At 37.7% G+C, this 50,313-nt stretch carries 50 protein-coding genes, 1 tRNA gene, 1 other RNA gene and 2 pseudogenes; 29 read left to right on the top strand and 25 right to left on the bottom strand.

Going from position 1 to position 50,313, the window contains the following annotated elements:
* Nucleotides 1-8: 8 nt before the first annotated feature.
* Together ACY10D_RS11360 and ACY10D_RS11355 are read right to left on the bottom strand one after the other, a co-directional pair.
* A complete protein-coding gene (locus tag ACY10D_RS11360) occupies nt 9-152 on the bottom strand; it encodes a hypothetical protein (RefSeq protein ID WP_487000839.1) in 144 nt (47 codons plus the stop codon).
* 50 nt (nt 153-202) lie between these two features.
* Nucleotides 203-1,063, bottom strand: coding sequence for a prepilin peptidase (locus tag ACY10D_RS11355; protein ID WP_487000836.1), 861 nt, complete (start codon nt 1,061-1,063; stop codon nt 203-205).
* Between the two features lie 182 nt (nt 1,064-1,245).
* On the opposite strand from ACY10D_RS11355, the pseudogene sucC reads away from it, so the two are divergent.
* The 5 genes and pseudogenes from sucC to rpiA form a co-directional block, all read left to right on the top strand.
* A pseudogene (gene sucC / locus ACY10D_RS11350) lies at nt 1,246-2,427 on the top strand (ADP-forming succinate--CoA ligase subunit beta); the annotation flags it as partial.
* A complete protein-coding gene (sucD, locus tag ACY10D_RS11345; RefSeq protein ID WP_487000835.1) occupies nt 2,424-3,308 on the top strand; it encodes a succinate--CoA ligase subunit alpha in 885 nt (294 codons plus the stop codon). The pseudogene sucC and the gene sucD, both read left to right, overlap by 4 nt.
* Nucleotides 3,309-3,471: 163 nt before the next feature.
* The gene (locus ACY10D_RS11340; protein ID WP_487000834.1) at nt 3,472-5,100 is read left to right on the top strand and encodes an APC family permease; all 1,629 of its coding nucleotides are present in this window, start codon (nt 3,472-3,474) and stop codon (nt 5,098-5,100) included.
* Entirely contained in the window at nt 5,057-6,145 is a 1,089-nt protein-coding gene (gene queG / locus ACY10D_RS11335; RefSeq protein ID WP_487000833.1) for a tRNA epoxyqueuosine(34) reductase QueG, read from the top strand. The genes ACY10D_RS11340 and queG overlap by 44 nt, the downstream gene beginning before the upstream one ends.
* A 388-nt stretch (nt 6,146-6,533) precedes the next feature.
* Nucleotides 6,534-7,211: a ribose-5-phosphate isomerase RpiA gene (rpiA, locus tag ACY10D_RS11330; RefSeq protein ID WP_487000832.1), complete on the top strand. Its 678-nt coding sequence runs from the start codon at nt 6,534-6,536 to the stop codon at nt 7,209-7,211.
* A 9-nt stretch (nt 7,212-7,220) separates the two neighbouring features.
* Here the strand turns inward: rpiA and ACY10D_RS11325 are convergent.
* From ACY10D_RS11325 to ACY10D_RS11315, 3 genes are all read right to left on the bottom strand, one after another.
* Nucleotides 7,221-7,297 (bottom strand) — tRNA-Pro (locus ACY10D_RS11325).
* 84 nt (nt 7,298-7,381) lie between these two features.
* Complete coding sequence (locus ACY10D_RS11320; protein ID WP_117003029.1) at nt 7,382-7,588, bottom strand: cold-shock protein; 207 nt, start codon at nt 7,586-7,588, stop codon at nt 7,382-7,384.
* Nucleotides 7,589-7,784: 196 nt separating this feature from the next.
* Nucleotides 7,785-8,441, bottom strand: coding sequence for a thiamine diphosphokinase (locus ACY10D_RS11315; protein WP_487000831.1), 657 nt, complete (start codon nt 8,439-8,441; stop codon nt 7,785-7,787).
* A gap of 132 nt (nt 8,442-8,573) precedes the next feature.
* Here ACY10D_RS11315 and xerC point away from each other — a divergent pair, with 132 nt between their 5' ends.
* From xerC to ACY10D_RS11300, 3 genes are all read left to right on the top strand, one after another.
* Nucleotides 8,574-9,455, top strand: coding sequence for a tyrosine recombinase XerC (gene xerC, locus ACY10D_RS11310; RefSeq protein WP_487000830.1), 882 nt, complete (start codon nt 8,574-8,576; stop codon nt 9,453-9,455).
* Between the two features lie 12 nt (nt 9,456-9,467).
* The gene (locus tag ACY10D_RS11305) at nt 9,468-10,217 is read left to right on the top strand and encodes a class I SAM-dependent methyltransferase (RefSeq protein ID WP_487000829.1); all 750 of its coding nucleotides are present in this window, start codon (nt 9,468-9,470) and stop codon (nt 10,215-10,217) included.
* 101 nt (nt 10,218-10,318) lie between these two features.
* Complete coding sequence (locus ACY10D_RS11300; protein WP_487000828.1) at nt 10,319-10,531, top strand: DUF6356 family protein; 213 nt, start codon at nt 10,319-10,321, stop codon at nt 10,529-10,531.
* 5 nt (nt 10,532-10,536) lie between these two features.
* On the opposite strand, the pseudogene ACY10D_RS11295 reads toward ACY10D_RS11300, so the two are convergent.
* Together ACY10D_RS11295 and ACY10D_RS11290 are read right to left on the bottom strand one after the other, a co-directional pair.
* Nucleotides 10,537-12,525 (bottom strand): annotated as a pseudogene (locus tag ACY10D_RS11295) (BCCT family transporter).
* A 141-nt stretch (nt 12,526-12,666) separates the two neighbouring features.
* The gene (locus ACY10D_RS11290; protein ID WP_487000827.1) at nt 12,667-13,089 is read right to left on the bottom strand and encodes an Mpo1 family 2-hydroxy fatty acid dioxygenase; all 423 of its coding nucleotides are present in this window, start codon (nt 13,087-13,089) and stop codon (nt 12,667-12,669) included.
* 451 nt (nt 13,090-13,540) lie between these two features.
* On the opposite strand from ACY10D_RS11290, the gene ACY10D_RS11285 reads away from it, so the two are divergent.
* Nucleotides 13,541-14,626: a GGDEF domain-containing protein gene (locus ACY10D_RS11285; protein WP_487000826.1), complete on the top strand. Its 1,086-nt coding sequence runs from the start codon at nt 13,541-13,543 to the stop codon at nt 14,624-14,626.
* Nucleotides 14,627-14,631: 5 nt separating this feature from the next.
* Here the strand turns inward: ACY10D_RS11285 and ACY10D_RS11280 are convergent, their stop codons facing one another.
* The 4 genes from ACY10D_RS11280 to ACY10D_RS11265 all read right to left on the bottom strand — a co-directional run bounded on the left by ACY10D_RS11280 (nt 14,632) and on the right by ACY10D_RS11265 (nt 19,503).
* Nucleotides 14,632-15,441, bottom strand: a complete 810-nt coding sequence (locus ACY10D_RS11280; protein ID WP_487000825.1) for an ABC transporter ATP-binding protein — start codon at nt 15,439-15,441, stop codon at nt 14,632-14,634.
* Between the two features lie 282 nt (nt 15,442-15,723).
* On the bottom strand, nt 15,724-17,376 hold the full coding sequence (locus tag ACY10D_RS11275) for an ABC transporter permease subunit (protein ID WP_487000838.1): 1,653 nt from the start codon (nt 17,374-17,376) through the stop codon (nt 15,724-15,726).
* A gap of 731 nt (nt 17,377-18,107) precedes the next feature.
* The gene (locus ACY10D_RS11270) at nt 18,108-18,704 is read right to left on the bottom strand and encodes a GNAT family N-acetyltransferase (RefSeq protein WP_487000824.1); all 597 of its coding nucleotides are present in this window, start codon (nt 18,702-18,704) and stop codon (nt 18,108-18,110) included.
* Between the two features lie 43 nt (nt 18,705-18,747).
* Nucleotides 18,748-19,503: a DNA/RNA non-specific endonuclease gene (locus ACY10D_RS11265; RefSeq protein ID WP_487000837.1), complete on the bottom strand. Its 756-nt coding sequence runs from the start codon at nt 19,501-19,503 to the stop codon at nt 18,748-18,750.
* 237 nt (nt 19,504-19,740) lie between these two features.
* Here ACY10D_RS11265 and ACY10D_RS11260 point away from each other — a divergent pair, with 237 nt between their 5' ends.
* The 6 genes from ACY10D_RS11260 to ACY10D_RS11235 all read left to right on the top strand — a co-directional run bounded on the left by ACY10D_RS11260 (nt 19,741) and on the right by ACY10D_RS11235 (nt 23,611).
* Nucleotides 19,741-20,523, top strand: a complete 783-nt coding sequence (locus ACY10D_RS11260; RefSeq protein ID WP_487000823.1) for a lysophospholipid acyltransferase family protein — start codon at nt 19,741-19,743, stop codon at nt 20,521-20,523.
* Complete coding sequence (locus ACY10D_RS11255) at nt 20,523-20,801, top strand: phosphopantetheine-binding protein (RefSeq protein WP_283155903.1); 279 nt, start codon at nt 20,523-20,525, stop codon at nt 20,799-20,801. Before ACY10D_RS11260 ends, ACY10D_RS11255 begins: the two co-directional genes overlap by 1 nt.
* Before the next feature lie 3 nt (nt 20,802-20,804).
* A complete protein-coding gene (locus tag ACY10D_RS11250) occupies nt 20,805-21,059 on the top strand; it encodes an acyl carrier protein (RefSeq protein ID WP_117003938.1) in 255 nt (84 codons plus the stop codon).
* A complete protein-coding gene (locus ACY10D_RS11245) occupies nt 21,059-21,640 on the top strand; it encodes a COG4648 family protein (RefSeq protein ID WP_487000822.1) in 582 nt (193 codons plus the stop codon). Before ACY10D_RS11250 ends, ACY10D_RS11245 begins: the two co-directional genes overlap by 1 nt.
* The gene (locus tag ACY10D_RS11240; RefSeq protein WP_487000821.1) at nt 21,637-22,989 is read left to right on the top strand and encodes an AMP-binding protein; all 1,353 of its coding nucleotides are present in this window, start codon (nt 21,637-21,639) and stop codon (nt 22,987-22,989) included. Before ACY10D_RS11245 ends, ACY10D_RS11240 begins: the two co-directional genes overlap by 4 nt.
* Nucleotides 22,990-23,218: 229 nt before the next feature.
* Nucleotides 23,219-23,611 (top strand): hypothetical protein, encoded by a 393-nt coding sequence (locus ACY10D_RS11235; RefSeq protein WP_487000820.1) that lies wholly within the window; start codon nt 23,219-23,221, stop codon nt 23,609-23,611.
* A 26-nt stretch (nt 23,612-23,637) separates the two neighbouring features.
* Here ACY10D_RS11235 and ACY10D_RS11230 read toward each other — a convergent pair whose 3' ends face one another.
* The 3 genes from ACY10D_RS11230 to pepD all read right to left on the bottom strand — a co-directional run bounded on the left by ACY10D_RS11230 (nt 23,638) and on the right by pepD (nt 26,063).
* On the bottom strand, nt 23,638-24,066 hold the full coding sequence (locus tag ACY10D_RS11230) for a helix-turn-helix domain-containing protein (protein ID WP_487000819.1): 429 nt from the start codon (nt 24,064-24,066) through the stop codon (nt 23,638-23,640).
* A gap of 12 nt (nt 24,067-24,078) precedes the next feature.
* Nucleotides 24,079-24,267: a type II toxin-antitoxin system HicA family toxin gene (locus ACY10D_RS11225; protein WP_487000818.1), complete on the bottom strand. Its 189-nt coding sequence runs from the start codon at nt 24,265-24,267 to the stop codon at nt 24,079-24,081.
* Between the two features lie 320 nt (nt 24,268-24,587).
* Complete coding sequence (gene pepD / locus ACY10D_RS11220; protein ID WP_487000817.1) at nt 24,588-26,063, bottom strand: beta-Ala-His dipeptidase; 1,476 nt, start codon at nt 26,061-26,063, stop codon at nt 24,588-24,590.
* A gap of 151 nt (nt 26,064-26,214) precedes the next feature.
* Between pepD and ACY10D_RS11215 the strand changes: the two genes are divergently transcribed.
* On the top strand, nt 26,215-26,982 hold the full coding sequence (locus ACY10D_RS11215; protein WP_487000816.1) for a glucosaminidase domain-containing protein: 768 nt from the start codon (nt 26,215-26,217) through the stop codon (nt 26,980-26,982).
* Nucleotides 26,983-26,994: 12 nt separating this feature from the next.
* Here the strand turns inward: ACY10D_RS11215 and ffs are convergent.
* Nucleotides 26,995-27,092, bottom strand: an RNA gene (gene ffs / locus ACY10D_RS11210) — signal recognition particle sRNA small type.
* A 631-nt stretch (nt 27,093-27,723) separates the two neighbouring features.
* On the opposite strand from ffs, the gene dnaA reads away from it, so the two are divergent.
* On the top strand, nt 27,724-29,238 hold the full coding sequence (gene dnaA, locus ACY10D_RS11205) for a chromosomal replication initiator protein DnaA (RefSeq protein ID WP_487000815.1): 1,515 nt from the start codon (nt 27,724-27,726) through the stop codon (nt 29,236-29,238).
* A gap of 14 nt (nt 29,239-29,252) precedes the next feature.
* Nucleotides 29,253-30,365, top strand: a complete 1,113-nt coding sequence (dnaN, locus tag ACY10D_RS11200; protein ID WP_487000814.1) for a DNA polymerase III subunit beta — start codon at nt 29,253-29,255, stop codon at nt 30,363-30,365.
* Between the two features lie 17 nt (nt 30,366-30,382).
* On the opposite strand, the gene ACY10D_RS11195 is transcribed toward dnaN, so the two are convergent.
* Nucleotides 30,383-30,889 (bottom strand): hypothetical protein, encoded by a 507-nt coding sequence (locus ACY10D_RS11195; RefSeq protein WP_487000813.1) that lies wholly within the window; start codon nt 30,887-30,889, stop codon nt 30,383-30,385.
* A gap of 277 nt (nt 30,890-31,166) precedes the next feature.
* Here ACY10D_RS11195 and ACY10D_RS11190 point away from each other — a divergent pair, with 277 nt between their 5' ends.
* The 4 genes from ACY10D_RS11190 (at nt 31,167) to aroE (ending at nt 35,453) form a co-directional block, all read left to right on the top strand.
* Nucleotides 31,167-32,243 (top strand): ornithine cyclodeaminase, encoded by a 1,077-nt coding sequence (locus tag ACY10D_RS11190; RefSeq protein WP_487000812.1) that lies wholly within the window; start codon nt 31,167-31,169, stop codon nt 32,241-32,243.
* Between the two features lie 52 nt (nt 32,244-32,295).
* Nucleotides 32,296-33,567, top strand: coding sequence for an arginine deiminase (locus ACY10D_RS11185; protein WP_487000811.1), 1,272 nt, complete (start codon nt 32,296-32,298; stop codon nt 33,565-33,567).
* Between the two features lie 28 nt (nt 33,568-33,595).
* Nucleotides 33,596-34,510, top strand: coding sequence for a citrulline utilization hydrolase CtlX (ctlX, locus tag ACY10D_RS11180; protein WP_487000810.1), 915 nt, complete (start codon nt 33,596-33,598; stop codon nt 34,508-34,510).
* Between the two features lie 145 nt (nt 34,511-34,655).
* Nucleotides 34,656-35,453, top strand: coding sequence for a shikimate dehydrogenase (gene aroE / locus ACY10D_RS11175; RefSeq protein WP_487000809.1), 798 nt, complete (start codon nt 34,656-34,658; stop codon nt 35,451-35,453).
* A 5-nt stretch (nt 35,454-35,458) separates the two neighbouring features.
* Here aroE and ACY10D_RS11170 read toward each other — a convergent pair whose 3' ends face one another.
* Genes ACY10D_RS11170 through ACY10D_RS11140 form a run of 7 tightly spaced genes read right to left on the bottom strand, consistent with a single transcriptional unit; the run spans nt 35,459 to nt 39,607 of the window.
* Nucleotides 35,459-36,088 (bottom strand): outer membrane lipoprotein carrier protein LolA, encoded by a 630-nt coding sequence (locus ACY10D_RS11170; RefSeq protein ID WP_487000808.1) that lies wholly within the window; start codon nt 36,086-36,088, stop codon nt 35,459-35,461.
* Complete coding sequence (locus ACY10D_RS11165; protein WP_487000807.1) at nt 36,081-36,506, bottom strand: acyl-CoA thioesterase; 426 nt, start codon at nt 36,504-36,506, stop codon at nt 36,081-36,083. The genes ACY10D_RS11170 and ACY10D_RS11165 overlap by 8 nt, the downstream gene beginning before the upstream one ends.
* Nucleotides 36,496-37,455: a lysophospholipid acyltransferase family protein gene (locus ACY10D_RS11160; RefSeq protein ID WP_487000806.1), complete on the bottom strand. Its 960-nt coding sequence runs from the start codon at nt 37,453-37,455 to the stop codon at nt 36,496-36,498. Before ACY10D_RS11160 ends, ACY10D_RS11165 begins: the two co-directional genes overlap by 11 nt.
* 19 nt (nt 37,456-37,474) lie before the next feature.
* Nucleotides 37,475-38,224, bottom strand: a complete 750-nt coding sequence (locus ACY10D_RS11155) for a glycosyltransferase family 2 protein (protein WP_487000805.1) — start codon at nt 38,222-38,224, stop codon at nt 37,475-37,477.
* Complete coding sequence (locus tag ACY10D_RS11150; protein WP_487000804.1) at nt 38,221-38,583, bottom strand: ApeI family dehydratase; 363 nt, start codon at nt 38,581-38,583, stop codon at nt 38,221-38,223. The genes ACY10D_RS11155 and ACY10D_RS11150 overlap by 4 nt, the downstream gene beginning before the upstream one ends.
* On the bottom strand, nt 38,576-39,217 hold the full coding sequence (locus ACY10D_RS11145) for a phosphoribosylanthranilate isomerase (protein ID WP_487000803.1): 642 nt from the start codon (nt 39,215-39,217) through the stop codon (nt 38,576-38,578). The genes ACY10D_RS11150 and ACY10D_RS11145 overlap by 8 nt, the downstream gene beginning before the upstream one ends.
* A gap of 6 nt (nt 39,218-39,223) precedes the next feature.
* A complete protein-coding gene (locus ACY10D_RS11140) occupies nt 39,224-39,607 on the bottom strand; it encodes a hypothetical protein (protein ID WP_464217761.1) in 384 nt (127 codons plus the stop codon).
* Nucleotides 39,608-39,927: 320 nt separating this feature from the next.
* Between ACY10D_RS11140 and ACY10D_RS11135 the strand changes: the two genes are divergently transcribed.
* The 6 genes from ACY10D_RS11135 (at nt 39,928) to ACY10D_RS11110 (ending at nt 45,849) form a co-directional block, all read left to right on the top strand.
* On the top strand, nt 39,928-40,482 hold the full coding sequence (locus tag ACY10D_RS11135) for an L-threonylcarbamoyladenylate synthase (protein ID WP_487000802.1): 555 nt from the start codon (nt 39,928-39,930) through the stop codon (nt 40,480-40,482).
* 99 nt (nt 40,483-40,581) lie between these two features.
* Entirely contained in the window at nt 40,582-41,082 is a 501-nt protein-coding gene (locus tag ACY10D_RS11130) for a DUF2760 domain-containing protein (protein ID WP_487000801.1), read from the top strand.
* Nucleotides 41,083-42,867, top strand: coding sequence for an Hsp70 family protein (locus tag ACY10D_RS11125; protein ID WP_487000800.1), 1,785 nt, complete (start codon nt 41,083-41,085; stop codon nt 42,865-42,867).
* A 98-nt stretch (nt 42,868-42,965) separates the two neighbouring features.
* Entirely contained in the window at nt 42,966-43,991 is a 1,026-nt protein-coding gene (locus tag ACY10D_RS11120) for a nucleoside-specific channel-forming Tsx family protein (RefSeq protein WP_487000799.1), read from the top strand.
* A gap of 225 nt (nt 43,992-44,216) precedes the next feature.
* Nucleotides 44,217-44,885, top strand: a complete 669-nt coding sequence (locus ACY10D_RS11115) for a hypothetical protein (protein ID WP_487000798.1) — start codon at nt 44,217-44,219, stop codon at nt 44,883-44,885.
* A gap of 268 nt (nt 44,886-45,153) precedes the next feature.
* Nucleotides 45,154-45,849, top strand: coding sequence for an outer membrane protein (locus ACY10D_RS11110; protein ID WP_487000797.1), 696 nt, complete (start codon nt 45,154-45,156; stop codon nt 45,847-45,849).
* Nucleotides 45,850-45,877: 28 nt separating this feature from the next.
* Here the strand turns inward: ACY10D_RS11110 and ptsP are convergent, their stop codons facing one another.
* The gene (ptsP, locus tag ACY10D_RS11105; RefSeq protein ID WP_487000796.1) at nt 45,878-48,136 is read right to left on the bottom strand and encodes a phosphoenolpyruvate--protein phosphotransferase; all 2,259 of its coding nucleotides are present in this window, start codon (nt 48,134-48,136) and stop codon (nt 45,878-45,880) included.
* A 5-nt stretch (nt 48,137-48,141) separates the two neighbouring features.
* Nucleotides 48,142-48,624: an RNA pyrophosphohydrolase gene (locus ACY10D_RS11100; RefSeq protein WP_192484267.1), complete on the bottom strand. Its 483-nt coding sequence runs from the start codon at nt 48,622-48,624 to the stop codon at nt 48,142-48,144.
* A gap of 149 nt (nt 48,625-48,773) precedes the next feature.
* On the opposite strand from ACY10D_RS11100, the gene glnA reads away from it, so the two are divergent.
* On the top strand, nt 48,774-50,186 hold the full coding sequence (glnA, locus tag ACY10D_RS11095) for a glutamate--ammonia ligase (RefSeq protein ID WP_487000795.1): 1,413 nt from the start codon (nt 48,774-48,776) through the stop codon (nt 50,184-50,186).
* Nucleotides 50,187-50,313 lie beyond the last annotated feature (127 nt).

The following is a 50,313-nucleotide window of genomic DNA, read 5'->3' as shown; positions in this document are numbered from 1 at the left end:
TTGGAAGGCTATGTGCAGCATTTGAGTTGCTGGCACAAAAATACTGTGCATAATTTAAACCTTGATTCACATTTTAGCAAAGCTTTAGCAGGTTCAGTAGGCTCTCTACGCCCTTGTTCCCAATTTCTTAGAACTGGTAACTTTACATCAATCAGTTTGGCGAATTTTGCCCGGGATAACCCAGTTTTATTGAAAATCTCTTTTACTTTAATAGCATTTGGAAATATGCATGAGTGAGCGTTTGACCGATAAAAGGATACAATATCCCAGCAAGTGCGATGGAGGGACCAAAAGGTATCATCGAGGCTCCTTGCCGTTTTATTAAGCTTGTGATAATGGCAAACACAATACCGATCACCGCACTGGTGAATATCAAAAACAGCAAGCTTGGTGCACCAAACCAAGCGCCAAGTGCTGCCATTAACTTAAAATCACCATAGCCCATCCCTTCTTTCTTGGTAATCAGCTTAAACAACCAGAATGCTATCCACAATATGCCACAACCAAGGACCGCGCCCAATATTGCTTGCACTGGCGAGCTAAAAACAAACGCGCAATTTATTAATAGCCCAAGCCAAAGCAAAGGCAAGGTTAGATTATCAGGCAACATAAAATGTTTAAGATCAATCGCTGCGAGCGGAATTAAAAAGAAATACATCAAGCATAACAACAATGCCGCAGGTGTTATGCCAAAATAGTACAGCGTGAGAAACACCAACAGACCACTAATGAATTCCACACTTGGATAGAGCAAAGATATTTTACTATGGCAAAAACTACATTTTCCGCGCAAAAAGATAAAGCTTATAAGAGGAATATTGTGCCATGGCTTCAGCGGCTGGTGACACGTCGGACAAGCTGACCTGCGACGAATATTTTCAGACCCTCCCCCTTTTATATCAGGTGGCGAGATATCAAGAATATCATAGGCTTGATCTTTGTATTGCTTATCTAGTATTTCAGGTAGGCGCGCAATGACCACATTTAAAAAACTACCAACACAAATAGCAATAATGGTTGCCGCAATGATAATAATAGGCGCTATCTCGTTTAAAAATTCCATAATCACATTCAAAAAAACAGATTTCCTATGAGTATATACTCATTAAAAAAAGCGAAAACAAAAACTTTGGTAATTGATGCTTAACCGAGCATTAATATTAGGATATACTTGCCGGTGTTTTCGTTTTTGTGTCGATCAGAACATGAAAATTTTGTTAAACAAACCATAAAGTAAATAGTGAGAAAGATATGAATTTACATGAATATCAAGCAAAACAGCTTTTTGCTGAATACGGCTTACCGGTATCAAAAGGTTATGCTGTTGAAAGCGTTGAAGAAGCATTGGTTGCTGTTGATAAAATTGGTGGTGACATGTGGGTTGTTAAAGCTCAGGTTCATGCAGGCGGTCGCGGTAAAGCGGGTGGCGTGAAACTTGTTTCTAACAAGGAAGATGTTGCTAATTTTGTGAAAAACATGATGGGCACACGTCTTGTTACTTTCCAAACCGATGAAAACGGTCAGCCAGTTAGCAAAATCCTTATCGAAAGCTGCACTGATATTGCCAAAGAATTATATCTAAGCGCGGTTGTTGATCGTAGCACACGTCGTATTATCTTTATGGCATCGACTGAAGGTGGTGTTGAGATTGAAGAAGTTGCAGAAAAAACACCTGAGAAAATCTTCAAAGAAATTATTGACCCAGTCGTCGGCGCGCAACCTTACCAAGCACGTAAAATTGCGTTTAAACTTGGCTTAGAAGGCAATCAAATCAAGCAATTCACCAAGATTTTCTTAGGTCTTGCAAAAATGTTCCAAGAAAGAGATCTTGAGCTTTTAGAAATCAATCCTTTAGTCATCACTAAAGAAGGCAATCTTCATTGTTTGGATGCTAAAGTAGCTGTTGATGGCAATGCATTATATCGTCAACCACAGTTAGCTGAATGGCGTGACTTATCGCAAGAAGATGAGCGTGAAGCACGTGCTGCTGAGTGGGAACTTAACTACGTTGCGCTAGATGGTGACATTGGTTGCATGGTTAATGGTGCAGGTCTTGCAATGGCAACAATGGACATCGTTAAACTTCACGGTGGACGTCCTGCAAACTTCCTAGATGTCGGCGGTGGTGCGACAAAAGAGCGCGTATCAGAAGCATTCAAAATCATTCTATCTGATGCAGCAGTTAAAGGTGTATTTGTGAATATCTTCGGTGGCATCGTGCGTTGTGACATGATTGCTGAAGGTATTATGGCAGCAGTTGAAGAAGTTGGCGTTAAAGTGCCAGTTGTTGTGCGTCTTGCCGGTACAAATGCTGAATTAGGTGCCAAAAAATTAAAAGAAAGCGGTTTAAATATTATTGCTGCTAATGGTTTCACAGATGGTGCGAAGAAAATCATCGAAGCAGTTAAAGAGGTATCTCACGTATGAGCGTTTTAGTTAATAAGAATACAAAAGTTATCTGCCAAGGTTTTACTGGTAAGCAAGGCACTTTCCACTCTGAGCAAGCAATTGCTTATGGTACAAAAATGGTTGGTGGCGTCACACCAGGCAAAGGGGGCACCACTCACTTAGGTCTACCAGTATTCAATACGGTTCAAGAAGCCGTTGATGCAGTACAACCTGATGCAACTGTTATTTACGTACCAGCTCCGTTTTGTAAAGACTCAATCATCGAAGCGGCTGATGCTGGCATCAAATTGATCGTATGTATTACTGAAGGCATTCCTGTTATGGATATGCTTGAAGCTAAAGTTTATGTTGAGCGCTCAGGCTCACGTTTAATCGGTCCAAACTGCCCAGGCGTCATTACGCCAGGTGAGTGTAAAATCGGTATTATGCCGGGCAGCATCCATATGCCAGGTAAAGTTGGTATCGTATCACGCTCTGGTACATTAACATACGAAGCAGTTAACCAAACGACTGCTTTAGGCTTTGGCCAATCAACATGTATCGGTATCGGTGGCGATCCAATTCCAGGCACTAACTTTATCGATGCTTTGGAAATGTTCCAAAATGACCCACAAACTGAAGCAATCATCATGGTTGGTGAGATCGGTGGTTCAGCTGAAGAAGAAGCTGCTGAATATATTAAAAACCACGTTACTAAGCCAGTTGTATCATACATTGCGGGTGTAACAGCGCCTGCAGGTAAGCGTATGGGTCATGCCGGTGCGATCATCTCTGGTGGTAAAGGTACAGCTGCTGAGAAATTTGCAGCACTTGAAGCCGCAGGTGTCGCTGTTAGCAAATCACCTGCTGAATTAGGTAAAGTCCTTCAGCAAGTTACTGGTTGGGCAGTTCCGGCTTAATCATCTACTTTATATGCCATTTGGTAGAATTTCTGCCATTACAATGGCTATCTCTAGCATAATTTTTCAACTGAAATAAGATGATATTTAATTTGCAATTACCTTGTAATTTGCCTTCTTTTTAATTACCGTACTTTCCCACGATGATAAACAGAGACTTCATTTGAAAACACGTAACATAAGTATCGCAGGACTACTATTTTCATCAGTCAGCGCTATTTTAGGCTCCGGCTGGCTATTTGCCGCATCGCAAACCGCAAGTTATGCTGGACCTGCTGCAATGCTATCATGGATTATTGGTGCGCTATTAATCATGATCATCGCTTTTGTCTTTGCTGAAATTTGCACTATGATACCCGTCACAGGCTCAAGCACACGTATCCCACACATTACCCATGGAACTTTAGTTAGCTTTATCTTCGCGTGGATTATCTGGTTATCCTATTTAACGCTTGCCCCAACGGAGGCTCAAGCCATCATCCAATATCTTGCTGTTTTTTTCCCAACACTTATCAACGCCTCTAGTGGCGGTTTAAGCGCTAGTGGATTGGGATTTGCTGCGATTTTATTACTCTTGATCAGCATCCTTAATACTTATTCGCTACGTTGGTTGATTCGTGCAAATAACTTTCTGACGATTATCAAAATTATTGTTCCAAGCATTATTGCGATTATCATATTAGTGATTGTTTATCATCTGCATCAAAGCACTCCTGTCACATCCACCCATCTAAGCTTTGCCCCCAATTGCAGCTCAGGTGTATTATCAGCCATATCATTAGGTGGTATTGCCTTTTCCTTCACGGGGTTCAAACTTGCGGCAGAGATGGCAGGTGAAACCAAAAATCCTAAAAAAGCTATCCCCATTGCTATTATCGGTTCGATTATTGCGTGCCTGATTATTTTTCTACTACTACAAGCAGCTTATATCTATGCCGTTTCTGGCAGTGTTGAACATAATAACTGGCAGCATATTAGTCTTGCAGGCGATCATACTGATGAATCTTTTGGTCCTTTTGCAATGATTGCTAAAATGCTTGAAATTAAATGGTTGATGGTATTGATTTACATTGGTGCTATTGTTGGCCCACTTGCTGCAGGACTGATGTATTTTGGCAGCGCCACACGCTCTATCTTTGCTATGAGTCAAAACAACTATATTCCACAAATATTTGCCAAACTGACGCCCAAAGGCAACCCTCTTTATTGTATTATTATTAATTTCATCATTGGTATGCTGATGTTTGCACCACTGCCTGGCTGGTCAACCATGGCAACTTTTCTAACTTCACTTGTTGCATTGACCTATATTATGGGCCCTGTTAGTGCTAGCGCTTTGCGCCTACGCATCCCTGAAGTACATCGACCATTTCGACTACCTTTTGCCCGGATTTGGAATATTATGGCATTTTATGCTAGCACCTTAATTGTTTATTGGAGTGGCTGGAATATCGTCTCAAAGACAAGTTTTATGATTGCAATAGCCATTATTGTCTTAATGCTTTACCGGATATTCAAAAAGGATAAAAGTATCACGATCAATTGGAATTTCAAGCAATCTTACTGGCTCTGGCTTTATTTAGTGCTGCTAACCACCATATCTTATCTTGGCAACTATGGTGGTGGAATAGCTGTTTTTGATCTGCCTGAAGCCATGATTGCATTATTAATTATTTGTATTATTTGCCATCGCATTGCAGTACAATCGAGCCTACCTCGTGAATCTATCTCAAATAGCCTTAAAAACATTGAACTCGAACAGCATAAGCTTAGAACAGTGGAACAGCATTAAACAATTTGCACTGACCACACTAGGTATTTCTGATATATCAGCTACCGACTGCCTACTTGATCAGTATATCCCTAAGTATCAAGAATGGCTTCGACAAGATTATCATGCTGATCTTAACTATATGGTCAAGCATGGCAGTAAACGATATACGCCGCACGAGCTTGTTGCGGACACTAAAAGTGTCATTGTTGTGCGTTTAAACTATTTACCCCAGGCTTATTGCTTCAAAGGTATTCGCAAAACGCTATCAACACCAAGTGAAAATGCTGCTATTTCTGTTTATGCGCATGGTCGCGACTATCACAAGGTATTGCGCCAGAAGCTAAGTAAGCTAAGTGATTTCATTCAAAGTGTTTTTCCCAAGCACAGCGCACGTGTTTTTACTGATAGCGCCCCCGTGTTAGAAAAACCATTAGCTGAAAAAGCTGGTCTTGGCTGGATTGGTAAAAACAGTAATCTTCTGCATCCCATCGATGGTTCATTTTTCTTTATTGGATGCATCTACTCTAATCTTGATTTTAGTGCATTTGCACAATTACCTATAACGGATCAATGCGGTAAATGCCAAGCTTGCATTAAAGCATGTCCTACCAATGCCATAGTTAATAACAAAGTCATTGATGCCAATAAATGCATCTCTTATTTAACGATTGAAAACAAAGGTGTGATTCCAATGCAATATCGGCAAGCAATTGGTAATCGCATCTATGGCTGCGATGACTGTCAACTGGTATGCCCGATTAATAGATATGCACCCGTAACCGCTGAGTCGGATTTTCTCGCACGCGCACACTTAAGCCAACAAAGTTTGATGGATTTAGCACAATGGTCAGAACAAGCGTTTTTGAAAAAAACAGAAGGCTCTGCCATTCGTCGGATTGGTTATCAGGCTTGGCTTAGAAATATTTACATTGCCCTTGGTAATGCACCTTTTTCCAAAGAGATTATTATACTGCTTGAAAAAGCCAAACAAACACATAGCAACAATGCTTTGCTCTTAGATCATATCAACTGGGGAATTCAGCAACAGATGGCAAAAATTTAGGTGGGTTTCAGGATATCCATATCCTATTAAAATTCATCCGTGCGGGGGGCTATCCATTTCTACCTTCATCCGTTAAGGTCGCCATCCGTTGCATGTGTGTCATTATGGACAAAACAATTATCAAAATATGTAGGATTTTAACCAAATCTTTGTGAGAAATTTGCCATTTCTATAAGTTTAGATTATATTTTAACCAGGTTTACTCGCTGAAGATCAATTATCATCCTGTTAAGTCTTTTATTCTTGTAAAGTTTCTTACTGTTTCCTCTTCTTTTTAGTTAATACCCATCATCATAATCTATAACCTTGACTTATTTTTTACCTTTGTAATCCCTCATAAATATGCCAAAATAAACCACCTACCTCAATTAAATGGATCACACTGCTTATGTTTTTCAATAAAAAAACAGATCAAAATGAATTAAAAAAAATTGCTGCAACTGCCGCAATTGAATATATCAAACCAGGAATGACCGTTGGTGTTGGCACTGGTTCAACGGTTAACTTTTTTATTGATGAACTTGCCAAAATCAAGTCCAAAATTGAGCTAACTGTTTCAAGTTCTGAGGAAAGTACTAAGCGCCTCAAAGCACATGGCTTTGAAGTTGTTGACTTAAACTATCCAAATAAAGTTGATATTTATATTGATGGCGCTGACGAAGCCAATAAACACCGAGAGCTGATCAAAGGTGGGGGAGCAGCATTGACTCGCGAAAAAATTTGTCGTGTTGCTAGTGACAAATTTATTTGTATTATTGATCAAAGCAAATTAGTACCTCAACTAGGACGCTTTCCATTACCGATTGAAGTTATTCCTATGGCGCGCAGCTATGTTGCCAAGGAGTTAGTAAAGCTAGGCGGTCAACCAATTTACCGCGAAGGTGTTATCACTGACAATGGCAATATTATTATTGATATCCATAATCTAATGATTGATAACCCATTGAAACTTGAACAGCAAATCAATCAAATCATCGGTGTGGTTTGCAATGGTTTATTTGCTGTTAACCCTGCCGATATATTGCTCATAGCCAATGACAAGGGTCAAATCGATATTATTGAATAAACATAACAATGGTCGGGACGGCGGGATTTGAACCCACGACCTTTAGCACCCCATGCTAACGCGCTACCAAGCTGCGCTACGCCCCGAGGTCAAATCAGATAATTCTGATAATAATGAAACACTTTAAAATAATGAAAGAGCACTTCTAGAAGCGCTCTTGATGAAATAAATTATCCAGCAATTTGAACGTTTACTGCTTGTGGACCACGGCGGCCATCTTCGATATCAAATGAAACGCGTTGATCATTAGCTAATGACTGTAAACCATTTAATGCAGTTACGTGAACGAAAAGATCAGAACCACCATTGTCTGGCTTGATAAAACCAAAGCCTTTTGTTTCATTAAAAAATTTTACGGCACCTGTTTGTTGCGACATATCCTATACTCTCTTACTATATATTTAAATTAAACTTTACTGACTCCATGTACTCTTATGCGCTTAGTGGGTATATGCAACATGATAAAATCACTCACATATAAGAACAAAAATCACTCAAAGACCAAAAAGTCGCACTCAGTATAGCAAGACTGTATAAAAAACAAATCATTTTATCTGCGCAATGCTAACTATTTTATTTTGACAGCGATCGATGATAAGGATCATGCGACAAGAACAGCAAGCCACTGCCTTGTGAATAGTCGATAAATAGCTCATCTTGAAGCGCATGATTACGAATACCCAGCTCTTCGCCAAAACGTAAGGTATATTGATCCAAATCAAAGGCGAACCCTTGTAATGTTAAATCAACTAGCTCAAACAGCGGCACAATTGAAACCATTTTTCCTTTAGCATTGGTTATATGCATGTTTTGATGCATTAACTGTGAAACACCATAACGATCAATCACTTGATATTTGAGTTGATGCTGATGCTTAAGCAAAGTTGATATATTGCCAAGGTAATGATCCATTTCCTTGCCACCCAACCCAAATAAAGATAACTCATGATATCCGTGTTGTTGTAAATGGCTTAACGCTTTCTCAAAATCGGTAGAATATTGATCATCATCTTGCTGATATGGAATATTTAAGCGCTTGGCATGATCAATCGAGTCACCGTCACCAATAATCATCTGTACTTTATTAACAAGACTTTTGACATCTTGAATCTGATTAAATGCCCCATCAGCACAATAAATTGGTAAATCATCTAAATGCTGACAGATATAAGACTCACAAAATGCGATATCGATCTCGCCATTAATTAATAGAATTGCTTTTTTTGCCAAGGGATCACTCGCTTTTTTGCTTTTTCTGTTTTTTTGTTTTTTTTGTTTTTTTTGTTTTTTTTGTTTTTTCTTGTCGCGATGAGTATATACTCATGACAAATACAAAAAAACCATGTGCAGGCACAAGTTTAGATGAGCTCAGAACTTAATAACTTTTTGCATCACCTAAAATTTGAGCGCAATTACTCTGATCTCACCATCGATGCCTATCAGCGTGACTTACATGGGTTTGATGTCTTTTTGCAAAGCAAAGATAAAGCACTTTCTGAAAGTTCATCACAAGAGATCAAACTTTGGCTTAAAACCTTGCATAGTCAAGGCATTAGCCCCAAATCCATTCAACGCAAATTAAGTGCTGTTAAATCTTTTTTCCGCTATTTGTTGAGCAATGAAATAATCATAGAAGATCCTTCTTATGCTATCAAAGCGCCTAAATCGCCAAAGAAGCTTCCCAAAACACTCGATGTTGATCAAATGCAGCAAGTTCTAGACTATCAAAGCGATGATGATTTAGCGCTGCGTGATCTTGCCATGCTTGAGGTTATCTACAGCAGCGGACTGCGCCTTAGTGAATTAGCCCAATTACGTTTTGAACAAATCGATTTCTCACAAAAAACCATTCGCGTATTTGGCAAGGGCAGCAAAGAACGCATCGTGCCAATTGGTGACAAAGCAATTAGCGCCATGAATAAATGGTTAAACATACGTCAAAGTTTAAACTGCACCCATGACTATCTTTTTACCACATTAAAAGGCACACCAATTCAAGCGCGCAGCATTCAAAAACGTTTTGAAAAATTTGCACTTGAACACGCGCCAAAGCATATTCATCCGCATATGCTAAGGCACGCCTTTGCTAGCCATTTACTTGAATCTTCCAGAGATATTGTCGCTGTGCAAAACCTACTAGGACATAGCGATATTTCAACTACTCAGATTTATACACACCTTGATTTTCAGCAACTGGCAAGTGTCTATGACCAAACCCATCCACGTGCTAAACGTAAAAAATAAGAATTACAATATATGCAATCCATAAACTATCTCACATCACATAACACGACAATCTCACCTGATTTAGAGATGCTTAAATCTATATCTATCAATAGATTGAGCTCCATCCCTAAACAGTTATTTTATCTTGAGTATGAAGATGATGTGCTCACACTAAAGCATAGCGATTCATTATTAACACTCTGTGTTGATTTTAATAGTCATGACATTCAAAATCGCATCAAACCCAATACCGCAAAACTTGATTTAATCAAAGCAATTGAAGGGAAAGGCAAAGATATACTCAGCATTCTAGATATGACAGCAGGTCTTGGACAGGATAGCTTCTCGCTTGCCGCACGAGGACATACTATCGACGCAATAGAGCAAAACCCTTATGTGTTTTTGCTGCTTCAAGATGGCTTACGGCGCGCCAAAGAAGAATCAAATTTAGCGGAAATTACCGATAGAATTAGTCTTTACTTCGCCAACTCCACTCACCTTGATCATGTGCATCAAGCGGGCAAATATAATGTAATCTACCTTGACCCAATGTTTCCTGAGCGCACTAAAAGCGCTAAGGTTAAAAAGAATATGCAATTATTGCATGATTTGGTAGGCATTGATGAACAAAGCAATAAGCTGCTTTTCCAACAAGCTAAAGTATTAAACCCTAAGAAAATAGTCGTTAAACGCCCGCGCTTAGGCGATTTTATTGGCCATCAAAAGCCGACCAGTCAAGTGATTGGTAAAAGTAGTCGATTTGATGTTTATGCTTGCTAACTATGTTGATAATGTGATTTTTTGATAAGGAGCCATAACATTTTGACAAGTGTGACATAGCTCGTTTAGCATAAACGACTGGAGACTAAAAGGAGGACTAAATGAATTATTTAACCAAACATTTAAACGATATCAATGAAGGATATTTTCAACATGCCAAAGAAGCGCTCTACTGTGGCGTGTTGATGATGGCAGCTGGTATTTTTTGCTCCATACATGCAATATTGCCTTTTTTGTTTGAAAAAACAGCAAGCAACATGCTAAATAAACTACAGCAACGCTTCAAAAAACGTCTAGACTCAAAGTGCGACTAACTCAATCAAACAAGCGCCTTATCTGCATTTGATACATGAATATAATATAGATGCTTTTCATATTGGGTTAAGATATCGGCAATTACCTGCTCTTCGGTATAGCCCATAATGTCATATTGCTGACCGCCATGTTCTAAAAACACTTCGGCACGATAATAATGCTCATCTTGCTCATCTATGTTTTTCTCATTGCCACCATCATCTTCAGCGTAGCTTGGCAAAGCAAAAGCACGAATATGTATACTATAAACAAAATCAGTATCATCTGATTTTGGAATCAATAAACGCACTTTACCCTCATCCATTACAATTTGAACTTCTAATTCTTTTCTAATACGTGTCCCAACTTTTTCAATTGCAGGTTGTGCCACTTGCTTCAAGAATGTCAGTGCTTGCTCGCGATTAGGTAACATCAAAAGACCATCTAAGCGTTGCTGCCAACTTGCATTTGCCGATGTGTACTGTACTGCTGTTGAGTGTGTTTGAATACTTGATAGACGCAAATAGTCTTCACGCAATGCTTTAACTAACGCAATACACATGAAAAACAACACAATTAGAAATGGAAACGCACTGGCAATAGTTGCTGTTTGCAGTGCTGCTAACCCTCCTGAATAAAGCAACGATATTGCCAAAAATCCTTCTAGCAATGACCAAAAGATGCGTTGCCATACAATTGATTTTTTAGCATTTGCCGTAGCAATAATATCAATCACCAGTGAGCCTGAGTCTGCTGAAGTCACAAAAAATGTTACCAATAAAATCAAGGCTAGTATTGAGGTAACGGAAGATAGTGGGAAGTGCTGCAAGAATTCAAACAATGCCACCGGAATATTATGCTGAACCGCCTGCACTAAAGCCATTGATTGGTCATGCAATACCAAGTTAATCGCTGAATTGCCAAAAACACTTAGCCAAAGAAAGGTAAAACCAGTTGGAATAAATAACACACCAACCAAGAATTCACGAATAGTACGCCCTTTTGATACTTTGGCGATAAACATCCCAACAAATGGTGACCATGCAATCCACCATCCCCAATAAAACAATGTCCAGCCACTTAACCAGCCTTGCTTATTCTCATAAGCATAAAGATTAAAAGTCTTATTAACTATACTACTTAGATAACTTCCTGTGTTTTGTACAAATGCTTGTAATAAAGAGGTAAAACCTCCCAAGAACAATACAAACAGTAATAAGAGCACAGCCACGATAATATTAAAGTTACTTAATAGCTTAATCCCTTTTTCTAATCCTAGTGCCACTGACGTCGTTGCAATGAGTGTGATGATAATAATCAAAATGGTCTGCACAGGAACATTGACGGGGATATTAAATAAGAAATGCAACCCTGCATTAACCTGTGTCGCCCCCAACCCCAAAGAGGTTGCAATACCAAACATCGTACCTAAAATTGCAAACACATCAACAACATGCCCTATCACGCCATAAATTCTCTTACCAATAAGTGGGTAGAGTACCGAACGTGGCAGTAATGGTAGCTTATGCCGATATGAAAAATATGCCAAAGCCAAGCCAACAATTGCATACACAGACCACGCCTGTAGCCCTCAATGAAAGAAGGTCACATTCATCGCATCCTTTGCTGCAAGAATACTATTACTTGTACTAACATCTGGTGGTGAGAGGTAATGTTGTAATGGTTCAGCAACACTAAAGAACATCAAGCCAATTCCCATCCCAGCTGCAAACAACATCGCAAACCAAGAAATATTGCTATGTTCAGGCAAGCTATGATCTGGACCTAGCTTGATATCCCCCAGGCGACTAACCATCAAGAAAATACATAAACAAACAAAGATTGCCATACCTAAAATATAAAGCCAACCAGTTTGTAATGTTAGCCAACTTTGGATATTTGCAAAAAATAATTTAGCGTGCTCTGGCCATAGCACACCAATCAATGCAAACAACACAATCAAAATTATCGATGGGTAAAATACGGGTGCATAGGCGCCTTTTTGCCTACTCATAAACTCCTCCTCTATTATTAATCCTTTTTTACCCTAACACATTTGACCCAAGCTTTCAAAAAAGTGTCAAAAATCAACAAATAACATCTTTAAACATCAATTTAACACCAATATATAAGTGCAATGAAGGCGGTGTTTTGGTTATTTTTTAGTCTCACATCTGCTCAGAACATGGTTCAAAACCCACAAAGGTCCGATAAGCAAGAACTGTAGATCCTTGAAAAAGGAAGGTTTTTTACCCTCAAGTTTGTGTCCAATAAATTGAAAAACCCAGCTAATGATGAAGATAATCAAACTCACCCAGAAAAGTTGTGGTATTTGATATAGAATAACAACCATAATCAAGGTAATCACCAACATGTACAGACTAAGCTTTAATGATAATCTCGCATAGAAAATTAAACTAACTACGACTAAAAGCCACATAAACCAAGGGGAAATACTTAATAAAACACCCATTAAGCTAAACATAATAAGTGGCACAAAAATATAATGAATCGTCTTATTGGTTTTATTTTGATGGCTTTGGGCGTATTCATCAAGCCATTGATCCAGTGTTTTCATTATCAGGTTCCTATAGATAATCATAAGTATCTATATTTTAACGTAAGTTACACCTTGTAAAAAGCTATATCATATACCCATCATATCACGACATTTGATTATAAGGTCATGATAATCAAATTTTATCATAAGCATGATAAATCAGAAAAATAACCGCCGCACCAAGCACAAATGGCCCAATAATAATCGTTGGTAACAATAAACTCTTTAGTAACTTCATAGCTTCTCCCTTTTTATTCTTTTTTAAAGTTTTCATCAATCAATAAAGCGTCGCTAGGATAACGTTAATTTGCTATAAAATTAATGCTCGTATTGCACATACAGTATGTTTACGTATTCAAATATTGACTATTAATATGCTGATTTTATAGCCTTTTATCAAATTTCAACTATAGTTATCGTTATACAAAGTTACAACATAAATATAAAAATTATCAAATGGATATTGGTGATGAGACAAGCAAAAATATGGTTAAACAATAAATTCAACATCAAAAACTCCAGGTCATCCTACTGGCACCGTATTCATGTGACTTTAATTAGCTTAATGCTCGTTATTATTGGCAATTCCATATTTGGTATTTTGCATTTTGCAACTGAAAAAGAAATCTATGGTGGCGTATATAGCTACTGTGCGGTACTTTCTTATTTCATACCGCTTATCTTATTGAAATACCGTCATTACTATCTAGCAAAATTCACCCTTGGCGCTCTATTTATTATTAATACCTTTGTTTTTACTTACTTTTTGTATCAACCGGAGCTGTTAAATTACCTTTTCTTTATGGCTGTGCCTCCTTTTAGCAACATGATCTTTGAAGTTAATGAACACAAAACCAAATGGTTTCTATCCCTCACCTCAGCTGCTTTGATGATTTTTTGTGTGACATACCCTAACTATCACTATTTGATTGAGCTACCTTTGAGTGATCAAAAGACAACAAACGTGTTTATTCTTATGACCATCACCATTGTGATTGCGACAACGATATCGGTTATCTTATCTGATCTGGAATATAGCGAGAAACAGCTCGAAATCCTAGCTACTACTGATAAGTTAACAAACCTCCTTAATCGCAGTGCCTTTCATGATAGCGTCAATGATTTTAAACAATTTACGCACGATGGAACACCTTATAGTGTAATGTTTATCGATATTGATAAGTTTAAAAAGATCAATGACAAGCACGGACATGCTATGGGCGACAAAATCATCCAGAATGTAGCACATATTTTAAAGCAACACACACGAAAAGATGATATTGTGTCACGCTTTGGTGGTGATGAATATGTGATCCTTTTACCAAATACTACGATGCCACAAGCGCAAGAAATCGGTCAACGGCTTAATGCAAAAGTACGTCAAGACATCCCCAAAGTCGGCTTAATTCAAGTCACGATAAGTATTGGTGTTGCTAGCAACCTGTATCACACATTGGAATCCAATAACTTTGAAACCACCTTAAATAAAGCCGATGAGGCGCTTTACCAAGTGAAAGCGGCAGGACGCAATGGTGTTGTTTGTTTGCAGGTGTAAGCATATTACGGTTGAATCGTTAACACCTTATCTTCTTTTTTGCCCAGATTCACACTATGCAATTTTTGCTCCAAAAGGTCGATATGCTTTAATACCTCTGCTGAGCGCTTATCTCTTAGGCGTGGGATATTTAGTGTATGTTCATAAGCAATTTTTCCAGGATGACTATCAAAGATAATAACGCGATCTGCCATCATCACCGCTTCTTCGACACTATGAGTGACTAGCACCATTGACTTCGTTGGAATTTGCTTATTAAGCCACAGGTTTAATATATCGCGACGTAAGGTATTTGCCGTAGTAATATCAAGGGATGAAAACGGCTCATCTAAGAATAAAATCTCAGGCTCAACCATAAGCGCTCGCGCGAAACCAACACGTTGTTTCATACCCCCAGATAGCTCATTGACATATGCTTTTTCAAAACCTTGCAATGAGATTTTTTGAATAAGCTCATGCGCTTTGGGCTCACTTATTTTACGTGAAATACCCAATGCATCACTGCCAAATAGAATATTGTCAACCACGTTCAACCATGGCAGCAATGCAAAGTTTTGAAATACCATACTCATATTATCAAGTGGCTTAGTCACTGGCTTGTCTTTGTAAAGCACAGAACCATAACTTGGATGCAAGAGTCCTGCAGCAATGCGCAAGAAGCTTGATTTACCAGCACCTGACTTACCTAAGATGGCAACAATTTCATTTTCATGTAATGTGAAGTTAATACGATCCAACACTTTCAGTGAATGCTTTTTGTCTTTCTCAAAATAAAGTTCGATGTTTTGGCATTCGATAAGTACATTGTTTTTCATTTTCAAATCCTCTTTTCACGCTTCTTCACCAAGATCATCACCCGTTCTGTCATTTGCGTTTTGATGATAAGGTTGGCAAAGAAGCGATGGTCAACCTATGTTATATTTTTTTAAGTTTTAAATTATGGCTATGACCATATTCCTGCCCACTTTGATTGTGTAAGCGTTGGCTGAGCGTAAGTCGAAGCCTTTATGACCAAAGCTACCCACTTCGACTGATGCTCAATGCACCGCTTCGACTTACGCTCAGGGTACGGGTGAGCATTTAGCCTTAGCCTTAGCCTAGATTTTATATTTTGTTTCCGCAAGCTTATACAAAGGCTTCCAGATAAAGATCACACACAGTGCGACAAGCACACACATCGCACTGACCGCTAATGCCGCTTCTGCTACTTGATTGTTACTGGTTGTTTGCGACACCAACTCACCAATGCCACTAATTGAAATTGTTTTACCACCCCAAGTGATCAGCTCAGCAGCAATCGCTGAGTTCCACGCGCCACCTGCGGCACTGATAATCCCGCAAACGATGTAAGGGAAGACCGCAGGAATCGCAAACTTAAACCACCATTTAGTTCCCTTCAAATGGAAACTGCGTGACATCTCAATTAAATCCGATGGCAAAGCTGAGGCACCAGCAATCACATTAAACAACACATACCAAGAAGTGCCTGTCATAATTAGCGGAATTGCCCAGATACTTAAACTACCACCACCAAACATCAATAAAATTGCCACGATTGGGAAGAAGATCGGTTGAGGAATAGCTGCCATTACCTGAATAATTGGCTGCAACATTTTGGTACGCTTCGGTGAGATACCAATCCAAATACCAAGAGGTGTACAAATCACGATACTTAACCCCATGGCAATTGCGACACGATACGTCGTCTCCCACATCAGTGGTAACAGGTAAGTCATATCGCCATTAGGGAAAAACTTCCATAATGAAACACCTGCCCAAATAGCTAAGCTAACAATACACAGATACCAAATCGCTGTTGATAAGTGTCGAACTGCGGGCGTGAGTGACAATTGCGGCAACGATAGTTGTTTAGCAATAACTGTTGGTGAATTAATGAAGTAAAAACTTACTGTTTTAATGCCTTTAGCAATCGCGTTAAAACACGTTGATTTAGTACACAGATCATGCATCCATGAGCTATGCGCACCACCAACATTTATCTGTTCATACTTAAACTTCTTTGACCACTTCACCAATGGACGAAATACCAACTGATCAAAAGCAACTATCGTTAGAATAATCGCAATCAATGCATATACGATTGCTAACGCGTTGGCGTGATCAAGTGCAGTACTTATATACGCACCAACGCCTGGCAACATCACATCTTTATCACCCACAGGTATCGCCTCAGTTGCAACAAGAGCAAACCATGCAGCAGATTGTGACACCATCACATTCCACAAAAGCCCAGGTATTGAATAAGGCATCTCAATCTTCCAAAAACGCTGCCAAGCATTTAACTTATAAACATGTGATGCATCAATTACTTCATCCGGCACAATGCGAATCGTCTGATAAACAACTAATGCCATATTCCATGCTTGTGATGTGAACACGCCGAAAATCGCTGCAGCCTCAAGTCCCATCACTGAGCGCGGAAATAAAAACAAAAAGAATGCCGTAGTAAAGGTTAAGAAACCCAGCAAAGGCACTGATTCCATAAAGTTAATAATCGGTAACAAAATGCGTGCAACGTGCTTGTTCTTAGCGCATGCATAACCGGCAATTAAGGCAAAAGCAAACGACCACACCATCCCAATGAGTAAGCGCATCACCGTACGCAATGTATAGTAAGGCAAATGACTTGGATCTAGTGATATTGCCGCCACAGATGATTCATTGATAAAGCTTTGATGCATGCCAATCCACGCATAATACATCAGCCCAATGGCTGCAATAACCAACATGATAAAAACAACATCATGCAGAGAGTAGTTTGTTTTTCTGTCGTTATTTTTTAATGTTATTGTATTCATAAATTATATTTCTTTTATTTTTAATATTTCAAAATTAAAGTTAAGACAGCACTGGAAAGACCGATAAAGGCATAAACAATGCTGTTTTTATTGCTAAATATTTCAATAATAACTCAGCGACAATTAGCCTAAATACACTACATAACTTATATGGAGCGTATTATTCTAATTCTTCGAGTTACTTTGGCTATTGCATCGTTGGAGTGACAACTATTTGATAAATACTTTCTATTTGGCATTTATCAAAACTAACGAAAAACAAAACTAATTTACAATTACCCCTCACCCGTACAGCTTACGATATACGACCTCTCCCGCAAGGGGCGAGGTAACAAATAGCACAGCTCATTTTGCGGTAGATGTCAGAAACTATAAACGCAGTTAATCAAATATAAAAGTATTAATGAAACAGCTATAGAAATAATCTATTTATCTCCAACTGCAAAAAATCAACAACTGGGTGGTTTAAGTGAGTGAAAAGTTATCATGTTTAGCTCCTTAATGTCATGTTGGGGAGGGTCACATGTGCCCACATATTGGGGTACACTATTTGGTTCTGTCGCGCATTATTTACTTAAGCAGGATAAAGGTCAAGTATTTTTTTAATTTTTATAATAATTATTCAAAAACAATACATTTTTAGTCGCAAAAAGGTGTGATAATCATGATCTTCGCTGTTTTGCCATTAACTTATAGCTCAAATGCGCTTTGATAGTTTTCCATTCCGAATCGATAATACTGTAAACACACGTATCACGCAGTGTGCCATTATGCATTTTGCGATGATTACGCAAAATACCATCTAGTTTGGCGCCAATTGACTCTATAGCACGTCGCGATGCAGAATTTAGATGATGCGTCCTAAATTCAACAGCAACACACTTAAAAACCTCAAACGCATGCTCCAAAAGAAGCAGCTTACACGCGACATTAATTGCCGTACCTTGCACAGATTTGGCATACCATGTACTACCAATTTCTAAGCGATTTTGCTCGTGATCGATGTTCATATAACTGGTCACCCCCAGAATTTTACCACTTTGCTGACAAATGACCGTATAGGGCAGCATACTGCCTTGTTGATATAGGTTTAATCTGCGCTCAATATCTTTCTTCATATCTTGAGGCGTAGGTACGATTGTAAACCACAGCTCCCATAAATTGCCATCTTGAGTCGCCTGCTCTAAACCTTCTAAGTGTGAAAGAGACAATGGTTCCAAACGCACTAAATTATTCGCTAATATTGTGATCTCTCTCATTTTTTTACTCACTTTGTATTGTTGTAAATATAACTTACTGGAGTTACGCCCTATAACTCGTACGCCACATTGATGAGGTTTTATCTGTTAAAGCAGCCACTTGCGCTTTAGGTAACGTATTAAAAAATGTCAAACCAGTACGCTGTTCCACATCCTTGATCGATACACGATATTTCGCGACATCTTTTTTATTAACGCGGGCATTAGGCATAATAAAGGCAATTGCCTTATCCTGCTTTGGCGCGTAGACTACTTTGAAGAAATACTCTGGCACCCAGATTTTATTCTTACCAATTGTTTTATGTGTTTTGCTGTTTTTAAATACAGGCCCTGTGTAGACATAGACTTCCTTGTACATTTGTGCCCAAAAACGCACATCAGATTCAAGCTTTGCCCAGCCTTGACGATTAAGCCCACCTTTCTGTGGTGACATATTCGATAAATAAAAAGACTGCTTAGCACTTGTCTTATTAAAATCCATTGCCGCATAGGGTGCTAAATGCCCACGATCATAACCACTTCTTTTATAATCTGATAATTCAGCACGATACTTGGCCGGTACTTCTGGATCAGGTTTAAATTCATCATGACGTTTTAGTTTACTTGAAACAGACTGAGCCGTTAAACGATAGGCAACCCAGCTAGGCTGCTTCGTTTCATAGTTATAGGCAGAGATATAACCTTCACGACAAAGATATAAATTAACCTTGCCACCAGGGTTGCCATATTTTAAAAAGTCATTGCAATAATTTGCTGCTAACGGTATTGCTTTAGTAGCACTTCCGCTTGCCGTTGGCATATGAGCACTCGCGGCAAATGAACTTGTAATTAATGAAGTAGCGAATAAGATCGCTGCAGTATATTTAATAAACTTGTTTAACATATTTTATCTTTATTATGTGCGGGAGTGTAAGCGTACCGCGAAATGAGTCACATTGTAAAATATTTTTTGATGAATATACAATCAAGCTACTTTTTGACTAACCATGCTGTTTGATTGATAATAGCCTAAACTTACTTGTTCATATCAATACATATGTTGTTTAACCAAATAAACTACCTATGGCGCCTGATTGCCACGGGGTTTTGTTTTTTATTATTCTCTTTAGGGGGGTTACTATTAGGGTATATTGTTATTCCTATGGCAGTAATCATTGCTAAAATAACTCGTTCAAAACAGAATAAAAAACATATTGCGCAATATTGTATTTATTTAACATTTCGTTTCTTTACCGCGACGATGTCTGGTTTAGGTCTTATTCGCTTTCATTTTATTGGTTTTGACAAATTAAAAAAAGACAAAGGCACATTAATCATCGCCAATCACCCCACCTTAATTGACTATGTCTCAATCGTCTCTAAGCTACCCTTTTGTGACAACATCGTTAAAGCGCAATTATGGCAAAATCGATTTATACGACGCGTCATCTCCACTGCAGGTTATATTCCCAATATCGATCCTGAGCAAACGTTTAGCGATATCAAAGCAACATTGAACTCAGGTAATAACTTATTAATGTTTCCTGAAGGTACACGTTCTATTCCCCATATGCCAATCCAACTAAAAAGAGGGGCGGCACAGATTGCCATTCGTGCGGGAGTACCAATTCGCATTATTCATTTAAGCTGTATCCCCAGTACACTGGCAAAAAATGATAAATGGTATAAAATACCCGCGACAAAACCTATCTTTACGTTAACGGTTAAGGATCTTATTGATACTCAAGCGATTTTAAATGAGTGCAATCAACTTCCTTCGGTTGCCGCAAGACGATTAACAAAGATATTACAACAACAATTACAAGGTCATATTGATTAATGAACAACACCCTACTTGAACTAGAATTAAAAGAGCTGATTATTGATGTGCTTAATTTAGAAGATATTACTACTGAAGATATTGCCAGTGATATGCAATTATTTGGTGACGAACTTGGACTAGACTCCATCGACGCATTGGAGCTTGGCGTTGCCTTGAAGAAAAAATATAATATTGAGCTCAATGAAGACACTGATGATGTCAAAAAGCACTTTGAATCAGTTAAAACATTAGCGCAGTTTATTGCAACACAAAAGACGCAAAATAATAAGGGGTAAAAAATGAGTACATCAAAAGCGCAAATTCTCCAAGAACTTCAAGGAATATTTGCTGAGCTTTTTGAGCTTGATCCACAAGATGTAACACTTGAAGCGCGTTTATATGAAGATCTTGACTTAGATAGCATTGATGCGGTAGATCTTATTGTTTATTTACAAAGTAAAACTGACAAACAGTTTAAACCTGAAGAATTTAAATCAGTAAAAACTGTCAATGATATCGTCACAATCATTGACCAAGAAATTAACAACCAATAATGTCCTTACGTAGCTTAACCACCCTTATCATCGCTATTGCTATTTTACTTTACCCCTTTGTTATTTTTTTTGGCATACAGTTTTTATCCGTACAAGGCTTAAGTTTAATTATCCTTTGCCTTTTTGGCTTACGAGCGATTTTCAGTCACAAAAAAAATCATAGCATCATGCCTAAATATGCGTTATTTACCCTCTCAGGCATTGGTATTGCTATCAGTTTGTTAGGAATGCTGTCACTCAATATTATCTTCATTAAACTTTATCCTGTTGCCATGAATCTTGCTTTTTTAAGCATTTTTATTGCTTCATTATTTGCAAAAGAGAATATTATTTATCAATTCGCCAAAAAAACATCACGTCAGCCACTACCGCACTTTGTCAGTACATACACGCGTAAAGTAACCATTGCGTGGTGTGTTTTCTTTATGTTAAATGCTTTAGTTTCTTGCTATAGCGCTTTGTTTAGTTCATTGCATATTTGGACAATTTATAATGGGTTAATTTCTTATATATTGATTGGTGCGTTTTTTGTTTGTGAGTTTGTTGTGCGCATTTTTGTTAAAAGAAAAAATAGCAAATGAAAGATTATTTAGACTCTTTATTTCAACACTTCGATGATGACAAAGTCATTTTTTGCCATGGCAAAAAAAATAACTTACCAGTACTGCTTGGTGAAATTAAACAAATTATATTTTCATTAGCGCATTTTTTAAGTCAACAAAAGACAACTTCAATTATTCTCTATTGTGACAATATTTATCATTTTTATATTGGTTTTTTTAGTGCCTTAATTACCAAAAATTCCATTATCTTACCACCCAATAATACGTGTGGTGTTTTTAAGGATATTACCGATAATGAAGATATTGCGACACTTCATTTTGATGAACAGCGACAATGCTTTTGTTTTAACAAAAAACCAATTGACCTTAATACTAATGACCTATTTGAGAATAAAATAAACGATTTCCTATTCACTGCGGATATTATATTTTTCACTTCAGGCTCTACAGGAAAACCTAAAAAAATCATTAAGAAATTTAAGCACTTAGTCAATGAGGTTAATATCTTAAATAACTTTTTTAATCTTGATAAAAAGCTCATGGTTATTAGCAGTGTCCATCATCAACATCTTTATGGGTTTATTTTTTATTTTCTATGGCCCGCCTTAATAGGGCGCCCTATCTATAGTCAGCGCATTGAATTAAGTGAAGAATTAGCGCAATTAAGTGATATAAGCCACCCATTTATTTTTATCTCAAGTCCCGCTCTGTTATCGCGTTTAACATTTGAAGAGGACCTTTCTAAGATTACTTGTTTCAGTGCAGGGAGCTTATTAAAAAATGAAGTAGCGCTGAGCTTAACTAAGCATTTACAATTAACCATTAATGAAATATTAGGTAGTAGTGAAACAGGTATTATTGCTTGGCGTCAACAACTGAATGATCCACTTTGGCAATGCTTTGATGATGTGCAAATAACACAAAATAAAGATCAGACATTGCGTGTTTATGCTGATTCTTTTCTTGAGCCATTTATTGATACGGATGATATTATTAAGTTAATCAAATCTAACCAATTTATTTTACAAGGTCGCAAAGGACGTATTGTAAAGCTTGAAGACAAACGTCTATCACTTACAGAGCTTGAAGACAAACTTAAAGCACACACTTGGGTTGATGATTGTTACGCACTAAAACTTGAGAAATCACGCGAATATATTGGTGTTTTTATTGTGTTATCACAATCAGGTAAACAGCAAAAAGAGCATATCAATGCCTTAGCATTCAATAATACTTTGCGTCACTTTTTAAGTCATTGGTTTGAGAAAATACTACTACCTAAATCCTTTCGTTATGGTGATGAAATCCCTGTTAATGCACAAAGTAAAATTAATTGTGAGGCAATTTTGCAATTATTTATGTGCTAAGACTAAATATTCACCCATAAGTGCTCACCGCACCCTGAGCGTTAGTCGAAGTGTGGTAAGCTTGGGAAAATCACACTTCATAGAGGCTTCGACTTACGCTCAGCCAACGCTTAAAAATAAAAGTGAACAGTAATATGGTCATAACCTATTTATGCCTTAAAACTTAAGTTTACAAGTTTAGGCCAACGTATTATTATTTGCTAAAAATTAGACAATATCATTTTCTAGCATGACGGACATCAACTATCAATACCACCATATGGGCATCCCAACAACAGAAAAACATCCTGATGAACGTTATAGCTCATCATTTAAAATGTACACCACTAAAGGACACAACCCTTTTCGTATTCAATACCATCGTTTTGAAAAAGGATGTCCTTTGCATCCACTGATTCAAACCAAAACTCATGTCGCTTTTAAAGTGGATAACTTAGCTGAAGCTATTAAAGATCAGAAAGTTATTATGTCAGCATATGAGCCTTTTGCAGGATTTAAAGTTGCAATGATTGAAGTGGAAGGCGCTCCTATTGAGTTGATTGAGACAACATTAAGTGAGCAAGAAATTTGGAATGATGAACATAAAAATTCGGTTATTTATCCTGAAAACAGCAACCCATAACGATGAATGATTATATTTTTGATATATTACACAAAGCTGATATCAACACTTAATCCAAGTACCGCAGCAACACGCTGCAGGGTATTAATGGTTAAGTTTTTACGCTCACCTTTCTCGATACGCCAATAATTTTGGTAAGGTACACCAAGCGCTTTAGCCATTTGTGGTGCACTCATACCTTTTGCTTGTCTGGCTTGCTTTAGCATAATTGGAATTGCGTACTCTATTGATGGTGCAATCATATAAATATCTTTACCTTTTACTTGTTTTGGTAATTCAATTTTATCTTGCTCTATAGCATAACCCACAAGCAAGTCTATTACTTCATGTGCATTTTCAAAGGCTTCCTCAAGCGTATCAGCCTGACTAAAACCGCCTTGATAATTAATAGATTCGATGAGGTAATATTCTCCATCATCGCTATGTTTAGTAATTTTAAATGGATATTTTAACATTTCTTTACCACCTTAAAATTTTAATTTAGTTTGCTTTTCTATTGATTTAAGCAGACCGATTTTCATGTCTTTATTACCATGCACTGGGATGGTTATTGTTACTCCTGATTTAATCAAAATATGGTGAGAACCTTTAACTCTATGTAATTCCCATCCATTTTTAAATAGTGTTTTTAAAACATCTTTTCCAGAAACAGGCATTGTTATCATCAAATTACTATGGCTGTCTAAGAATAACATAAAAATGTTATAAATCAAGGTGCCATAGTTTAAGTTTCTTTTATATATCCATCATTAATCATGCTGAAAACCTTATATTTCCAAGGTGTTTATTATATTGAGAAAAAATTTTCACTTTTTTTATAAAAATACTAACACTTTTAAAATCCTTTACTATACTAGGGATGTGTTAGGTGGGTCGTCATCCTCCCTCCCCTCCTTAGATAACCTTTATGTCGTCAAGCACATAGAGTGACTCACCTACACAACGATGACTTTTACTTACTCTCTTTACTCCTTTTCTATAATCTCTCTAACATTACTTTCAATAGCTGATAAAACTCACTAACTGTATCGATTTTTACTTTTTCATCAGGCGAATGCGCACCTTCAATTGATGGTCCTATTGAAACCATATCCATATGTGGGTATTTATCAACGATAGCACCGCACTCTAAACCGGCATGAATCGCTTTGATATTTGCATCTTTAGAATAAAGTGAAAAGTAGCTCTCTTTGGCAATTTTAAGCACATTAGAGCTCATATCTGGCTTCCAACCAGGGGATAGTTGGGATTTATTAAAAATCGCGTTATTTTGAGCTGCTATGCGTTTAATCGATTGCATAAAACTATTGATCGCTAAATTATTATCACTTCGTGTATAAATAGTAATAACAATATCTTCATCTTTTAATTTAATCGAAGATAAGTTGTTTGAGCTTTCTACCAGATTTGACATCGCAGGGCTCATCGCTAATACACCTGAATGTATACTTGTTAATACATTTAAGAAACGGTGCTTTAAATCGTCATTGAATGCCGTTTTTGTCGTTGTTACTTCTTTGATTATTAATGCAAAATTAGGCTCATTTTTTTGGTAAATCGCAAACCAATTATGATAATAATGAGTTAAAGCTTCTTTTATTTGTGCTACATCTTCAACTTGACAAGAAATAATAGCCTTAGCTTCACGTGGAATGGCATTCGGTAGATTACCAGCTTTGATTTCGTTAATGTTATATGAATGCTTTTGATCTAAATCATCAAGCATCATGCTCATAAACTTTGCCGCATTAATACGCGGCTTATCAATGTCTAAACCTGAATGACCACCTTTAAGACCATTGACAATGATTTCAATACTTTGAAGTGAAGGAGATTGCTCAATGGCTTCATTTTTGAATGTCATTGTTGCTGATTGTGATCCGGCACAACCGACATAGATATCTCCCCAGCTTTCTGTATCTAGATTGATCATCGTATTGGCTGTTAATAAGTCTTTACTCAAATTATTCGCACCAATTAATCCTCTTTCTTCTGAAGCAGTGATTAATATTTCAAGTGCTGGACGTTTAATATCTTTATCCGTTGCAGCTGCCATTGCTGCAGCAATGCCTATACCATTATCAGCACCAAGTGTTGTGCCTTTTGCTTTAAGCCAGCCATCAACAATCTCTAGCTGCAAACTATCATTTAGAAAATCAAATGTTACTTCTTCATTTTTCTCACACACCATATCTTTATGTGCCTGTAAAACAACTGGTTTGTGTGATTCATAGCCTTTGGTTGCCGGCACATAAATTGCGATATTATCAGCCTGATCAATCTTTGTTTTGAAGTTGTTGTTTTTCGCCCATTCTAGTAAGTAAGCTTTGATTTTTTCTTCATGAAAGGTAGGTCTTGGAATTTGAGTTATTTCAATGAAATATTGCCATATAGATTCATTCTTTAATGTTTCTATATTTAATTCGCTAACCATATCAACTGCTGTTGTCATCATATTCCCCTGTATTTTATTTACAATAATAACTACCGCAGTCTATCAGATGAGTTCGTATAAAAAAAGCAGCACAAACAACCTTTCTTAGCGGTTATAGTCTATGCTAAAGATTCAATGTATATAGAGAGAATAATAAGAGGAGATAATTATGAGAAAAACAACATTGTTTCGACTATCTATATCAGGACTTTTAGCTCTTAGCTTAGCAACCTTTATAACAAGTTGCTCTAAAAGTACAGAAAATACAATAACAGCCAAGCCTGATTTTCAAGCTATTAGCAATGTTAGTGATCGTAAACAGGCATTTATTGACTATATGTTGCCGTTTATTCATCAAGTACAAAAAGATGTCTTAAGCCAACGACAGGCATTAGAAACTATGCTTGCAATGCTTAATCAAAACAAAAAGCTTTCTAAAGCGCAGCAAGATCAATTATCTAGATTATGTGAACAATATAAAGTTAATTTTGACGAAAATTCTTTAACTCAAATAGTTAAAGATCTATTGATTAAAGTTAATACTATTCCAACAAGCATGGTACTTGCGCAAGCAGCGCTTGAAACTGGCTGGGGAACTTCTCGCTTTGCCGTTGATGGCAATAATTATTTTGGTCAACATTGTTTTACCAAAGGCTGTGGTATTGTTCCTAAACAACGTAGAGCAGGTGCAATTAATGAAGTTCAAGTTTTTCCATCTCCTAAAGATAGTGTGCAATCTTATTTTAACTTACTGAATATAGGTACTAATTTTCAAGAGTTTCGTGTATTACGTTCACAATTAACCAAAGAGGATAAACCTATAACAGGTAAAGATCTCATTAAAACCTTGGTGCATTATTCTGAACTTGAAGATGGTGAATATGAAAAACGCATTATCTCAACCATGGATTACAATAATTTATATCAATATAACTAATCCAATCGAATGCTGGTTTAGCTTACATCTCGGCACACACATCATTTATTACCGCTGCTTCCTTCCGGACCTGACGGGGTTCATAAACTAGTGTCGCAAGAGAACCAAACCAGCGGTTGCCATTATTCATATTTTCATAAGTCTTTTCAATCATTATTTTGAAATAATTCACAGATCACCTTTTTTATCGTATTGAGTTTGATAAAACATTCACAGTTTGTTTCATGAGAATATTATATCTGTTTATAAATGATTTTATTGAGTCTTCCTTTTTTTTCTTTTTGTCCACTTTCCTTTTCATCTTTCCCTTTTTCTTTTTTTAAATAGATAAATTCTTTTTCTTTGCTTTTTCTGTTATTGGTTTGTGGATATTTGTGGATAAACCATCTCAAACCCTTTAAAACCGCTACTTTTTGTTGTGTATAGTTTTGTGGATAATGATGTGTGTTTGCTGTTTGTTGTCTGTGGGTTATTTATTCTTTTTTCCTGTGTGAATTTTTTCCACAAAAAAATCCAAAGGGATGTGCACATACTTATACACATAGTTATTAACAATGCAATTAACAAGAAATTCACACCATTATCCACAAAGTTATCCACAGACTTTTATCACAAGCATTGCATGCTGTGAAAGCTTTGATATAATCCAAAGCTAATTTAAAAATATAAACTTTTTCTAGTCTATTTAAAGCTTTAAATAAATGCTAGAAACCCTTGATATATATAGGATGCATTGTAAGTATGAATGTTTGGTCACAATGTTTGGATTATTTAAAAGACAACTTGTCTGAACAAGAGTATAGGATATGGATAACACCATTAAAAACAAATGATCAAGGTAGTTTATTCACAATTTATGCACCGAATAATTATTTTCTTGGTTGGGTTAAGACCAAATATCAACAGGTTCTTGTGGATACCTTGAAAAAATACAAACAAAATAGCCATTTAATTGTTGAGTTTTCAGTAAAAAAGAGCGATAACACGCAAAATGTGGAAACACAAACCACAGCAATGCAAACTCAAATAATCAAAAGTAGCGTTGGTCCACAGACGGATCTTTTCAATAAAAATGTCGCGATTACACCAGTAGTTGTTGATACTTTGGGTGAGCATAATGAGTTAGCGGATGAAAAAAGTGAACTTGAAGTGGATAAAAACTCAGGTATTTCCAGTGAGCTTTATGGCTTTGATGAAGCATTGTCCGTGCCAAAAGATCAAAAACGTGTTGATTTTGGCTCACCATTAAAAAAAGAATATAATTTTGATAACTTTGTTGTTGGTAAAGCAAATGAAGTAGCTCGTGCTGCAGCGATGCAAGTTTCTATCAATCCTGGATTGGCGTATAACCCATTGTTTATCTATGGTGGTAGTGGACTGGGTAAAACACATTTAATGCATGCTATTGGTAACTATGTATTACATAATAACCCAACAGCAAAAGTGCTATATGTAACATCTGAACGCTTTGTTAAAGACTATGTTGATGCGGTACGTTTACACTCAGGTGATGAGTTTCAGAATTTTTATCGCTCTGTCGATGTATTATTAGTTGATGATATCCAGTTTATTGCGGGTAAAGCAGGCTCTCAAGAGGAGTTTTTCCACACATTTAATACTTTGCTTGAAAATGGTAAGCAAGTTGTCTTATCTTGTGATAAGTATCCTAAGGAAATCCCTAAACTTGAAGAGCGTCTAGTTTCACGCTTTGGTTATGGTTTAACTGTTACAATTGACATTCCTGATCTTGAAACACGAAGTGCGATTTTATTACATAAATCGAGTCAATTTGGTCGACCTATTGATCAAAATGTAGCACTTTTTATGGCAAAGCATATTCGCTCTAATGTGCGAGAATTAGAAGGGGCGTTGAGACGCGTACTTAACTATGCTCAGTTTAATAAAAAAGCCATTGATGAGAAACTTGCTTATGAATGCTTAAAAGATGTTATTTCAATACAGGATAAAATTGTCAAAGTAGACAATATCCAGCGTGTTGTTGCTGATTATTATAATATTAAAATTACAGACTTATTATCAAAGCAAAAAAGTCGTGATGTCGCCCGTCCAAGACAGATGGCAATGGCGTTAGCTAAAGAGTTTACCAATCATAGTTTGCCGGAAATTGGTGGCTTTTTTGGTGGTAGAGATCACACCACAGTCTTACATGCCGTAAGAACTATAAAGAAACTGATTGTCAATAATGTTGATATACAGGATGATTATCAAAACTTATCGCGCAAATTAGCGCATTAATTCCCAGGGGAGATATGATGTTACAATTTACACTTTCTCGCGATGCATTATTAAAGCCGTTACAAGGTTTAGTATCAATTGCTGATAAAAAGCATACGATACCAGTGCTAAGCTCCGTATTATTTATTATTGAAGAGGGTAAGCTACGCTTAAAGGCCTCTGATTTAGAGACTGAAATTGTCAGTTATGTTGAGCTTGAAGAAGCATCTGACGATGGTAGTATCGCTATTCCCGCTAAAAAGCTTCATGATATTGTACGTAATCTACCAGAGGGCGCATCACTCAAAATAACAGAAGAAGCAAATGATCGGGTATTAATTGCATGTAATCGCAGTAAATTTACCATGTCAATCTTGAAAGCATCATCCTTTCCTGTGATGAATGAAGATACAGGTAGAGCGATGTTTAAGCTGTCATATGCCCAGCTTAATTCGGCAATTAAGCGTGTAAAATTTGCCATGGCAAATAATGATGTCCGTTATTTCTTAAATGGTATGTTATGGGAAGTCAATAACGATAGATTTCGCACAGTATCGACTGACGGCCATCGTATGGCAAGCTCTGAAGTGTTAATAGAAGATACTTTCTTAGATGCTGTTCAGATTATTGTGCCAAGTAAAGCAATTAAAGAACTAGAGCGCACGTTGTCAGCACCTGAAGATGCTGAAATTGAAGTGCAAATTGGTAAGAATTATTTCAGAATTATTCTGCCTGACTTTCAGTTTACATCAAAACTTATTGAAGGGCGTTTCCCTGATTATACAAGAGTGATTCCACCGAATAATACAAAGCTATTAGTTGCTAATCGAGTTGAGTTAAAACAGGCATTACTACGTACGGCTATCTTATCGAATGAAACGTATCGCGGTGTGCGCTTAGAGCTTCAGGATAATGCTTTGCTTCTATCAGCAAATAATCCAGAGCATGAAGAAGCGCAAGATCAAATGGAAGTAAAATATAGCGACCAACCAATGGAAATTGGTTTTAACGTAAATTACCTTTTAAATATTGTTGATGTATTAGATTCAGAGCAAATTGATTTTTATTTTGATAGCCCGCAAATGAGTTTACTTATCAAGGATGATGATAGTCGCAGTACGTATGTTGTGAGTCCGATTAAGCTGTGATATGGTTGTTTTGATAATTAATCGTAAGGAGATATCCGATGCCATTTAGGGGTTACTACTTGATTGTTCAATCCAGATTTATCCAGTAACGAAAAGACCTCTGTTGCAACCAGCTTTCCTGAGTCATTAAATTTAGTTTTAGATATAATGAAATGATAAATTGATTGATCATATTTTTTACCATAATCTGCAGAACCTTGAATATTTAATTTTACTTTTACAATACCCTGCCCATCAGTATTTACTTGATATTCTCCTGAGGCTGTTGCCGTTGCAATTATTCGTTTGTTTTCAGAGGTTATATGACTGATCTTAATATTAATTTTGGCATTCCCTTTACCATCAAAAATCCATGTTCCAAATGATACGACATCACCTTGATGATTTTCATAGGCGTAAATTCCTTTTAAGCTTTGATTAGAAAAAGGAACAGTTTTCACCTCCGTAGGAGCTACAGGTACTTTTGCAATAACAGGCGAGTAATTGAAGAACAATAGTACACTTATAAAAGCATAATGTTTCATGTAAATCTCCTTGATTTAAGTGATTGTTAAATAGCATGTTTGTAGTGTAGTCAATAATCTGACTTTTGTTAGTCAAGCACTAAAAAACAATATGCTAATCCATTTGCTATTTTTGATTATTAAATTTATATTACCTCTTGTTGCAAATCTACAATAAAAACATGGCCTATTTATCTATGGTAAGTGCATGTGATATTGTTGAAAATATATTCAGTATAAAGTTTTATAATCTTATATAACTTTAGCTATATAAAATATGTGGGATAGGAGAAATTTAATGATCAAAGTAATTTCAGTTGAAAAGCTAGCGGAGCTTATTCATAAACATGGTTTAAGACAGTATTTAGTTGACTTAATGACAACTTTAAAGGGTGATTTTCTACGTTGGCAAGAGTTTGATAAAATACCACGCCCAGCTTTTCATGTGCCAGATGGTGTCATTGAATTAATGCCGACAGCGGATAAAGCGTTATTTGCCTATAAATATGTCAATGGACATCCAAAGAATCCATTGCAGAATAAGCAAACGATTATAGCGACAGGGCAGTTATCAAAAGTATCTGATGGTCATCCATTGTTGATTTCAGAAATGACGGTGTTAACAGGTTTGCGCACAGCAGCAACTTCAGCGTTAGCAACTGATTATTTAGCACGAAAAGATGCCAACACCTTGGCATTAATCGGTACAGGTGCACAAAGTGATTTCCAAGCGTTAGCAACAGCCATTGTGCGTGATATTAAAACGATTCGTTACCATGATATTGATCCACAGGCGATGCGTCGTTTTGAGAAAAACATGCAAGCTTATGACTTTGAGCTCATTCCTTGCGAGAGCAATGAAGAGGCCGTCAAGGGCGCTGATATTATTACGGTGTGTACTGCATGCAAAGCACATGCTGTCGTGATTGAAAATAGCTGGATCAAAGAAGGTGTACATATCAATGGTCTAGGTGGTGATTGCCCAGGCAAAACTGAGTTAGATCAAGCAATATTGCCACGCGCTAAAGTAGTGGTTGAATTCTTTGAGCAATCATTTATTGAAGGTGAGATTCAACATTTTACTGAAGAAGAAGCAAAGAAAGTTGTTTATGCTGAATTATGGCAGCTTATATCAGGTGAAAAGCAAGGACGCGTTAGCCAAGATGAGATTACTGTATTTGACTCTGTTGGTTTTGCTTTGGAGGATTTTTCGGCATTGAAGCTTACATATCAATTGGCTGAGAAATACAATATTGGCGTACCGATGAATATGATTCCGGCATTAAAAGATCCTAAGGATTTGTTCTCCGTGTTAAATGAGCATGATGATAATGGTGCATTACAGATACATCAAAAATATCAAGTTGAATTATAGTTTTTCAAGGGGTATGTGCCCAAAAATTAAAATAATATGAATGGAGAAAAATATGCTTTGTGAAACTAAGGCTGATAGTCATATGTCCAATGTTAACCAAGAAATTGATTTATGCATTTCAAGTGAAATTGGTAAATTGCGAACTGTATTATTGAAAAGACCGGGGGCGGAGTTATGTAATTTAACGCCAGATAGTTTAGAGGAATTACTGTTTGATGACATTCCATATCTAGATACTGCACAAAGAGAGCATGATGAGTTTGTGCAACTACTGAGAAATAACGATACAGAGGTTTTGTATTTAGAAGATCTTGTTAGTGAAGTATTGAATGAATCATCATATAAGCTCAACATTATTAGTGAGCTTCTTAGTGTTTCTGGGTTGAAAAATATAAAAATAACAACTGCTTTAATGGAGTATTTGCTGCAATTCTCTGGTAAGGAGCTGTGTGAAAAATTAATGGCAGGCATAAAGAAAAATGAAATAAAAATCACCGATAATAGCCTAAGTTCACAATCTGCAAAAAAAGAACAATTTTGGCTTCAGCCGATACCTAATCTATACTTTACAAGAGATCCAGCCTCTGTTTTTGGGAATATGGTCTCACTTAATAGTATGTATGCGCCAACAAGGCAACGTGAGAGCACCTTTATTAATAGTGTTTTGCAGTATCATCCACGTTTTTCTCAAGCGACTAAAATAGATTTACGAATGAATGCGGGGTCAATTGAAGGTGGGGATATACTTGTTTTAGATGAGAATACTTTGGCAATAGGGATTTCACAAAGAACTTCAGCAGAGGCAATTGAGCAGTTTGCACATGAGTTATTTTTCAATCAGAAATATCATGAGTTGCATAAAATAAGCAAAATACTTGCCATTAAAATCCCTGTGAGCCGAGCCTTTATGCACTTAGATACTGTGCTTACTCAAGTGGACCATCAAAAAATGACGATGCATCGAGATATAGCACATACATCAAGTATATATAAGTTATCAAAAGCTGATGGACAGCAGGTAAAGTGTGAAGAATTAACAGGTTCAATTGAAGTTATATTATCCAGAGAATTAGATAAAAAAATGGAACTTATTTATTGTGGTGGTGATGATTTTATTACGGGATCTAGGGAGCAATGGAGTGACGGTGCAAACACATTGACACTTCGTCCTGGCGAGGTTTTTGTTTACCAACGTAATGTTATTACAAATAGATTGCTTCAGGAAAATGATATTACCGTTCACCAAATACCTTGCTCTGAATTATCTAGAGGCCGTGGAGGCCCAAGATGTATGTCTATGCCAATAGTGCGAGATGGTATATAAGTTTTGAAGAGGTGAATGGATGGATAATTTGATAGCAAAAAAAGTAATAATGGTTGAACCTACACACTTCTCCTATAACGAGCAAACAGCTGTTAGTAACTCTTTTCAAAATAAACATATTTTGCCAAAAGAAATTATTGCCAGTAGAGCGATGTCGGAGTTCAATAACATGGTTTGTAAACTAAAGAATCATGGTATTGAAGTAATTGTTTTACCTTCGCCTAAAGCAGTAACACCGGATGCAGTTTTTCCCAATAATTGGTTTAGCACTCATGAAATAGATGGTGTTAAGCGTCTGTTTATTTATCCCATGCATAATCCAAATCGACAGGCAGAAGTGCAGCTTGAGTTGTTATGTGAAACTTTAAAGCAGAAAACAGGTGAAGATTATATTGTGACTGATTTGCGCCGCATTGGAGCAGTTGAGCACGCACTTGAGGGTACCGGTGTTTTTGTTTTTGATCATGCAAATAAAATTGCCTATTTAGCAAAGTCAAACAGAGCTGATGTCGAGTTAGCGCAGCATGTAATTCAGATTATGGGTTATGAATTGGTTGTTTTTAATAGCGAAGATAAAGAGGGAAAGGCAATTTATCACACTAACGTCATGCTTGCAGTTGCTGATCAATTTGTGGTTATTTGTTTAGATGCAATCCCGGATAAAGAAGAGCAAGCTTTAATAAAGAGAAAGTTATCTGATAGCGGCAAGTATATTATAAATATTAGCTTTGATCAGTTATATTCCATGGCAGGCAATATGATTCAGGTTGGTAATAATAGAGGTGAAAAATATTTACTAATGTCCAAACAAGCAGAGGATAGCCTGACATCTCAACAAAAGGAATTGATAGATAGCTTTAATCAGCGTCTTTCGTTTGATGTTTCCACCATAGAAAGTGTTGGTGGTGGAAGTGTGCGCTGTATGGTTGCTGAAATATTCTAAGATAGAAACCTTGGGGTGTGATTGTGCATAATCCAATAAGAGGAATAACACCTTACTTATTCTAGTGCTAATAAAACACTTCTCAGTTATCTCTGAAAATGCTTCAATAGACTTTTAATATCCAAACTACCAAAGGATGGCGTAGATGCCTATCGAGCAACCAGTAGATCAATATTATGTTATAGGTAATCCTGTTAAACATAGTTTATCACCCCAGATTCATACAGATTTTGCCGCTAAAACAGGACAAATCATGCATTATGAGGCATTGGAAATTTGTCCTGATAATCTAGAACAAACCTTGAATGTACTGCGTCTTGATCAAGCTGTCAAAGGCTTAAGTGTTACCTTGCCATTTAAAGAAGAGCTATACCGTTATTGCGATAAGTTAGATGATCTAGCACAAGAAGCACAAGCAGTGAGTAATGTGATTATCAATAGCAAGCGTGAGTTTATTGGCTTAAATCTTGATGGCCTTGGGCTTGTGAATGATATTCAAAATAACTTAAATATCAGCCTGCAGAATGAGCGAGTTTTAATCTTAGGTGCCGGTGGCGCTGCTAAAGGCATTTTAGGTGCTATAGTGCGTGAAAATCCAAAAAGTATTACTATTGCTAATCGCACTAAAGAAAAAGCGCATAACCTAGTGGCACGCTCAACAAATAGTGCAGTTAAATTGAGTGCCTGTGCTTTAAATGAAATTGCAGGTGTATTTGATGTTGTAATCAATGCAACTTCAGCGAGCGTTGCCAAGGAAAATCTACCGTTAAAACTTAATAACTTTGCAAATGACGCATTGGCATATGACTTAATGTATGCACCAAATGGCACAGTTTTTACTGCATGGTGTCAATCACATAATATTCAGGCAATAGATGGCAAGGGGATGTTATTGGAGTTAAGTAAGATTGCTTTTCAGCACTGGCGCGGCGTGGAGGTTTAGTGAAGTTAATCTACTGCTTTCACATCGCTAAACTCAATCAGCATTTGATTGCCTTGTGATTCATTGACAAATATACGTGAAGCATATTTTGTACCCGTTATTTCAATGCTTTGGATGGCTTTATCAAGGGGAGCGCCTAATGGTTTAAGTGCAATATGCCAAGTGTTGCCGTTTTGCATAAAATAAATTTTAAAATACTGCTTTAAAGCATCAGTATTACCTTTGAATATCGATAAGAATACGGTCGTAAATGAAAAGACGATAGGTTGCTCTTTTTTGGTGATAACAACAGCGGTTTTGCCTTCGATGGATTGTTTAATGCTATCTTCAGTGACAATTAAGGTGGCTTGAAAGGGCTTCTCTTGCAGCCATTTCAAGCCTTGAGTTTTTGATAACTCAAAGCGACCATTTGATTTAAGTGGTTTGGATAACAGTTTCATAAAGCGAGTTTGTGTGAAGTTGCCTGTGACATGGCTAATTTGTGCTTGCTCTTTTTGAACCTCAATAAATGCCTGTTCATTGCTTGCGGATAGTGGATGATCAAATATATTATCTGTTGAGGCTTGCGCCAAGTTTAATAGTATAAATACCACAAAAAAAGCAGCGCTTAAGCGTTTAAAGAAAGAGTTAATCATAATGAAAGCCTTCTATTTTTTGGATAAGGATCTTAGGTGATTGAAATTGTAATTCGTGATTATGCAAAGTTACTGCAAGTTGGGTTGTGTGCCCTTTACTTAGTTTTTGCCCGGTTGCTTTATCAAAGATTTGATAGCTTATTTTCAGGCGGTTTTGATATTCGATCACTTGGCTGTGTACCTCGATAATTTGCCCAAAGTTTGCGGGCTTGATGTATTTAATCTGCAAATCAACCACTGGCCACATATAACCACTTTGTGCCATAGCATAGTAGTTATAACCGATTTTATCTAAAAGCTCACAACGAGCGATTTCAAAGTACTTGACATAATGACCATGCCAAGCGATTTGTAAGCTATCAACATCAAAAAATGGTATCACGATATCGGTTATATGAGTGATCGCTTTATCCGTCATTAGACTGCCAAAAATCAAAAAAATTAAACCATTGTGTTGGGTATTTTAGGCAATACTCAGCAAGGAAGTCACTATATTGTTGCACATAATCAGTCAAATGCTCATGACGTTGGTTGCGTGGTAAGTTAATAGATTCCGCAAAAGGTTTGAAAATCACGTCAAACCGTTTGCCTTTTTTAAGGCATAGCATCGTGTAAACAGGTGCTTTAAGTAAATGTGCCAATAAAAATCCGCCCTGTGGAAAATAAGCTTCTTTTCCTAGAAACTGAGCTTTTATCGTGCGTTGGTTATTGGCAATGTTGGTCACAGGGGTGCGATCACACGCGATAATAATAATTTCTCCTTGATCAATTTTTTGCTGCAATTGCATTGCTAAAGTCATATCAAAGTGACGAACGGAAATTAGACTTAATTGCGAGTGAGGGTTGATTTGCGATAAGGTGTCATTAAATTTTTGTGCATGTTGATTAAATACCAAGGCATTTATTCGGCTGTTAGGATATGAGTTAGAAATCGCACGCATTATCTCAATTGTGCCAAGATGAGCGGTAAATATAATTGTCCCCTTTTTCTGGTCAATGCGTTCAATTAACTCATGGCGATTAGTAAAATTCAAATGTTTGCGTGTAATTTGCCCATTCCAAACGGCGATTTTATCTACCAGGCCCTTACCAAAGTTAATAAAAATAGGCAATGGTTTGACGTGTATATCAAGGTTTTGCTGTTGTGCATAAATATGCAGATTTTGACAGTACGTATTGATTGCGTGGCGTGCCTTACGACTAAATAGATAGAAATAGCCTATGACCGGATATGTCAAAATATAGGCTAAATTTCGACCTAAAAGCTTTACTGTCCATAATGTCAGCTTAAGTCCGATAACACTGCCTTTTTCACGATGCTTTGACCAGTGAGTTTGTGCTAATTTCGCTTTGTCTGAATCATGCATGGTTTCTTGTTTTGCATTTTTAGCATTGTTTGCATTTTTTGCGTTTACTATATTTAAAATAATGTCGTGGCATATGGTAAAACATACCAAAAAAAAGTCGAGTGTGTAGCCAAGAAATACGCAAATTATCACGCCATAACCGAAAGTGTGAGCGTCCACCAACAGGGTAAACCACTTTGGTTGGAATATAATTAACCCCAATGCCTAGCCAATACGCTTTAATCAGAATCTCAATATCAAAATCCATGCGCATGCCACGAATGTTTGACAGGATAGGTTGAAGTGCTTGCAGTGGATATACCCTAAAGCCACACATGCTTTCAGTGAGTGATTTACTCCATGTCTCAATAGCAACCCAGAAATTGGTAATCTTGCGCCCATGTAAACGCGACTTAGGAATGCTTTGATCATAAATAGGTTCACCTGAAATCAGACAATCAGGTTTATCATAAGCCATCTGTAGAAATTTAGGAGTATCTACTAAGTCATGCTGATTATCCGCATCAACTTGTAAAGCATGTGTATAGCCATTTGCTAATAACCACGCAAATCCAGCTAAAATAGCAGCGCCTTTGCCACCATTTTGTGGGAGTGAGATGCTTTTGACCCAGTTAAACTTTGTAGTGATATCAGCAATAAAAGACTTTGTTTCGTCGTCACTACCATCATCAACAATAAGGCAAGTTAAACCATAAGATTGTAATGCTGAAACAACCTGCTCTAAAGTATCACCATGGTTGTAAACAGGAATTAAAAAGGCAGGTTTCATAGTTTGATCTTGCCGCTTGAGTAAGTAGCATTGTCTTTATCAATATAGCGAAATGTCAAAAGGTTTGGCTTTTTGCTAATGCATAATTTTAATGTAGACTCGGGTAAAATCACTCGACTAAATTTGAGTTGTGGAATATTAGCAATGGTTTTTTTGTCAATTTCTAAAAAGCGAGCAGCAAAGGCAATGACAAAGTCAGTCTGCGCAATACCAGGCAAAATAGGTGTATTGTCAAAATGCCCTTTGAAAAAGATCAGATCACGATGAAAATAAATATCCAGTTCAAGCCGTGTTTCATCCTCATTTTGTGTAATGCCTTGATGAATGATTTGCGGCAGGCGGGTATGATCGTTAATCATTGATATCACTTATTGTATTTATGCTATGAACAGCATCACAAAATGCTTTGATTTTTTGGCGGCATTTTATCCCTTTTTGTGATTCAACGCCACCGCTAACATCAACTGCATAGGGCTTAATGATTGTAATTGCCGATTGTACGTTGTCCGCAGTGAGTCCACCTGCAAGAATAATTTTCTGGCGCATGTCACTTGGAATAATTGACCAGTCAAAAGTTTGCCCTGAGCCACCATAAAGATTTGGATCATAGCTATCAATCAATAAACCTCGTGCCTTAGAGTACGCATTTCGTGCATTGATGAGTGTGTCAGCATCTTTGGCACGGATTGCGCGAATATAAGGGAAGTTAAATTGTTCACATTCTGTGGCAGTTTCATCGCCATGAAATTGAATAAGGCTGATATTCGCATCAATACCTGCTTGAATTGTTTGTGGTGCGGCATTGACAAAAAGCCCACAGCAGCTAACAAAAGGTGGTAATTGATTGATGATCTGTCTTGCTTTAAGAGTATCAATAAATCGCGGGGATTTATCATAAAACACAAACCCTAGTGCATCAGCGCCACAGTCAATCGCATACAAGGCGTCATCAAGGTTGGTAATGCCGCAAATTTTGATTCGGGTTTTAGACATATTGGATTATGCCATAAAGTTGATTAATGCCGCGGCAACCATCGATGCAGTTGCAACAGTAACACCCGTGGTTGCCAGAAGTCCATCGACTTTAGTTAGGTGAAATTTCTTACGATCTTCAACTTGAGGGTCTTTTTCACTTGTCGCTTCTTCGGTAAGGATTGAGATATATTGTGGGAATAGTGGCTCATCGCCAAATTCGCCAGCTTCAAACCCTTCTGCCCAGTAGTTATGTTCAACAGTTTTCTCTGGAAATGGATTTAGTTCATCAGATTGATTTTGTTGGCCATGGGCATAGCCAGACATCCATACTTTTTCTAGCTCGTCTAGTTTATCGACTTGAGCGGAAAGAATAAGTTTTAATCTAGAATCAATTTCATTGGTTTGCATAACAGCTCCATGTTGCTTGTCATTTACCATAAGCGTGCCTAAAAGTTTATACCCATTACAAACCATTTTACAGAATTTTTTGCTTTGTATTTTGCGTGCTGTTGGCAAGTTTAATTTTGATAATAATCCTAGCTATTACCTGCAATTCAACTTACCAAAATCTTCACAAACTACTTTACAAGCAAGCACAGCAAAATGGTTTGTAATGGGTATAGGCATAATCAAGTGTAAAGTTGGGAAAGGCAATAAACACTGTGAAATGGTTTGTGATGGGTATATAGTATCTTGCGTTTTAAATGATAGTTATTGATAGAATAAATATGCATAAAAATGACCTCGAAAAGCTTGTTTTGTTATTAAAAGCGCAAAAAGTTTTAGCCTTACCAACGGAATCTGTGTATGGCTTAAGCACGACCCTTGAGCCAGATGCGGTGGCAAAAATTGTGACACTGAAAAAGCGCAATGCCAACAAAGGATTTATTGTGCTTTCAAGTAATATTGAGCATTTGCTACGCGTTATTGATGTAACACGTCTAACCAAAGAGCATCTTGTAAAACTACAAACACATTATGATAGGGCGACAACGTGGGTGGCGCCTGTTAAGCCACAGTTTCGCTGGTTGACAGGCCCTTTTGAAAGTATTGCCGTGCGTTTAACTACTCATTCTTTATTGAGTGAATTAACCAATATGCTTGATCAAGCCATTGTTTCAACCAGTGCTAATATCTCCAATATGCCTGCAGCAACATCGGCGCGTGAGGTGTATGATTATTTCGGTGAGAGTGTCGATTATATCTATCCGCAAGGTGATTTTGTTGCAACCAAGCCATCGAGATTAATTGATTTATTAACAGGAAGGATATTGCGAGATTAAACTTCAGCAATAAAAGCTTTGTCGCTGCTAATGCCATAGGCTAAACTAACTCTCATGCGTGATGAGTAATTTTTTATTCAAAGAAAATAATATATGCCAATGAAATTAACATGGAGGCAGCGCTTACGTTGCTTAATAAAAGGTAAGCTTGAAAATATTGAAGCTAAGCCTGTGGCTGATATTCAGCAGGAAATAGGGTGTACTGATGAAGATGCAAAAAGCACCGAATCTGCTAAACAGCTATTGTCTATTTTGCAAAAAAAAGGGCGCTTGTTAGATTTTCTGGCGCAAAACCTTGATCACTATAACAATGAGCAGGTAGCAACTGTGGCACGCGTTGTTCATGATCAGTGCAAAAAAGCACTTGAGTCTTATTGCACGCTAGCGCCGGTTTATCAAGATCAGGAAAATCACGAGATCATACTTGAGGCAAATTATGATAAGTATAGTGTTGAGCTCACGGGGAATGTTGTGCACAGTACGCGCTTTAAGGGTAAGTTAATCCACCAAGGTTGGAAAGTAGAGAAAATGCATTTACCCAAAGTAGCCAAAGAAGCAAATCTGGATATATTACAGCCAGCAGAAGTAGAGGTGTTATAAATGTCGCATCATGCAAAATATTTGATTGGAATTGATTTAGGCACAACAAATTGTGCGGTTACCTATAAGAAAATAGCAGATGATACTGAGATTAGTACGTTAGCTATTCCGCAGTTTATGGCCAAGAATCAATATGAATCCAAAACGTTAATGCCGTCATTTTTATATTTACCTAACGCATTGGAATTAAGCCTAGATGATATTGCTTTGCCGTGGCAAAGTGAAACCACCATCTTGGTGGGCGAATATGCTAAAACAAAAGCACAAACGACACCAAACAGGGTGATATCAAGTGTTAAGAGTTGGCTGTGTCAGGCCACGATTGATAAGCGTAAAGCGTTATTACCATATCAAGCAGCTGAAGGTGTTGAGCGCATATCACCACTTGAGGCATATACTCATTACTTTGAACATATTAAAAAGACATGGAATAGCGCCTTTCCGGATGCGCCATTGTTTCAACAAAAGATTATTATTACCATTCCGGCATCTTTTGAGCCTGCAGCGCGTGATTTGACAGCTGAGGCGGCACGTTTATGTGATTTTGAAGAGGTTACCTTATTGGAAGAACCGCAAGCATCATTATATGGTTGGATTCATGATCATGAAAAATGGCGTGATCAGCTAACGGCTGATGATGTGATTTTGGTTATAGATGTTGGCGGTGGCACGACGGATTTTTCATTGATAAAGGTTGAAGATGAAGAGGGGACGCTTGCATTAAGGCGTATCGCTGTTGGCGATCATATCTTAATTGGTGGTGATAATATCGATCTTATGTTAGCACATACCGTGCAGCAGAGATTATTAGATGGTGGTCAACGCTTAGAACCATGGCAGATGCAGGCATTAGTGCATAGTTGTAGAAATGCCAAAGAGAAACTATTAAGTGACCAAAGCTTAAATGAAATTGCCGTATCGATTCCTGGACGTTCATCAAATATCTTTGCTAATGCGGTATCAGAAACCTTGACGAAAAAAGATGTTGAAAAAATTATGCTACAAGGTTTTTTCCCTGAGGTTGCCATTGAGGATCATCCACATAATGCGCCGCGCACGGGATTGAGTCGTTTTGCTTTAAGCTACACTCAAGAAGCTGCGATTACCAAACATCTTGCATTGTTCTTAAGCAAACAAGCAAAGGCGGATGAAAAATTCATCACGCCGACGGCAGTATTATTTAATGGTGGTGTGTTTAAACCACAGGTTTTGCGTTGCCAATTAATGCAGATTATTAATAAATGGCTTACCAAAGAGGGGCATCCTGAAGCTTGCGAGCTTGGGCATGCAGCTTATGATACTTCAGTTGCCATTGGTGCTAGTGTGTTTGCCGATGCTTTACAAGGCAATGGTATTCGTATCAAAGGAGGCGCGTCGCATTCATTCTATATTGGGATCGAGTCACCAATGCCAGCCATTCCAGGCTTTCAACCGCAGATCGAAGCGCTATGTATTGCCGTGCAAGGTATGGAAGCTGAAGAAGAGCTTGTATATGAAGCTGAGACATTCTCATTGGTTGTCGGTGAGCCTGTTGAGTTTAGATTTTTTGCTGCGAACCATCGTGCTGATGATTGTTTGGGCGATATCTTTACCGACTGGGAGCAGGCAGGATTGATTGAGTTATCACCACTGCGCTTGACCTTATCTGCGGATAATTACGCCAATGGTACTTCAGTGCCTGTGCATATTAGCGCAATGCATACTGAAATTGGTACATTGGAGCTAACTGCCAAGGCTTTGGAAAATAATGATCAATGGAAGATTGCATTTGAAACGATTCGATGACTTTTAATAACATAAAAATACAATTTTAAGACTTTTAAAAACATCTGAATTAGCTTAACATGCCGACTCTTATGGTTTGAATGTAATAAAAACTCTCAATGAAATATCAAAAAATAACCTTGGGTCTAGCAAGTCTAACTTCGATTTTTGCCGCAGGCATAAACTATGCAAATGATGCTGATAATCAAACAACAACAGTTGTGAGTAGTGCGCAACGCAATAGCGCTGCTGAGAAAACATCAGCAACTCATGCTATCACGTCTACTAATGATAAGGCGGACAAAGCTGATAAATCAAAAAAAGCAGAAACGCAGTCAAAACCTACAAAAGCTGAAAAAGATGAAAAAGCTAAAAAGTCAGATGGTAGTGATCAGACAATCTATAATCAATATTACAACTTTCTGCAATTTAATCTAATGCGCAGTGAGAACGCTCGCCTGCCATATCATGCAGCGGATACAACCTATCTTGAGATGGAGTTTGGTGGACGCTCTGGTTTTGTTGATTTATATGGTTATTTAGATGTATTTGATATTTTTAATCAACGCTCAGATGATCGTCATGACGGCGATAATATGTTCTTTAAGATTCAGCCAAGATTTTCAATCAATGATATCTTGCACAAGGATCTAAGCATTGGTCCTATTAAAGAGTGGTATGTTTCAACCCTAGCAGAAGTTGGTGATAGACAGCTTTTTAACGTTTATATTGGACCTGGTGTTGATGTTGAAGTGCCATGGCTTGGTAAGGTTGGTGTTAACTTGTATGCGCGTTATGTGCGTGAAAACTATGGTGCACCAAATGAAAATACGTGGGATGGTTATAAGTTAGCAACTAATTGGTTTAAACCATTTTATACGTTTGGCAATGGTTCATTCTTATCGTATCAAGGCTATTTTGATTACAGTTTTGGTATGGATAAATATGACTCAACTCGCTCAAGCTACTCGATAGAGTGGTTTAATGGTCTGTATTGGCATAGCAAGCGATTTGCTGTGGGTTATGGCTTGAAATATTTCGGTAATATGACTGGAGTTAAAGATGGCAGCCCAATAACCGGTGGTGGCGTGCAAAATACTACCGGTTGGGGACAGTATTTTGATATTAGCTATGTTTTTGCATAGAGATTTGGGCTAAGAGCATATTCCTGCCCACTTTGATTATGTAAGCGTTGGCTGAGCGTAAGTCGAAGCCTTTATGAAGTATGATTTTTCCAAGCTACCCTTCGACTTACGCTCAGGGTACGGTGAGCACTTAGTCATAGCCGAGATTTGCATATTTTATTTTCTGATTGAAAAAAGATCATAAGGTGATATTATTGTCAGCGTTTTAAATGCAATGGAGCCACTATGAAGCTAAAAACAATCATGATCGCATTATCCTCTAGCCCTGTTTTACTATTTGCAAATATTGAGGGGAAGCCACAGAACACGCATAATGTTCCTAGTGGTTTCTTTATGAGTGCAGCAGGTGGTGCCGCGCAAACTCAGTCATATTATGAAGATTCATGGGTGACGATTTGGGGAAACAGTAGCCAAAACATTACCTTTCCGACACAAAACAAAGGGGCGGCTAATGTCTCTTTAGGTTACCAGTGGGGATTTGGTCAAAGCAATACTTGGAAAAATATCTATACTGGTGTCAGTCTTAATTACTATTATTTTGGTAAGGCAATTGATCCAAATGCAAGTAATTACAGCAATGGTCAAGTTGTTAAAACTGAGTATACCCAACTCAATGGTGTTACCGTTGAAGGGTTTGTTGGTATGTATTTATCTTCACCGTTAAGTGCTGAGCTTGGTTTAGGTGGCGGTGCTGCAGCGGATGGGCAAGGAGCGCTAGGTATATTTAAGTTTAAACTTGCTTATGATATTACACCTGGATTTAGTATTTTTGCGCAATATATTAGCGCAGGCTTTACAACTTTTGGTTTTGTCCCATTTGGTTTTGCAAATGCAGTTGTTAATTCGGGTATTAGCGTTGATTCAGAGCAAGTGGGTATTCGCTACGTATTCTAATGTGTGTTTTAAATATCGTTTAAATTTTTATATTGATCTAATAATGTTAAAATTACTAAATAATTATAAATATTATTAAATCTTAATTCTCCCTTAATTTTTGTGTATAAAAATCCCCTTTACTTGATTGAGAGTATACATGGGGGTGCGCTAAGCTTAGTGAGCAGAAGTGTTTGTTAGGCAATGCCGGAGTTTTTATCTGTATAAATATTGCATAGAGTGCAAAAGATACAAAAAACATAAAATACACAAATATTAAGGAGCCATTATGCTTAAGAAAGTATCATTAGTCGTTATATCATCGTTAGCAGTGTCATCGATAAGCTATGCAACAAGTGCACAAAGTACAGTAGCAGATAACGATAGCAAAGCAAACACCATTAATAATATCAATGTACAACCTACTGTAGGTGCTAGCGATATGGGTAATGATCAAGGTTCAAAAGCGCCATATGGGTTGGTGCTCGGTGTTCAAGGTGGTTATGGTAAAGTGGCAGATGTTTCACGCAATGATCTTGATAATGCGAGTAATGGCAATGTTTTTGGTGGTGCTATTATCGGATTTGATTTTGCTTTGAGTCATGCGATTTCGTTTGGTGTGGAATCTGGTTATGACTATGGTTATCATGTTATCAAGGATGATGATTCAAATATGAATTATCAAATGATTCCTGTGCTGGGCACTTTGAAATTTACATTACCCTTTGGTTTACAGCTCTTTGGTAAAGGAGGTATGGCATACGTCACAGAGCGTGCCAATATAGATAACAGCGGATTTACAATCACTACCGATGCATGGAAACTAATGGCAGCGGCAGGTGCGGCATATACTTATAAAAACTGGACAGTGTTTGCCCAGTATCAATACATATTTGGTAATAAAGAAATTAACAATAAAGACCAGGTTAGCAAGTTTAATGCATTAACCGCGGGTGTGACTTATACTTTTCCAATCGCTTTTTAGTGCGAAGATAAGATGAATTTTTATGGTGTTAATTAATCCCTGCGCGGATCAGACCACCTAAGTCATTTTCAACGAGGAAGTTTTCTAAATAAGTATGTACCTCTTCGGTGGTGGCAAGTTTTAACACTTGTTTTAACACATTGCGACATTGCTTTTTAGTAACAGATCGCAATACCTGCTTAACCTTAAGAAGTGCGGAGGCGTTCATGCTTAAGCTGCCAAAACCCATTCCGATAAGAAGAGCGGTGGCAATTGGATTGCCGCCAAGCTCGCCACAAAGAGAGATTTCTTTGTTGTGCTTGTTGGCTACTTTAACCAAATGGTAAAGTGTGCGAATCATTGCTGGATGCAGTTGGTTGTAAAGATTAGCGACTTTTTCGTTGGTGCGATCAACGGCTAATACGTATTGTGCTAAGTCATTTGAGCCAATGGATACAAAGTCAACTAGGCTAATTAATCGCTCTGCAAGTATAACTGCCGCTGGAACCTCAATCATGATGCCAATACGCGGTTTATCGATATCAAACCCTTCTTCAATAACTTCTTTATAGGCTTGACGAATAAGCTGTTTTGCTTCTTTGACTTCCTCAATAGTTGTAATCATTGGTAGTAAAATATGCAAATTATCATGGTGTAGACTTGCTTTAAGCATTGCTCTTATTTGCATTAAAAAAAGGTTGGACTGATCAAGCAGCATGCGAATACCGCGCCAGCCAAGTGCTGGATTTTGCTCTTCTTCGTAGAAGTAAGGTAGTGTTTTATCCGCGCCAACATCTAAGGTGCGTAAAACAGCAGGTTTATCAGGGAACGTTGATAAAATTTGCTGATAAATAATGCGTTGCTCATCCTCACTGGGGAAGCGCTCACGAATCATAAAGGGAATTTCTGAGCGATATAAACCGACACCAGCGGCGCCTTGGCTTAAGGCACGATCCAAATCGGCGATTAAACCAACATTTGCTTTAAGTGTTATCTCATGGCCGTCAGTTGTCTCACTAGATAAGTCTTTAAGCGCTTGTAATTCAACGGCTTTTTGGCTTTCATGCTTGATTAAGCGCTCATATGCTGATTTAAGCCCTTTAGCAGGTTGGATGTAGATGCGTCCAACATAGGCATCAACAATAATCTCTTTGCCATCAATGAAGCTAATTGGCAATGCTTTGATGCTTGTAACAAAAGGTACTGATAAGGCTTTGGCTAGAATCGCAGCATGTGAATAAGAAGAACCATGCTCTGAGATAATTGCCTTTAACCGCCCTTTGGGTACTTCAGCAATCATTGATGCAGTAACTTCGCTAGCAACAAGAACGGTATCCACGGCATAGTGACTTTTCTTTAGCGTTTTATTCTCAAGTGCTAATAGGATGCGCTTGCCTAAATCACGAATATCACTGGCGCGTTCGACAAAATAAGGCTCATCCATTTGTTCAAAAATCGTCGCCTGCTCGATGACAACCCGTTTGATCGCGCTTTGCAACCAAATGCCTTGACGAATATAGTCAATAATAGCGTCATAAAAACGGCTGCTATCGATCATTTGCAAGTAGGCTTCAAATAATTGTGCTTCTTCACTACCTGCAAGGAGAGTGACACGTTGGAGCATTTCCTCCAAAGACTCTTTGACATCCTTTACCGCACTTATAAATAAACGTTCTTCATCGTCGGATTGAGTGGGTTTATCAGGAATCTCTTCAATGTCGGTAATATTATAACGTGCAACTGCAATGCCTTTTTGCACACCATCACTGGCGCTAACGCCATCAAAGTACATCGGACTTTGCGGCTTATCTTCAATTTGCTCGGAAACATCTTCAATATGAATGGCGCGGTTTAGTGGTAGCGATAAGTTAGCACACAGTGTTGCAACATCAGTTTGTAAGCTTTCAGTAATCTTATCTTTGTCATTGAGTTGTAGCGCAATAATGGCAATAACATCACCTTTGTGAACAACAGGTGCTGCTAACAAAGATTGTAAGCGGTTGCGTGAAAGTGTTTGTAGCACGCTATAGCTTGAGGCCTTTGACATATCGCTAACAATAAGTGCCTCTTCACGCAAAGCAACTTTACCCAGAAGATCATCTTTGGCATTGATGTAGATCATGCCCGATCGCAATGTTGGTACTAGGGTTGAAGCGCTTAATGTGTAAGTGTGTTCTGTTTCATCCAAAATAAAAACACTGCACGCATCGACACTAAGTACTTTACATGCTTCTTTAGCAAACATTGATAATACAACATCAAGCTCATGCTTAAGCTCAATGATTTTAACTAAAGACTGCCATAGCATGATAGTTACCCACGTGGCCAATCTTTAAGTACTGGAAAAAAATGCTCAAGCGCCTTTTGATAAACATGACGCTTAAAAGAAACTACTTTGCCTGCGGGGTACCAATAGTTAACCCAACGCCATTCATCAAACTCGGGCTTGTGATTGGCATTAAGATTAATTGCACTATCTGCTGATTTTAAACGCAATAAAAACCACTTTTGTTTTTGACCAATACACAGTGGGCAATTTCTTCTAATTAGCGCTCTGGGAAGTCGATATCTTAACCATGTTCTTGTTGCAGCGATCACCTCGACATCATAAGGCATAAGACCTACTTCTTCTTTAAGCTCTCGATACATTGCTTCAATCGGCGTTTCTCCGGAGTTTAAACCACCTTGCGGAAACTGCCACGAACTTTGGTTGACACGACGACCCCAGAACACTTTGTTTTGATCATTCATAATAATGATCGCCACATTTGCTCTGAAACCTTCTTGATCTATCACGATCATTTCCAAACCTAGTACTATCCTGCTGTTTAGCATACCGTAAAGATGGTAACTTTTCCTTGAAAATCTTGCTAAATTTTGCAAAAAACTCTGATAGAATAGATCGCGGTAAAACTATCAACCAAATCTCAAGGAGTGTTATTAGTATGTCTGACTTTACACATTATCAAGCCATGGTTAGTGAATATGGGATCGAATTTGTCGACCTGCGTTTTACCGACACAAAAGGCAAAGAGCAACATGTCACCATTCCTGTGCGTGCTGTGGATGAAGATTTCTTCGCTGACGGTAAAATGTTTGATGGTTCATCTATCGAAGGTTGGAAGGGGATTAATGAGTCAGATATGATTTTGATGCCAGATGCATCAACGATGTTAATTGACCCATTTTTTGAAGCGCCGACATTGATTATTCGTTGTGATATTTTAGAGCCAGCAACAATGCAGGCATATGATCGTGACCCACGCTCGCTCGCAAAACGTTGTGAAACTTATATCAAGTCAACAGGCATTGCTGATACCGCATACTTTGGTCCAGAGCCTGAGTTTTTTATCTTTGATGATGTGACGTACAAATCAGACATGGAAGGTTCTGAGTATAAAATTAGAAGTAATGAGTCAGCATGGAGCACTAATGATCTTTATGGTGGTCGCAATAATGGGCACAAGCCTGGTGTTAAGGGTGGTTATTTCCCTGTGCCACCGGTTGACTCACTGCAAGATATTCGCTCAGAGATGTGCTCTATTTTGGAAGAGTTGGGCCAAGAAGTGGAAGTCCATCATCATGAAGTCGCGACGGCAGGTCAATGCGAAATTGGCACTAAGTTCTCAACGTTAGTAGACAAAGCTGATCAAACACAAGTCTTTAAATACGTAGTCCACAATGTGGCGAATGGTTTTGGTAAGAGTGTAACTTTTATGCCAAAACCTATCCCCGGGGATAATGGTTCAGGCATGCATGTCCATCAGTCGCTTTCAAAAGAAGGTAAAAACTTATTTGCAGGCAATGGTTATGCTGGGCTTTCAGAAGAAGCGCTCTACTATATTGGTGGAATTATCAAGCATGCTAAGGCATTAAATGCATTTACTAATCCATCAACTAATAGCTATAAACGTTTAGTTCCAGGCTTTGATGCGCCTGTGTTATTGGTATATTCAGCACGTAACCGCTCAGCATCTATTCGTATTCCGTTTGTTAATAGTGAAAAAGCACGTCGCATAGAAGTGCGCTTTGGTGATCCTATGGCAAATCCATATTTAGCATTCTCAGCAATGATAATGGCGGGAATTGACGGTATTAAAAATAAAATTCACCCAGGTGAAGCGATGGATAAAAATCTATATGATTTACCGCCTGAAGAGCTTATTGACATCCCAACGGTGGCAGCATCACTAGAAGAGGCGCTTGCTGCTTTAGATGAAGATCGTGAGTTCTTAACCGCAGGTGGCGTATTCTCAGATGATATGATAAATGCTTATATCGATCTGAAAATGGAAGAAGTTCAGAAGCTTAATATGACACCGCATCCTGTTGAATTTCAAATGTATTATAGTTTGTAATAAAGGAGGTTACGCACTTTTGCTATTTCAACACCCCGCCTCGCAAACTCGGCACCCCTCTTGCAAAGCATAGGTTTATAGGGATCTTTTTGTAAGTGGGTTTTAAAATGGTTGAGTTAAAGATAAG

The organism is Cysteiniphilum sp. (assembly GCF_057495195.1).
This window is presented reverse-complemented; position numbering and strand designations above follow the sequence as displayed.

Coding starts and splice junctions, on each gene's coding strand:
- ACY10D_RS11355 (WP_487000836.1), bottom strand. CDS start 1,063: ATGGAATTTTTAAACGAGATAGCGCCTATTATTATCATTGCGGCAACC.
- sucD (WP_487000835.1), top strand. CDS start 2,424: ATGAGCGTTTTAGTTAATAAGAATACAAAAGTTATCTGCCAAGGTTTT.
- rpiA (WP_487000832.1), top strand. CDS start 6,534: ATGTTTTTCAATAAAAAAACAGATCAAAATGAATTAAAAAAAATTGCT.
- ACY10D_RS11320 (WP_117003029.1), bottom strand. CDS start 7,588: ATGTCGCAACAAACAGGTGCCGTAAAATTTTTTAATGAAACAAAAGGC.
- xerC (WP_487000830.1), top strand. CDS start 8,574: ATGAGCTCAGAACTTAATAACTTTTTGCATCACCTAAAATTTGAGCGC.
- ACY10D_RS11305 (WP_487000829.1), top strand. CDS start 9,468: ATGCAATCCATAAACTATCTCACATCACATAACACGACAATCTCACCT.
- ACY10D_RS11300 (WP_487000828.1), top strand. CDS start 10,319: ATGAATTATTTAACCAAACATTTAAACGATATCAATGAAGGATATTTT.
- ACY10D_RS11290 (WP_487000827.1), bottom strand. CDS start 13,089: ATGAAAACACTGGATCAATGGCTTGATGAATACGCCCAAAGCCATCAA.
- ACY10D_RS11285 (WP_487000826.1), top strand. CDS start 13,541: ATGAGACAAGCAAAAATATGGTTAAACAATAAATTCAACATCAAAAAC.
- ACY10D_RS11280 (WP_487000825.1), bottom strand. CDS start 15,441: ATGAAAAACAATGTACTTATCGAATGCCAAAACATCGAACTTTATTTT.
- ACY10D_RS11275 (WP_487000838.1), bottom strand. CDS start 17,376: ATGTTGGTTATTGCAGCCATTGGGCTGATGTATTATGCGTGGATTGGC.
- ACY10D_RS11270 (WP_487000824.1), bottom strand. CDS start 18,704: ATGAGAGAGATCACAATATTAGCGAATAATTTAGTGCGTTTGGAACCA.
- ACY10D_RS11265 (WP_487000837.1), bottom strand. CDS start 19,503: ATGCCAACGGCAAGCGGAAGTGCTACTAAAGCAATACCGTTAGCAGCA.
- ACY10D_RS11260 (WP_487000823.1), top strand. CDS start 19,741: ATGTTGTTTAACCAAATAAACTACCTATGGCGCCTGATTGCCACGGGG.
- ACY10D_RS11255 (WP_283155903.1), top strand. CDS start 20,523: ATGAACAACACCCTACTTGAACTAGAATTAAAAGAGCTGATTATTGAT.
- ACY10D_RS11250 (WP_117003938.1), top strand. CDS start 20,805: ATGAGTACATCAAAAGCGCAAATTCTCCAAGAACTTCAAGGAATATTT.
- ACY10D_RS11245 (WP_487000822.1), top strand. CDS start 21,059: ATGTCCTTACGTAGCTTAACCACCCTTATCATCGCTATTGCTATTTTA.
- ACY10D_RS11240 (WP_487000821.1), top strand. CDS start 21,637: ATGAAAGATTATTTAGACTCTTTATTTCAACACTTCGATGATGACAAA.
- ACY10D_RS11235 (WP_487000820.1), top strand. CDS start 23,219: ATGACGGACATCAACTATCAATACCACCATATGGGCATCCCAACAACA.
- ACY10D_RS11230 (WP_487000819.1), bottom strand. CDS start 24,066: ATGTTAAAATATCCATTTAAAATTACTAAACATAGCGATGATGGAGAA.
- ACY10D_RS11225 (WP_487000818.1), bottom strand. CDS start 24,267: ATGCCTGTTTCTGGAAAAGATGTTTTAAAAACACTATTTAAAAATGGA.
- pepD (WP_487000817.1), bottom strand. CDS start 26,063: ATGACAACAGCAGTTGATATGGTTAGCGAATTAAATATAGAAACATTA.
- ACY10D_RS11215 (WP_487000816.1), top strand. CDS start 26,215: ATGAGAAAAACAACATTGTTTCGACTATCTATATCAGGACTTTTAGCT.
- dnaA (WP_487000815.1), top strand. CDS start 27,724: ATGAATGTTTGGTCACAATGTTTGGATTATTTAAAAGACAACTTGTCT.
- dnaN (WP_487000814.1), top strand. CDS start 29,253: ATGATGTTACAATTTACACTTTCTCGCGATGCATTATTAAAGCCGTTA.
- ACY10D_RS11195 (WP_487000813.1), bottom strand. CDS start 30,889: ATGAAACATTATGCTTTTATAAGTGTACTATTGTTCTTCAATTACTCG.
- ACY10D_RS11190 (WP_487000812.1), top strand. CDS start 31,167: ATGATCAAAGTAATTTCAGTTGAAAAGCTAGCGGAGCTTATTCATAAA.
- ACY10D_RS11185 (WP_487000811.1), top strand. CDS start 32,296: ATGCTTTGTGAAACTAAGGCTGATAGTCATATGTCCAATGTTAACCAA.
- aroE (WP_487000809.1), top strand. CDS start 34,656: ATGCCTATCGAGCAACCAGTAGATCAATATTATGTTATAGGTAATCCT.
- ACY10D_RS11170 (WP_487000808.1), bottom strand. CDS start 36,088: ATGATTAACTCTTTCTTTAAACGCTTAAGCGCTGCTTTTTTTGTGGTA.
- ACY10D_RS11165 (WP_487000807.1), bottom strand. CDS start 36,506: ATGACGGATAAAGCGATCACTCATATAACCGATATCGTGATACCATTT.
- ACY10D_RS11160 (WP_487000806.1), bottom strand. CDS start 37,455: ATGCATGATTCAGACAAAGCGAAATTAGCACAAACTCACTGGTCAAAG.
- ACY10D_RS11155 (WP_487000805.1), bottom strand. CDS start 38,224: ATGAAACCTGCCTTTTTAATTCCTGTTTACAACCATGGTGATACTTTA.
- ACY10D_RS11150 (WP_487000804.1), bottom strand. CDS start 38,583: ATGATTAACGATCATACCCGCCTGCCGCAAATCATTCATCAAGGCATT.
- ACY10D_RS11145 (WP_487000803.1), bottom strand. CDS start 39,217: ATGTCTAAAACCCGAATCAAAATTTGCGGCATTACCAACCTTGATGAC.
- ACY10D_RS11140 (WP_464217761.1), bottom strand. CDS start 39,607: ATGCAAACCAATGAAATTGATTCTAGATTAAAACTTATTCTTTCCGCT.
- ACY10D_RS11135 (WP_487000802.1), top strand. CDS start 39,928: ATGCATAAAAATGACCTCGAAAAGCTTGTTTTGTTATTAAAAGCGCAA.
- ACY10D_RS11130 (WP_487000801.1), top strand. CDS start 40,582: ATGAAATTAACATGGAGGCAGCGCTTACGTTGCTTAATAAAAGGTAAG.
- ACY10D_RS11125 (WP_487000800.1), top strand. CDS start 41,083: ATGTCGCATCATGCAAAATATTTGATTGGAATTGATTTAGGCACAACA.
- ACY10D_RS11120 (WP_487000799.1), top strand. CDS start 42,966: ATGAAATATCAAAAAATAACCTTGGGTCTAGCAAGTCTAACTTCGATT.
- ACY10D_RS11115 (WP_487000798.1), top strand. CDS start 44,217: ATGAAGCTAAAAACAATCATGATCGCATTATCCTCTAGCCCTGTTTTA.
- ACY10D_RS11110 (WP_487000797.1), top strand. CDS start 45,154: ATGCTTAAGAAAGTATCATTAGTCGTTATATCATCGTTAGCAGTGTCA.
- ptsP (WP_487000796.1), bottom strand. CDS start 48,136: ATGCTATGGCAGTCTTTAGTTAAAATCATTGAGCTTAAGCATGAGCTT.
- glnA (WP_487000795.1), top strand. CDS start 48,774: ATGTCTGACTTTACACATTATCAAGCCATGGTTAGTGAATATGGGATC.